Source organism: Mycobacterium paraterrae (assembly GCF_022430545.2).
Taxonomy (GTDB): Bacteria; Actinomycetota; Actinomycetes; order Mycobacteriales; family Mycobacteriaceae; genus Mycobacterium; species Mycobacterium paraterrae.
The window spans coordinates 1,820,248-1,877,276 of record NZ_CP092488.2 but is presented as its reverse complement, the minus strand read 5'-3'; the positions used below and the strand labels follow the sequence as shown (position 1 = coordinate 1,877,276).

Annotated in this window: 56 protein-coding genes (2 of these 56 only partly in view); 26 read left to right on the top strand and 30 right to left on the bottom strand. The window is 63.4% G+C overall.

What is annotated here, in order from left to right; all coding sequences use genetic code 11:
• The 7 genes from MKK62_RS08950 to MKK62_RS08920 form a co-directional block, all read right to left on the bottom strand.
• A protein-coding gene (locus MKK62_RS08950; protein WP_240261411.1) for an enoyl-CoA hydratase/isomerase family protein crosses the window boundary here: on the bottom strand, positions 1–521 show its 5' portion. It extends 247 nt beyond the left edge of the window; only the first 521 of its 768 coding nucleotides appear in the window; its start codon is at positions 519–521; the stop codon falls past the left edge of the window.
• The gene (locus tag MKK62_RS08945; RefSeq protein ID WP_240261412.1) at positions 518–1,318 is read right to left on the bottom strand and encodes an enoyl-CoA hydratase/isomerase family protein; all 801 of its coding nucleotides are present in this window, start codon (positions 1,316–1,318) and stop codon (positions 518–520) included. The genes MKK62_RS08950 and MKK62_RS08945 overlap by 4 nt, the downstream gene beginning before the upstream one ends.
• A 38-nt stretch (positions 1,319–1,356) precedes the next feature.
• Positions 1,357–2,211, bottom strand: coding sequence for an enoyl-CoA hydratase/isomerase family protein (locus tag MKK62_RS08940; protein WP_240261413.1), 855 nt, complete (start codon positions 2,209–2,211; stop codon positions 1,357–1,359).
• Entirely contained in the window at positions 2,208–2,435 is a 228-nt protein-coding gene (locus MKK62_RS08935; protein WP_240261414.1) for a biotin/lipoyl-containing protein, read from the bottom strand. The genes MKK62_RS08940 and MKK62_RS08935 overlap by 4 nt, the downstream gene beginning before the upstream one ends.
• The gene (locus tag MKK62_RS08930) at positions 2,432–4,450 is read right to left on the bottom strand and encodes an alpha-ketoacid dehydrogenase subunit alpha/beta (protein ID WP_240261415.1); all 2,019 of its coding nucleotides are present in this window, start codon (positions 4,448–4,450) and stop codon (positions 2,432–2,434) included. Before MKK62_RS08930 ends, MKK62_RS08935 begins: the two co-directional genes overlap by 4 nt.
• A gap of 142 nt (positions 4,451–4,592) precedes the next feature.
• Complete coding sequence (locus MKK62_RS08925) at positions 4,593–4,994, bottom strand: nuclear transport factor 2 family protein (protein ID WP_240261416.1); 402 nt, start codon at positions 4,992–4,994, stop codon at positions 4,593–4,595.
• Positions 4,995–4,997: 3 nt separating this feature from the next.
• Positions 4,998–6,071 (bottom strand): LLM class flavin-dependent oxidoreductase, encoded by a 1,074-nt coding sequence (locus MKK62_RS08920; protein ID WP_240261417.1) that lies wholly within the window; start codon positions 6,069–6,071, stop codon positions 4,998–5,000.
• A gap of 101 nt (positions 6,072–6,172) precedes the next feature.
• Here MKK62_RS08920 and MKK62_RS08915 point away from each other — a divergent pair, with 101 nt between their 5' ends.
• From MKK62_RS08915 to MKK62_RS08895, 5 genes are all read left to right on the top strand, one after another.
• A complete protein-coding gene (locus tag MKK62_RS08915) occupies positions 6,173–7,000 on the top strand; it encodes a MaoC/PaaZ C-terminal domain-containing protein (RefSeq protein WP_240261418.1) in 828 nt (275 codons plus the stop codon).
• A gap of 7 nt (positions 7,001–7,007) precedes the next feature.
• The gene (locus MKK62_RS08910) at positions 7,008–7,631 is read left to right on the top strand and encodes a TetR/AcrR family transcriptional regulator (RefSeq protein WP_240261419.1); all 624 of its coding nucleotides are present in this window, start codon (positions 7,008–7,010) and stop codon (positions 7,629–7,631) included.
• A 103-nt stretch (positions 7,632–7,734) separates the two neighbouring features.
• Positions 7,735–8,784, top strand: coding sequence for an acyl-CoA dehydrogenase family protein (locus MKK62_RS08905; RefSeq protein ID WP_240261420.1), 1,050 nt, complete (start codon positions 7,735–7,737; stop codon positions 8,782–8,784).
• A gap of 5 nt (positions 8,785–8,789) precedes the next feature.
• Complete coding sequence (locus MKK62_RS08900; RefSeq protein WP_240261421.1) at positions 8,790–9,929, top strand: acyl-CoA dehydrogenase family protein; 1,140 nt, start codon at positions 8,790–8,792, stop codon at positions 9,927–9,929.
• A 20-nt stretch (positions 9,930–9,949) separates the two neighbouring features.
• Positions 9,950–11,152, top strand: coding sequence for an acyl-CoA dehydrogenase family protein (locus tag MKK62_RS08895; protein ID WP_240261422.1), 1,203 nt, complete (start codon positions 9,950–9,952; stop codon positions 11,150–11,152).
• Positions 11,153–11,163: 11 nt separating this feature from the next.
• Here MKK62_RS08895 and MKK62_RS08890 read toward each other — a convergent pair whose 3' ends face one another.
• Genes MKK62_RS08890 through MKK62_RS08870 form a run of 5 tightly spaced genes read right to left on the bottom strand, consistent with a single transcriptional unit; the run spans position 11,164 to position 16,060 of the window.
• Entirely contained in the window at positions 11,164–12,042 is an 879-nt protein-coding gene (locus MKK62_RS08890) for an SMP-30/gluconolactonase/LRE family protein (protein WP_240261423.1), read from the bottom strand.
• 59 nt (positions 12,043–12,101) lie between these two features.
• Entirely contained in the window at positions 12,102–12,899 is a 798-nt protein-coding gene (locus tag MKK62_RS08885) for an enoyl-CoA hydratase/isomerase family protein (protein ID WP_240261424.1), read from the bottom strand.
• Positions 12,896–13,312: a Zn-ribbon domain-containing OB-fold protein gene (locus tag MKK62_RS08880; RefSeq protein WP_240261425.1), complete on the bottom strand. Its 417-nt coding sequence runs from the start codon at positions 13,310–13,312 to the stop codon at positions 12,896–12,898. The genes MKK62_RS08885 and MKK62_RS08880 overlap by 4 nt, the downstream gene beginning before the upstream one ends.
• Positions 13,313–13,322: 10 nt before the next feature.
• Positions 13,323–14,492 carry an acetyl-CoA acetyltransferase gene (locus tag MKK62_RS08875; RefSeq protein WP_240261426.1) on the bottom strand — a complete coding sequence of 390 codons (1,170 nt, stop codon included), beginning with the start codon at positions 14,490–14,492 and terminating at the stop codon, positions 13,323–13,325.
• A complete protein-coding gene (locus MKK62_RS08870) occupies positions 14,489–16,060 on the bottom strand; it encodes a class I adenylate-forming enzyme family protein (RefSeq protein ID WP_240261427.1) in 1,572 nt (523 codons plus the stop codon). The genes MKK62_RS08875 and MKK62_RS08870 overlap by 4 nt, the downstream gene beginning before the upstream one ends.
• 81 nt (positions 16,061–16,141) lie before the next feature.
• Here MKK62_RS08870 and MKK62_RS08865 point away from each other — a divergent pair, with 81 nt between their 5' ends.
• The 7 genes from MKK62_RS08865 (at position 16,142) to MKK62_RS08835 (ending at position 23,345) form a co-directional block, all read left to right on the top strand.
• A complete protein-coding gene (locus MKK62_RS08865) occupies positions 16,142–16,912 on the top strand; it encodes an enoyl-CoA hydratase/isomerase family protein (RefSeq protein WP_240261428.1) in 771 nt (256 codons plus the stop codon).
• Positions 16,909–18,027, top strand: a complete 1,119-nt coding sequence (locus MKK62_RS08860) for an acyl-CoA dehydrogenase family protein (protein ID WP_240261429.1) — start codon at positions 16,909–16,911, stop codon at positions 18,025–18,027. Before MKK62_RS08865 ends, MKK62_RS08860 begins: the two co-directional genes overlap by 4 nt.
• A gap of 76 nt (positions 18,028–18,103) precedes the next feature.
• Complete coding sequence (locus MKK62_RS08855; RefSeq protein WP_240261430.1) at positions 18,104–19,297, top strand: cytochrome P450; 1,194 nt, start codon at positions 18,104–18,106, stop codon at positions 19,295–19,297.
• A gap of 116 nt (positions 19,298–19,413) precedes the next feature.
• Entirely contained in the window at positions 19,414–20,226 is an 813-nt protein-coding gene (locus tag MKK62_RS08850; protein WP_240261431.1) for an enoyl-CoA hydratase/isomerase family protein, read from the top strand.
• A gap of 19 nt (positions 20,227–20,245) precedes the next feature.
• Positions 20,246–21,016 carry an SDR family NAD(P)-dependent oxidoreductase gene (locus MKK62_RS08845; protein ID WP_240261432.1) on the top strand — a complete coding sequence of 257 codons (771 nt, stop codon included), beginning with the start codon at positions 20,246–20,248 and terminating at the stop codon, positions 21,014–21,016.
• A 14-nt stretch (positions 21,017–21,030) separates the two neighbouring features.
• Positions 21,031–22,671 carry a class I adenylate-forming enzyme family protein gene (locus tag MKK62_RS08840; RefSeq protein WP_240261433.1) on the top strand — a complete coding sequence of 547 codons (1,641 nt, stop codon included), beginning with the start codon at positions 21,031–21,033 and terminating at the stop codon, positions 22,669–22,671.
• A complete protein-coding gene (locus tag MKK62_RS08835) occupies positions 22,668–23,345 on the top strand; it encodes a nuclear transport factor 2 family protein (RefSeq protein ID WP_240261434.1) in 678 nt (225 codons plus the stop codon). The genes MKK62_RS08840 and MKK62_RS08835 overlap by 4 nt, the downstream gene beginning before the upstream one ends.
• A 1-nt stretch (position 23,346) precedes the next feature.
• Here MKK62_RS08835 and MKK62_RS08830 read toward each other — a convergent pair whose 3' ends face one another.
• Positions 23,347–24,156, bottom strand: a complete 810-nt coding sequence (locus MKK62_RS08830; protein WP_240261435.1) for an SDR family NAD(P)-dependent oxidoreductase — start codon at positions 24,154–24,156, stop codon at positions 23,347–23,349.
• A gap of 199 nt (positions 24,157–24,355) precedes the next feature.
• Between MKK62_RS08830 and MKK62_RS08825 the strand changes: the two genes are divergently transcribed.
• From MKK62_RS08825 to MKK62_RS08815, 3 genes are all read left to right on the top strand, one after another.
• Positions 24,356–24,967, top strand: coding sequence for a TetR/AcrR family transcriptional regulator (locus tag MKK62_RS08825; protein WP_240261436.1), 612 nt, complete (start codon positions 24,356–24,358; stop codon positions 24,965–24,967).
• 125 nt (positions 24,968–25,092) lie between these two features.
• On the top strand, positions 25,093–25,851 hold the full coding sequence (locus MKK62_RS08820; RefSeq protein WP_240261437.1) for an SDR family oxidoreductase: 759 nt from the start codon (positions 25,093–25,095) through the stop codon (positions 25,849–25,851).
• A gap of 55 nt (positions 25,852–25,906) precedes the next feature.
• A complete protein-coding gene (locus MKK62_RS08815) occupies positions 25,907–27,187 on the top strand; it encodes a DUF427 domain-containing protein (protein ID WP_240261438.1) in 1,281 nt (426 codons plus the stop codon).
• A 4-nt stretch (positions 27,188–27,191) separates the two neighbouring features.
• Here the strand turns inward: MKK62_RS08815 and MKK62_RS08810 are convergent, their stop codons facing one another.
• Together MKK62_RS08810 and MKK62_RS08805 are read right to left on the bottom strand one after the other, a co-directional pair.
• Positions 27,192–27,998: an SDR family NAD(P)-dependent oxidoreductase gene (locus tag MKK62_RS08810; protein WP_240261439.1), complete on the bottom strand. Its 807-nt coding sequence runs from the start codon at positions 27,996–27,998 to the stop codon at positions 27,192–27,194.
• Positions 27,999–28,068: 70 nt separating this feature from the next.
• A complete protein-coding gene (locus tag MKK62_RS08805; RefSeq protein ID WP_240261440.1) occupies positions 28,069–28,482 on the bottom strand; it encodes a nuclear transport factor 2 family protein in 414 nt (137 codons plus the stop codon).
• A 118-nt stretch (positions 28,483–28,600) separates the two neighbouring features.
• Between MKK62_RS08805 and MKK62_RS08800 the strand changes: the two genes are divergently transcribed.
• Together MKK62_RS08800 and MKK62_RS08795 are read left to right on the top strand one after the other, a co-directional pair.
• On the top strand, positions 28,601–29,458 hold the full coding sequence (locus MKK62_RS08800; RefSeq protein ID WP_240261441.1) for a mycofactocin-coupled SDR family oxidoreductase: 858 nt from the start codon (positions 28,601–28,603) through the stop codon (positions 29,456–29,458).
• A gap of 67 nt (positions 29,459–29,525) precedes the next feature.
• A complete protein-coding gene (locus MKK62_RS08795) occupies positions 29,526–30,149 on the top strand; it encodes a TetR/AcrR family transcriptional regulator (protein ID WP_240264233.1) in 624 nt (207 codons plus the stop codon).
• 16 nt (positions 30,150–30,165) lie between these two features.
• On the opposite strand, the gene MKK62_RS08790 is transcribed toward MKK62_RS08795, so the two are convergent.
• The 4 genes from MKK62_RS08790 to MKK62_RS08775 are packed head-to-tail and all read right to left on the bottom strand — an operon-like array spanning position 30,166 to position 35,757.
• Positions 30,166–31,911 carry a DUF3556 domain-containing protein gene (locus MKK62_RS08790; RefSeq protein ID WP_240261442.1) on the bottom strand — a complete coding sequence of 582 codons (1,746 nt, stop codon included), beginning with the start codon at positions 31,909–31,911 and terminating at the stop codon, positions 30,166–30,168.
• A gap of 29 nt (positions 31,912–31,940) precedes the next feature.
• Entirely contained in the window at positions 31,941–33,071 is a 1,131-nt protein-coding gene (locus MKK62_RS08785) for an aromatic ring-hydroxylating oxygenase subunit alpha (protein WP_240261443.1), read from the bottom strand.
• A gap of 9 nt (positions 33,072–33,080) precedes the next feature.
• Positions 33,081–33,980: an alpha/beta hydrolase gene (locus MKK62_RS08780; RefSeq protein ID WP_434085079.1), complete on the bottom strand. Its 900-nt coding sequence runs from the start codon at positions 33,978–33,980 to the stop codon at positions 33,081–33,083.
• A gap of 1 nt (position 33,981) precedes the next feature.
• Positions 33,982–35,757 carry an N-acyl-D-amino-acid deacylase family protein gene (locus tag MKK62_RS08775; RefSeq protein ID WP_240261445.1) on the bottom strand — a complete coding sequence of 592 codons (1,776 nt, stop codon included), beginning with the start codon at positions 35,755–35,757 and terminating at the stop codon, positions 33,982–33,984.
• A gap of 69 nt (positions 35,758–35,826) precedes the next feature.
• Here MKK62_RS08775 and MKK62_RS08770 point away from each other — a divergent pair, with 69 nt between their 5' ends.
• On the top strand, positions 35,827–36,726 hold the full coding sequence (locus MKK62_RS08770; protein ID WP_240261446.1) for an alpha/beta fold hydrolase: 900 nt from the start codon (positions 35,827–35,829) through the stop codon (positions 36,724–36,726).
• Positions 36,727–36,728: 2 nt separating this feature from the next.
• Here the strand turns inward: MKK62_RS08770 and MKK62_RS08765 are convergent, their stop codons facing one another.
• On the bottom strand, positions 36,729–37,754 hold the full coding sequence (locus tag MKK62_RS08765) for a zinc-binding dehydrogenase (protein WP_240261447.1): 1,026 nt from the start codon (positions 37,752–37,754) through the stop codon (positions 36,729–36,731).
• Positions 37,751–39,748 (bottom strand): flavin-containing monooxygenase, encoded by a 1,998-nt coding sequence (locus MKK62_RS08760; protein ID WP_240261448.1) that lies wholly within the window; start codon positions 39,746–39,748, stop codon positions 37,751–37,753. Before MKK62_RS08760 ends, MKK62_RS08765 begins: the two co-directional genes overlap by 4 nt.
• 75 nt (positions 39,749–39,823) lie before the next feature.
• On the opposite strand from MKK62_RS08760, the gene MKK62_RS08755 reads away from it, so the two are divergent.
• Positions 39,824–40,756 carry a metal-dependent hydrolase gene (locus MKK62_RS08755; protein ID WP_240261449.1) on the top strand — a complete coding sequence of 311 codons (933 nt, stop codon included), beginning with the start codon at positions 39,824–39,826 and terminating at the stop codon, positions 40,754–40,756.
• A 53-nt stretch (positions 40,757–40,809) separates the two neighbouring features.
• Positions 40,810–41,484: a TetR/AcrR family transcriptional regulator gene (locus MKK62_RS08750; protein WP_240261450.1), complete on the top strand. Its 675-nt coding sequence runs from the start codon at positions 40,810–40,812 to the stop codon at positions 41,482–41,484.
• 424 nt (positions 41,485–41,908) lie between these two features.
• On the opposite strand, the gene MKK62_RS08745 is transcribed toward MKK62_RS08750, so the two are convergent.
• Positions 41,909–42,523 (bottom strand): hypothetical protein, encoded by a 615-nt coding sequence (locus MKK62_RS08745; protein ID WP_240261451.1) that lies wholly within the window; start codon positions 42,521–42,523, stop codon positions 41,909–41,911.
• A gap of 300 nt (positions 42,524–42,823) precedes the next feature.
• Here MKK62_RS08745 and MKK62_RS08740 point away from each other — a divergent pair, with 300 nt between their 5' ends.
• Positions 42,824–43,207, top strand: coding sequence for a hypothetical protein (locus MKK62_RS08740; RefSeq protein WP_240261452.1), 384 nt, complete (start codon positions 42,824–42,826; stop codon positions 43,205–43,207).
• 280 nt (positions 43,208–43,487) lie between these two features.
• Here the strand turns inward: MKK62_RS08740 and MKK62_RS08735 are convergent, their stop codons facing one another.
• The 4 genes from MKK62_RS08735 to MKK62_RS08720 form a co-directional block, all read right to left on the bottom strand.
• Positions 43,488–44,369, bottom strand: a complete 882-nt coding sequence (locus MKK62_RS08735; protein ID WP_240261453.1) for a hypothetical protein — start codon at positions 44,367–44,369, stop codon at positions 43,488–43,490.
• 215 nt (positions 44,370–44,584) lie between these two features.
• On the bottom strand, positions 44,585–44,872 hold the full coding sequence (locus MKK62_RS08730) for a hypothetical protein (protein ID WP_240261454.1): 288 nt from the start codon (positions 44,870–44,872) through the stop codon (positions 44,585–44,587).
• Between the two features lie 566 nt (positions 44,873–45,438).
• Complete coding sequence (locus MKK62_RS08725; protein WP_240261455.1) at positions 45,439–46,230, bottom strand: SDR family NAD(P)-dependent oxidoreductase; 792 nt, start codon at positions 46,228–46,230, stop codon at positions 45,439–45,441.
• A 44-nt stretch (positions 46,231–46,274) separates the two neighbouring features.
• The gene (locus tag MKK62_RS08720) at positions 46,275–47,204 is read right to left on the bottom strand and encodes an alpha/beta hydrolase (RefSeq protein ID WP_240261456.1); all 930 of its coding nucleotides are present in this window, start codon (positions 47,202–47,204) and stop codon (positions 46,275–46,277) included.
• A gap of 90 nt (positions 47,205–47,294) precedes the next feature.
• On the opposite strand from MKK62_RS08720, the gene MKK62_RS08715 reads away from it, so the two are divergent.
• Positions 47,295–47,846: a TetR/AcrR family transcriptional regulator gene (locus MKK62_RS08715; protein ID WP_240261457.1), complete on the top strand. Its 552-nt coding sequence runs from the start codon at positions 47,295–47,297 to the stop codon at positions 47,844–47,846.
• A 183-nt stretch (positions 47,847–48,029) separates the two neighbouring features.
• Positions 48,030–48,812, top strand: coding sequence for a phytoene desaturase family protein (locus MKK62_RS08710; RefSeq protein WP_260060475.1), 783 nt, complete (start codon positions 48,030–48,032; stop codon positions 48,810–48,812).
• Between the two features lie 617 nt (positions 48,813–49,429).
• Here MKK62_RS08710 and MKK62_RS08705 read toward each other — a convergent pair.
• The gene (locus MKK62_RS08705; protein ID WP_240261459.1) at positions 49,430–50,122 is read right to left on the bottom strand and encodes a hypothetical protein; all 693 of its coding nucleotides are present in this window, start codon (positions 50,120–50,122) and stop codon (positions 49,430–49,432) included.
• Between the two features lie 1,458 nt (positions 50,123–51,580).
• On the opposite strand from MKK62_RS08705, the gene MKK62_RS08700 reads away from it, so the two are divergent.
• The gene (locus MKK62_RS08700; protein ID WP_350355758.1) at positions 51,581–52,036 is read left to right on the top strand and encodes a nitroreductase family deazaflavin-dependent oxidoreductase; all 456 of its coding nucleotides are present in this window, start codon (positions 51,581–51,583) and stop codon (positions 52,034–52,036) included.
• Between the two features lie 211 nt (positions 52,037–52,247).
• Here MKK62_RS08700 and MKK62_RS08695 read toward each other — a convergent pair whose 3' ends face one another.
• Entirely contained in the window at positions 52,248–53,651 is a 1,404-nt protein-coding gene (locus MKK62_RS08695; RefSeq protein WP_240261461.1) for a coniferyl aldehyde dehydrogenase, read from the bottom strand.
• 498 nt (positions 53,652–54,149) lie between these two features.
• Between MKK62_RS08695 and MKK62_RS08690 the strand changes: the two genes are divergently transcribed.
• The gene (locus tag MKK62_RS08690) at positions 54,150–54,929 is read left to right on the top strand and encodes an isocitrate lyase/PEP mutase family protein (protein WP_240261462.1); all 780 of its coding nucleotides are present in this window, start codon (positions 54,150–54,152) and stop codon (positions 54,927–54,929) included.
• Between the two features lie 73 nt (positions 54,930–55,002).
• Here MKK62_RS08690 and MKK62_RS08685 read toward each other — a convergent pair whose 3' ends face one another.
• Both MKK62_RS08685 and MKK62_RS08680 read right to left on the bottom strand, forming a co-directional pair.
• On the bottom strand, positions 55,003–55,227 hold the full coding sequence (locus MKK62_RS08685; RefSeq protein WP_240264234.1) for a DUF1272 domain-containing protein: 225 nt from the start codon (positions 55,225–55,227) through the stop codon (positions 55,003–55,005).
• A 163-nt stretch (positions 55,228–55,390) separates the two neighbouring features.
• Positions 55,391–56,377, bottom strand: coding sequence for a helix-turn-helix transcriptional regulator (locus tag MKK62_RS08680; RefSeq protein WP_240261463.1), 987 nt, complete (start codon positions 56,375–56,377; stop codon positions 55,391–55,393).
• A gap of 281 nt (positions 56,378–56,658) precedes the next feature.
• Between MKK62_RS08680 and MKK62_RS08675 the strand changes: the two genes are divergently transcribed.
• On the top strand, positions 56,659–57,029 hold the beginning of the coding sequence (locus MKK62_RS08675; protein ID WP_240261464.1) for a GlxA family transcriptional regulator. The gene runs 595 nt beyond the window's last position; 371 of the gene's 966 nt are visible here — the first part of the coding sequence; it begins with the start codon at positions 56,659–56,661; its stop codon lies off the right edge, out of view.

Here is a 57,029-nt window from a genome sequence, read left to right as displayed (position 1 = left end):
GCGTCCTCGGCTGGTAACCGATTGCCGCGCAACAACAGCGACGAGGCGCGGTGTCGGCCCAGTTGCTGGGTCAAGCGCCACGCCAGCCCGCCGTCGGGCACCACCGCCCGGGCTACGAACGGTGCAGAAAAGAACGCATCGCGCGCGGCGATCACCAGATCGCACGCCAGCGCGAGGCTCCATCCGAGACCGACAGCGGCCCCCTCGACCGCGGCGATGGTCGGGACCGCGCTGTCGCGCAACTGCGCCATTACCCGCTGCGTATGCTCGACCCGTCCCGCTGGTCCCATCGGCCCGTCGCCATGGGCCGGGCCGGACTTCAGATCGCCCCCCGCGCAGAAGAATCCTGCCGCGCCTGCGACCACGATGCCCCGTGCGTCCGAGGCGCCCGACAGCGCAGCCGACAGCTCGGTCCAGGATTCGTACCGCAGCGAATTTCGCTGCGCGGGACGGTTCAGCAGGATCAGCGCGACTCCGTCGCGGTCCTCGACCAAGACCAGCGGCTCCTCCGGCGTGCTCACTTGCGGCTGAGGAATTTGTCGATCGCGGCGCGGTGCTCCGGCGTCGTGAAGCACTCCGTCTCCGCCGAGATGCCGAATTCAAGGATCGCGGTCACCGCGCGTTCGGCGTGCAGGTTGAGGGTGCGCTTGGTGTCCTGCACGGCACGCGCGGGCAGCGCGGCCAGTCGGTGAGCGAGAGCCAGCCCTTCGGACTTGATGTCGGCGTGCGGCACGACCCGAATCGCCAGCCCGAGCTCGACGGCCTTGTCGGCCGTGATCCGCTCGCCGAGCATCAGATACTCCTTGGCCCTCATCAGGCTCATCAGCAACGGCCACAGCACTGACCCGCCGTCGCCGGCGACCAGGCCGCTCGCCACATGGGTGTCCGCGAAAAACGATCGGTCCGACATCAGCACGAGGTCGCACAGGACAGCGATGCTGCAGCCGAACCCGACGGCGGGACCGTTCACCGCCGCCACAATCGGCAACGGAAAGTCGATCATGTCCCGTACGATTCGACGGGCATCGCGCATGCCCTCGCGGCGGGTGACCGGATTCTCGACGTGAGTGTGCAACCACTCGACGAGATCGCCTCCCGCAGAGAAGAAGTCACCAGTACCGGTGAGCAGGACCGCGCGGGCGTCGGCGTCCTCCCCGAGGGTCGCCCACAACCGGGCGAACGCGCCGTGCATCCGGTTGTTCACCGCGTTCGCGTTGTCGGGGTTGTTCAGCGTGACGATACGGACCGGGCCGTCGTTAGCCACCAGTATCTCGTCGCACCCGGTTACGTCGGCGGTGCCCTGCGCAAGCTCGGTCATCGTATCGGCCCCGTCGATTCAGTAATGATCAATGGGATTCAGCCCTTTCGGAAGTCTTGGTCGTCTGATGCCCAGGCAGGTCGGCGGGTCGCGACGAATGCCTCGCGGTCAGAGGTCGTCGGCCAGTCCGGTGCTCGCTTGTCGAGGAAAGCGGTGAAGGCCTCGATCTGTTCGGCCGTGCCCATCGACGCCCAGTAGCCGGAGACGTCGACCGGCGGTAGCGCGCGGAACATCTCCCGCTTCATCGACGCACGGGCGGCCGGCCCGGTGTTGCGCACCCGATCGAGCAACGCCGCGGTCTCGGCGGCGAGCGAGTCGTGCGGCACCACTTTGCCGACCAGCCCCAGTCGCTCCGCTTCAGATGCCTCGACCCAGTCGTTGCCGTAGATGAGGTGATTCGCCCGTAAAGTGCCGACGCGTTGCGGGATCCGGGCGGCGACGAACGCCTCGTAGACACCGCGCGTCAGATCCGGTATGCGCAGTCGGGCGTGATCGGAGGCAATGACCAGGTCGGCGTAGAGCGTCATGACAAGCCCGCCGCCGAGTGCCAGTCCGTTGACCGCGCACACCACGATCTTCGGGATCTTGCCCAGCGTCTCGAACGGGGTCGCGTCGTATGCCTCCGTGAATGCATCCCACCGCCGATCGGGGTTGGAGACCGCGTTCATATCACCGCCGGCGCAGAACACGTCGCCGGTACCGGTGATCACGAGGAAGTTCAGGTCAGGTTCGTCGGCCACGATCATCGCGGCGCGTTTGATCCCGTGATAACCGTCCGCCGTCAACGCGTTTCGCTTCTCAGGCCGATTGATCGTCACCGTCAGCGTGTCCCCGTGGATCGTCGCGGACAGCTCCTTCGCTGCGAGGTCGACGTGGGCGGGCAGCGTGGTCATGAAATGACGGCGATGAGTGCGCCTACCTCGTAGGTTCCGCCCTCCTCGACTTTCCAGGAAATGGTGCCCGCCGCAGGGGACTCGATATCCATCTCCGCTTTGTCGGTGGCGATCGAATACAGCGGCTCACCCTCGCTGACGGTCGCACCCTCCTCGACGAAGAACTCGGTGACTTCGGCTTCGGTGATTGCGTCACCGGGCTTGGGTAGCCGGACGTCTGTCACGTGATCCTCCGGATCGCATCAATCAGGGTGGCAGCACCCGGGCGGCACGCGGCTTCCAGCGTGGCGGCCCGAGGGACGGGGGTGAACGTCCCGGCGACGCGTTGAATCGGTGCGCTGAGCACACCGAAGAGTTCGGTTCCCACGGCGGCGGCGATCTCCGCACCCGGTCCGCAGAACCCGACGGACTCGTGCGCTACCACCAATCGCGTGGTCTTTCGCACGGACTCCAGTACCGTCGACAAGTCCAGCGGGACAAGTGTTCGCAGATCGACGACCTCGACCGAGAGCCGTTCGGCGGCAAGCTGTTCGGCTGCCTCGAGCGCGGCGTGGACCATTACCCCGTAGGTGACGACGGTGACGTCGGAGCCCTCTCGCTTGATATCGGCCTGCCCGAGCGGAATGACGTAGTCCGCTAGCGGGACCGGGCCCTTGCCGCCGCCGTAATACAACTTCATGGACTCCACGAACAGACACGGATCGCTGTCCTGAAGGCAGGCGTTGAGCAGGCCTGCGGCGTCGGCGGCGGTGCTCGGCCAGACCACTTTCAGGCCCGGAGTATGCATTGCCCACGCCTCGAAAGCCTGCGAATGTTGCGGCCCGGCAGCCATTCCCACCATCGTGCGGATGACCATGGGTGCGCCCTGGCGACCACCGGACATGTACCGCACCTTGGCGGCGTGGTTCGCGATCTGGTCCATCGCGACTCCGAGGAAGTCCATGAACATGAGCTCGGCCACCGGGCGCAGGCCACCGAGCGAGGCGCCGACCGCGGCGCCGATGATCGACGACTCCGCTATGGGAGTGTCGAGCACCCTGTCTTCTCCGTACTTCGACGACAGCCCCGCCGTGACCTTGAACATCCCGCCGCCGGACGGATCGCCGATGTCTTCGCCGAGCAGCACGATGGACTCGTCGGCCTGCATCGCACGGTCCAGGGTTCGGTGAATCGCCGCAACCAGCCCTAGTTCTTCGGTCTCACCACTCGGGACCGGGACGTGCACTTGGTCGGCAGATGCGTGCGCGGATCCGTTGCTCGCGAATACGTCTCGGTTCAGCTCGTCGATGGCGGGCGGGGCCGCGTCACGCGCAGAGACGAAGGCATCGTCGACGCTCGCCGCCAGCTCCGCGTCGATTGAATCGAGTTGCGACTCGGTGGCCACGCCGTCGGCGATCAGCTGGTTGCGATACCTCTCGAACGGTGGGTCGGCCCGCTTGGCTTTGAGCTCGTCCTGGTCGGCATACGCCATCGCGTCGCCGAAGTAGTGGCCCTGGAGCCGATATGCCACCGCCTCGACAAACGTGGGCCCTTCGCCGGAGCGGGCCCGTTGCACCGCCTCGCTGACCCTGTCGAACACCGCGAGCGGATCGGTCCCGTCGACGGTCACGCCTGGCATTCCGTAGCCCGCAGCCCGATCCGAGAGGCGCGCGGTGCGGGTGTAACGCTCGAACGACGTGCTCTCGGCCCACGCGTTGTTCTGACAGAAGAAGACCACAGGTAGCTTCCAGAGGGCGGCCATGTTCATCGCCTCGTGTACGTAGCCGATGCTGGTGGCGCCATCGCCGAAGCTGACCAGCACCACCTGCCCCGTCCGCTTGTGACGGGCGGCCAGCGCGATGCCGTTCGCGATCAGCGGCCCCGCCCCGACAATGCCTGTGGTCCAGGCGACACCGTGCTCGGGGTCGTAGATGCCCATGGCGCCGGCCTTGCCCCTCGAAAGCCCGGTCGAGCGGCCGAGAAGCTCGCCGAAATAGCCGGGGAGGTCGATCCCTTTCGCCACGACGTCGCCGAGACCTCGATAGGTGGTGACGAGCTGATCTGCACCGGAGAGCGCCAGCATGGCACCGGCGGACATCGCCTCCTGTCCCTGCACAGGCCAGTAGCTCATCGCCGCCTCACCGGAGGACAACGCCTTACGCACGCGCGCGTCGGCCTTCGACACCAGCGCCATCGCGCGGTATAGCTTCAGTGCAAGCTCGACGTCACGCGAGACGGTTGCTTCTTGGGTGACAGCCATGTCAACTCCTCATCAGTCTGCGGCAACGCCGGAGCGAGTATACAACATGACGGTATTTGTTCGATCGTCTATCTTACTCCGGCCTGCCGGGAGGTTATCCCCCGAAACCAACTGCGGCGCTTAGCTTTACGGTGACGGGCGACTATTCGGTCTGGTAGCCGAGCTGCGCGCCGACCTGTAGGCGGTCGAAGTAACACCGCTCGAGTACCAAACCTGCTCCGTCGAACCCGAACACGTTCACGCTGAGCATGTCGATCGAGGTATCCGGGGCGCTGGTCCGCGTCTCGACAACGACCCCGTCGTCACCGTGGTAGATCGCGACAGCCGAGTACTGCACGGGCGGCAGGTCCTTCCACTGCGCAAGGATCATCGCCCGCACCGCCGACTCGCCGTCGAACACCTTTCCCGTGGGAATGATCTCGTAGCGGGGACGGGTGAAGGTCGCCATGACGGCGTCAATGTCGCGGTCATTCTCGGCCTGAACGTGACGCAGGACCAATCGCTCCCTCGCATCGCGCAGGTCGTCGGGCCTCGTCGCGGCCACAGCCTAGGCCGGCGCCGCCGCGAGCTCACTTGCCGCGGGGATGACTTCTTCGGCGAAAAGCTTCATGGACTCATAGACCTTGCCGCGGTCCATCGCACCGCCGCGCGACATGCGCAGCATGATGTTGCGCCAACCCATGTCGATGACCGTTTTCATCTTGCCAACGATCCGGTCTGGGTCACCCATCAACGTCAGATGCGAATTCAGCACCTGCTCATACGACTGCTTGTCGTGCTTGTCGAACCAATCCGAGTACGCCTTGTAGTCGGCGGGAATTTCGCCGCCACGCTCGAACGGGCTCGAGTACTTACGGTGAGTCTGGATGGACAATTCGACGCTGTCGCGCGGGTAGCTGCGCGCGAAATCGTCGTCCTGGTGGCAGAACGCATTGAGCAGAGCCCACACATTGCCCGTCGCGGCGTCGAGTCCCTTCTTCGATTGCGTTTCGAGGTAAATGTCGAGCGCCCCCTGCAGATCCGGATCAACCTGATAGGGATTGCCGATAATCGCGCCGAATCCCTTGTCGGCCAGCCATTCGAAGCTGGACGGGGTCTTCATCACGGTGCCCCACACCGGGATCGGGCGCTGGACGGGTCGCGGATACACGGTGACGTCCTCGATCTGGAAGTACTTGCCCGCATAGCTGACGTTCTCTTGGGTCAGCAGCAGGTTCACGATCTCGACGCACTCCTGATAGCGGCCCGTGGCCTCGTCCATCGGTACGCCGAAACCCTTGAATTCATGGGCCTGGTATCCGCGGCCGAATCCCGCGTCGAAGCGTCCGCCGGACAGCACATCGACCATGGCGATACGTTCGGCCAGCTGGATCGGGTTGTGAAAGGGCGCCACCATGCAGGCAGTTCCGATGCGAACGCGTTCGGTGCGCGCCGCAATAGCGGCGGCGACCAGCGGCAGGTCGGCGAGCATGCCGTAGGGCGAGAAGTGGTGTTCGGCCAGCCAGATCTCGTCGTAACCCAGCTCCTCGGCCCACTGCGCCTCTTCGAGAACGTTGGCGAGTACTTCCTGATCGCTGAGGTGATTCGGTTTGTCGCCGAGGATAAAGACGCCGAATTTCACGGTAAGCCTCCCGAAAGTAGTTGCAGTTCGTGCAACTATATTGCACGATTGAACAACTTGCGTCAATCCGTTCATTCCGATCCCGACTTCAGGAGGCATGCGTGACACTGACCGAGGCGATCGGATTCGCCCTGGAGCCCACGACTTTCAGCTGGTCGGAAACCGACACGATCCTCTACGCGCTGGGCGTTGGGGCACGCCCACCGACTGAGACACATTTACTGGACGAGACGCGCGGCGGGCCTGCCGTGCTGCCGACATTCGCGTTGCTGGCCAACTGGTGGGCGGTCAAAGATCTGCGCAACGCCCTACAGCTCGGCTCGTCGCCCATCGTTCACGGCGGTCAGGCGCTAGAGCTGCACCGACCTATCGAGGCCCGCGGCCAAGCGGTGGTGTCGGCCGTGGTGACCGCGGTGTGGGACAAAGGCAAGCACGCGGCCATCGAAGTGACCGCTACCGGCGCCGACGATGACGGCCCCCTGTTCACCGCGATCGGACAGACGATGGTCCTCGGTGCGGGCGGATTCGGCGGCGACCGGGGACCGGCTGCTACCGAGGATCCCCAGGGGCCGCCCTCTGCGGCTTTCCACGACACGGTAAGACCCGAACAGTCCGCCGTCTACCGCCTGTCAGGCGATCGCAACCCCCTTCACATCGATCCGGAGGCAGCCCGCAAAGCCGGCTTCGACGACGTGTCCCTCCATGGCCTGTGCACGTTTGGATTCGCGGCGCGGGCGCTGATCAACTCGCTCGGCAACGGTGACCCGCTTTCCCTGCGCGCGATCAGTTGCCGATTCGCCAAGCCGGTCATGCTGGACGCGCCACTGGTCACTGAGATGTGGCAGCGTGACTCCGAAGTCCGTTTCCGGACGACACAAAACGGAACCGTCGCGCTGGCCGCCGGTGTGGCGACCATCGGAGGACGGTGACCGATCGATGGACCAACGACGGGCACGCGGCGAACGCAACCGCAACGCACTGATCACCGCGGCTATCGCGCTGTTCAGCGCACGCGGTTACGAGGGAACCACTGTCGAGCAGATCGCCGCGGAGGCAGGCGTGGCACCGCGGACGTTGTTCCATCACTTCGCGTCGAAGGACGACATTCTCTTCGACGGCTACACCAGACGACTCGACGAGGCGACGAGGCGATTCCGCGCATCGGAGTCTCCGTCGTTGTGGGGCGCGCTCGCCGAGGCATCGAACGCGGTGGCCGAAGCCATCAGCGACCAACCCGACATGTTCCTGGTACGCGCACAGATGTACGCGGGCCACCCCGCGTTGCGAGCAACCATGCTCAGACTCAATGACGAATGGATCGATCAGCTCACCGGCGAAGTGGCGCGCTGGCTCGGCGCCGACGCCGACACCGACCTGCGACCCCGTCTGGCCGCGACGGTGATCAATGGTGCCAATCGCGCCGCGATCGACACCTGGGTCGCTGGAGAGGGCGCTGACGACCTGATCGCGATCATGCAGAGCGCCGTCGATCTGGTGCGCCCGTCGATCGCCCGGATCGAGCGCACCGGCGCCCGCACCCGAGCACGCCGGATCGGCTGACGGACACCTCTGGCGTCATGTAACAATCGGACATTGATCGTTCTATAGTTCAGGCCTACGCCGCTCGGGCGAACCTGCAACCGACGGAGCCCGCGACACCACGATGAACGTCACCTTGACTCCCGAACAGCGACTGCTGTCGGAGACCGCCGCGCAAATCGCCGACAAGGTCGCCACCGTCAATCCCAGCGAAGCCGAACTCGATCTGACGCTGAGCGCCGAGGTCATCGACGAGCAGTGGCGGCGCGTCGTCGAACTCGGGCTTCCTTCGCTGCGCATACCTGACGCGCTGGGGCCGGAGGGCAGCGGCGTCGAAACCGCCCTTTGCCTCGAACAATTCGCGAGGACACTCGCCGCCGTACCTGTGGTCGGTCAAGCGGCCATCGTTCCCGAGTTGCTGGCTGCGGCGAGCGCGCTCGACCTACTGGATGCGGTCGCCGAGGGATCACGACGCCTGGCACCGGTCTTGGCGAGCGACCTGCAGGACTTTGCGGGGATCGAGTCCGGTGCGGTCTGCTTCGACGCGTCCGGCGCAACGGAGGCACTTGCGGTCGAGCGTGACGGAGACCTTCACCGATTGGTCTCCTTACCGCTCAACGGTGAACCGCTGCCGGCACTTGATCTGACCACCTCACTGGTCGAACTCAGCGTCGGCGAGCCTGTCCAAGTCGGTGAGGCGATAGACCGCGACCGCTGGGACCGTGCACACGCACTCGCGTTGACCGCGGTCGCCGCCGACCTGCTCGGCGTCATGCAGGGCGCGCTCGACGACGCGGTCTCCTACGTCGGTGGACGGGTCCAGTTCGGCGTCCCTGTCGGAACATTCCAAGCCGTGCAGCATCTGCTTGCCGACGCGCTGGTTCGAGTTGAAGGCACCAGATCCTGCGTGTGGCACGCAGCCTGGGCTGTCGACCAGCTACCGCCCAGACAAGCGTTGCTCGCCGCCCGGTCCGCCAAAGCGTATGCGGCCGCGGCCGGACGTGACGTGGTCGAGGCGTCAGTTCAGGCCTTCGGCGGGATCGCGATCACGTGGGGCCACGTCTCGCACGTCCGGTTGCGGCGGACGCTGCTTGATCGCCGCCTGCTCGGCGACGAAATCGCCCAGTACGACCAGATCGCACGGCTTCGGCTTCAGGACCCGGAGGTCGCGTAGCGGCTATGGACTTCAACGACACCCCGGAAGAAGCGCGGTTTCGCTCCGAGCTGCGCGACTGGCTGGCCGCCACCGCTCCCCAACACCCGGTACCCGAGGACCCCGCCGCGCGAGCGGACGCCGCCAACGCGTGGCACCAGACGCTGCATGCAGCGGGATATATCGGGCTCTCCTTCCCGAAAGAGTATGGCGGCCAAGGCCTCTCACCGGTGTACGAGGCCATCCTCAACGACGAGCTGGGACGTGCCGGTGCGCCACCGATCGAGGGTGTCGGGCACATGACCAACGCCCTTCGACTGTTCGGCACCGATGCGCAACGCGCCAACCTGCTGCCCGGACTGCTCTCGGGAGCAGTTCGTTGGTGCCAAGGCTTCAGCGAACCGGATGCCGGCTCAGACCTTGCCGGTCTGCGCACGAAGGCCGAATACGTCGACAGCGCCGGCAAACCGCATTTCCGGGTGACCGGGCGCAAGATCTGGACCAGTTTCGCCGCGGTCGCCGACTGGTGTTTCTTGCTCTGCCGCACCGATCCAGACCAGCCCAAGCACAAGGGCATTTCGGTGCTGCTGGTAGCCATGAACAGCCCGGGTATCGAGGTCCGGAACATCGTCAACGCGGCCCGGAACCGCGAGTTCGCCGAGGTGACGTTCGACGATGTCGAGGTGCCGGCCGAAAACCTGCTCGGCGAACGGGGCCAAGGGTGGAGCATCGCCAACCAGCTGCTGGCCTACGAGCGGGGGCCGAGCGACATCAACTGGATCAGCAGGCTGGCATCACACGTCGCCACTCTCGAGGACGACGTCCGGGCGGGCCGGGTGCCTAACACAGCGCACACACGAGCCCGGCTGGGTGAGGCCTACACCGAGCTTCGGGCGCTTCAGGTGAAGGTGCAGCGTTCGCTGTCCGATCGACTCGCCGGGACGCTGCCGGGCGCCGAAGGATCTGTCGACAAGTTGCTGATGGCGCGTGCCGACCAGGTCGTCGGGCACGCGTTGATGGATCTTCGGGGCGCCGCGCCCCTTGTTCGCGAGGGACTCGACTGGGACGTCTACGTCTGGTCGCGCGCCGCCACGATCTACGGCGGTACCGCCCAGGTGCAGCGAAATATCGTGGCCCAGCGCGTGCTCGGGCTGCCCCGTGGCTGATGGCGGAGGTGGGTGATCGAATGCCGTTGCGGCAATTGGTATCTCTCGGATTGGACGGGCCAACCGCCGACCTGCGCGTGCAGGTGCGGTCGTGGCTCAACGAGAATCTGCCCGACGAGTTCCGCCGAACTGCGGCCAACGCCGACTACCTGCCTCGCGACATGCATGAACGTGCGATCGCGTTCTGCCGGAAGCTGCACGCGAAGGGCTGGTTCATCCCACATTGGCCGGTCATTTACGGCGGCGGCGGCCTGGGTGTCGTCGAGCAGGTGGTGATCCGGGAGGAACTCGCCTACGCGGGGGCTCCGCTGGTGAACCAGAACGGGGTCAACATGCTGGCTCCCGTACTCTTCCAGTACGGAACCCCGGAGCAGAAGGCCGAGCATCTTCCGCTGATCGCACGCTCGGAACGCATGTGGGCACAAGGATATTCGGAGCCCGAAGCCGGCTCGGACCTCGCGTCGCTGAAGATGACCGCCCGCCGCGACGGCGACGAGTACGTGCTCGACGGGCAGAAGACCTGGACCAGCAACGGGATGATGGCGGATTGGATTTTCGTGCTGGCACGAACCCGTCCGCTGGGAGCCAAACGGCAGGAGGGGATTTCGTTCTTTCTCGTCGACCTCTCAAGCCCCGGCATCACAGTACGGCCGATCCGGTCGGTGGCGGGATATCCCACCTTCGCCGAGGAGTTCTTCGACGAGGTTCGAGTTCCCGCAGCCAACATGGTAGGCGGCGAGGGTGAGGGCTGGCGCGTCGCGAAGGCGCTGCTCGACTTCGAGCGTTCCAACATCACCCGAGCCGCGCAAGCGCAGCGCTATCTCGACGAGCTTGTCGATTGGTGTCACGGGCAACGTGGCAGCGCCGCTGATCCCTTGGCATCGCCTGTCAATCGAAATGCATTGGCGCGCATCATCGGGAAGGTCGAGGCAGGGCGGGCACTGTCGTATCGGGTGGCGGTGAACCAGGCGGCAGGCACACTCGACTCTTCGCTGGCCTCGTTGTCCAAGCTTTACCATTCCGAACTCACGGTCGAACTGCGCGATCTCGGAGCCCGGCTGCTAGGACCCCGCGGACAACTGCTGCCCGACGATCCGGACGCGCTACTGCACGGCCACTTTTCGGAGGGCCTGCTGTTGTCGCTGCTGCACCGTATCGGTGGCGGAACCAGCGAGATCCAACGCGATCTCATCTCGACGACCGGATTGGGCATGCCCCGCTGACGCGCCCGAACTTAGTGCAGGGCGTCGGCCCAGTCGTCCACCCTGACCAGCCTCCCTGACGATGCCAGCGTGATGAACAGCGACCGACCGTCTTGGCTCAGGCCGGCGTTCGTGGTCATCGGGTCGTCCGCGGTGATCGCGCCGAGTAACTCGCCGTCTGGAGCGAATACCGTGACCCCGCCAGCGCCGATGGTCGCGACGATCACACGACCAGCAGCGTCGACGCAAAGCCCGTCTGCGCCACCAAAATTCATCGGCCCGCCGGTTGGCACCGTGGCGAACGTCCGCCCACGCCCCAGGCGGCCGGGCCCGAGCACCTCGAACTCCCAGACTCTTCGAGTGCGCGTCTCCGCGACGTAGACCGTGCCTCCGTCGGGTGAGAGTGCCACCCCATTAGGTAACTCGAGGGGGTAGACGAGCTCACGTAACCCGCCGTCGAGCGTCCCGTAGAGCAGGCCGGTCATCCCCCGCATGCGACCGCGCATCGCGATCCCCTCGGTCAGGTAGAAGCCGCCGGCGTCATCGACGCACACGTCGCTCGGCCGGGCCAGCGGCAACTCTTCCCCGGCGGTGGAGATGAAAGACGTCGCCAACGTCGAGGTCGTCGTGCCGTCTGCAGAGACGAGTTGGAGTTGCGGTGTCACCGGATGCTCGGGTGGCCCGCACGGCAGTAGGAGGGGTATTGCTCCCGGTATGTCGAGAGGCCAGGGCCGCAGACCGAAGCTCTGGCCGCCGTTCTGACACACCAGCAGCCTGCCGTCGGCAAGCCACGCGATGCCGTTGGGACCTCCGCCAGTCTCGCAGAAGGTGACGACTCGTCCATCTGGCTGAATTCGGCTGATGCGTCCCGCGGCGATTTCCGACACCAAGACCGACCCATCGGATGACACGATCGGGCTTTCGGGAAAAGCCAATCCTTCAGCTACGCAGCGCATTCGACCACCATGGGTCAGCGGCCGCGGAATTGCGGCGGACGGCGCTCTCTGAATGCGGCGACTCCCTCGGCGACGTCGTCGGTGCCCGCGATCTGCTCGACAAGCAGCGCTTCGGTGGAGAATGCCGCGGTGCGGTCGCCGTCGAGCGCTCGATTGAGCATCGCCTTGGCGGCGGCATGCGCTCTCGTCGGTCCATCGGCGAGTCGTTGCGCCCATGCGCTCGTCTGCGACTCGAGTTCCTCGTCGTCCACGACCTTGTTGACGACGCCGAGACGATGCGCGTCGGACACCGAGAGGTCGTCGCCGAAGAACACCAGTTCCTTGGCGACGTTCAACGGGAATTTGCGCGCAAGCAGATATGAGGCGCCGCCGTCAGGGATCAGGCCGCGCCTGACGAACAGCGTGATCAACCGTGCACTGCGCGCAGCGATGATGAGGTCACACGCCAACGCCATGCTGGATCCGACACCCGCGGCAACCCCGTTCAGCGCGCAGATGACGGGTTTCTCGCAGTCCAGCAGTGCCGCCACCACCGCCTGCGAGCCGTTGCGCAGAATCCGGCTTGCGTCGCCGGCGACGCGGTCGCGACTGGGTGCGAGTTCGGGGTCACTCAGGTCAGGGCCTGTGCAGAAATGCCGAGATCCGCTGGCGGTGAGCACAACTGCGCGCACGGCGTGGTCCGCGCTGATCGAGCTGAGTTGTTCGACAATCTCACGCTGCATGGCGCGGTTGACCGCATTGCCGATCTCGGGCCGGTCGAGGATGAGCCATCGCACCGCCCCGTCGTCGCGGACAGTGAGTCCCGACGTCACGAAACCACGCCCGACCCGTCGAGGGGCGCAAAGGCCGGTAAGTGCCGGCCGTCGGCCAGCGGTTCCCACACGACACGCACGCTGTCGCCGATCTTCGGCGCAGCGCCGAAGACGTTGGACATGATCCGCGCGCCCTCTTCGAGGTCAACCAGTACAACGGAATACGGCGTCCGGTCAGCCAATTCGGGAGTCGGGGAACGGTGATGGACGCTGACCGCGTATACGACGCCCCGCCCGCTGAGGTCTTCCCAGCACAGCTCGCCGCTGCCGCAGTGCGGACAGGCGTACCGGGGGTACCAGACCAGGCGTCGGCACGTGGCGCAACGCTGCATACTCAGCGCTTTGCGCTCCGTCGCCGCCCAGAAGGGCGCTGACGCGGGGCTCGGCGCGGGTACAGATCGGTTCTCGGTCATGGCATCTCCTTCACAGCGCGTCCTCTGTTCCCAGAATGACGGTGGAGGTCGCAGACAGTACTCCCCCGCATCCATGGGCGAGCGCCGTTGTCGCTGACCGGATTTGGCGGTCCCCGCATTCGCCGCGCAACTGACGAGCGGCCTCGACGAGAAGGAAGGCGCCGAAAGCGCCGGGGTGGGTATAGGACAGTCCGCCTCCGGTGGTCTGTCCTTGGCGCGCTCCACCGGGGGCCAGCACGCCGTCCCCGACGAAAGGCCCGCCTTCACCTTTCTTGCAGAACCCGAGATCTTCCAGCGCGAGTAGCACGGTGATCGTGAACGAGTCGTACAACTCGACGACGTCGATGTCTGACGGCGTCAGACCCGCGGCCTCGAATGCGGCGGGCCCAGAGATCGCGCCCGGGGTCTCGGTGAGGTCGGGCATCTGCGAGATCGACGTGTGCGTCGCCGCGGACGCCGCACCGAGCACATAACACGGTGTCCCCCCGAGATACTTTGCCCGTTCGGCGCTTGTCATGACGATGGCGGCCGCGCCGTCTGTCACAAGACAACACTCGAGTTTATGCAGGGGCTCGGCGATGAAGCCGGAGTTCAGCACCTCGTCCACGGTCAGCGGTTCACGCAAGTGCGCCCTCGGGTTGCGTTGTGCCCACTGTCGGGTATCGACAGCGATCTGAGCAAGCTGCTCGGCGGTGGTCCCGAAAGCGGCCATATGTCTGCTGGTTGCAAGCGCATAAGCCCCGATGGGAAGGAACAAGCCGAACGGAGTCTCCCACTCAAGACGCTCGGGCGATGCGAAGATTCCCATGCCTTTCTCACCGCGCTTGCGCGCGGCGCGTGGCGTCGAGGCGTAGGAGATGACCACCGTCTCGCACAGCCCCGCCGCGATTGCCGCCGCCGCATGCTCGACGTACAGTCCGTAACTCGCGCCGCCGGTCTGGGTCGAATCGGTCCACCGGGGCGCGATTCCGAGCTGTTCAGCGAGTTCCAGCGAATGCATCAGCGTGCCACCGGTGCTGGAGCACAGGCCGTCGACGTCAGCCAGCGTCAAACCGGCCTCGTCGAGGGCACGCTTGATCACGGTAGCTTCCAGCGCCCGGATCGGGACATCGATGACGCCGCTAGGCGAAACCTCGTCGGCGACGCCGACGATCGCCGACGATCCTCGCAGCGTGGTCATCGCACTTCCTCCTCTGCTTCGAAGATGGCCCGCACACCCGGCTGGCTCACCTTCATCGACGGTGTCCGCGGCAACACGTCGACAACGGCGAGGCGGGTCGGCACTTGATACTTGCTCACGCGGTGCCGGACGAAGTCGAGCAGCTCGTCGGGTGTCGCGGAGTGTCCCGACTTGAGTTCGACTGCGGCCACCGGGACCGATCCCAGGCGAGCGTCGGGCATGCCCGTCACGCCGGCATCGTGGACGTCCGGGTGCGCACGCAGAACGTCGACGATGTCGGCTGGCGTGATCTTGAATCCGCCCCTGATGATCACGTCGTCGAGCCGGCCGTCGATGAACACAAATCCGTCGCTGTCGACACGACCGAGGTCGGTGGTTTGCACCCATTCTCCGTCGGCCGTGCGCACTTCGACTCGTCCCTGTTCGCCGACCTCGAGGAGGCGGCGGTCCTCAGGACTGACGATCCTGATCTCGCGACCAGGCTGGGCCCGACCGACGCTGCCGCGCTTGGCTTCGGCCCACTCGCGGTGCAGCGCGAGCGTCCATCCCGCAACACCGCCGGCGAATTCGGTGGCCCCGTAGGAGGGAAGTACCGCCACGTTGTACCTGTCTTCGAATGCAATCTGCAGATCGACGGGCAGGTGGGCCGAGCCGGATGTGACGACTTGGACGCAGTCGAAGACGTCCGGGGCCACGTCGACGTCCAGCACCATCGCGAGCGCGGCGGGCACCAAACTGACCGCCCGGGGTTGATGCCGCAACACCAGTTCGACAAACGGCTCGACCCGAAATCGTTCCAGCAGAGCCACTTTCCTGCCTTGGCACAGGTACAGCAGCGTGCGGAAGAGGCCCGACATGTGGACCAGCGGAGAACTGACGATCATCACTCCGGGCCTTAGTCGGGGCTCATCGTCACCCTTGGACCCGTAATGTTTCCCGGCCGCGCTGATGCTTCGTTCGAATGCCTTCTGCGCCAGCGGGACTCGCTTGGGTGGTCCCGTGGTCCCGCTCGTCAGCATCTCGACCGCCGTGCCTGGTTGCACCGTGCGGAAGGGCCCTGGACCACAGCGCTCGAGGCCGACGAGCGTGGCTACGTCGTCCGGCAGCACGCTGACGCTCAATCCCAGGGCACCGTCCGCTGCTTCCACGACTCCGACTCGCGCCCAATCCTTTTCGGTTGCCACGATTACGGGAAGCTTTAACCTGGCGATATCGACGGCGAGCCCGGTGTCGCCGTGCGAGGGATTGATCGTCACGATGCAGCATTGCGACCGAAGCACGCCGAGCATGGCGGCGATCATGGCTGGGTCGTTGCGGAGCACTAAACCCACCGGAGTCCCCGGCCCGAGTCCGGCCTCGACGAGCCTGGCACGAACCCCCTCGGCAACCGTCCCGAGTGATCCCCAGCTCACCCACTGACCGCCGAACTCTATTGCAGCCGCGTCCGGATCGAGCCCCAGCACAGCGGCGATGCGCTCGCTGAGTTCGAGATCGCCGCTCACTAGTAGGCCTCCCACGACGTCGTTGCCACGCCCACCGGCGACGATAATGCACGGTGGAACACTCATCGTCAATTCGTTCGTCAACCGGGTGAATGCCCTAAACAGTAGAACATCTTTTGCTAAAGTGTTTCGTCGAGTCGAAGGAGCATGGTGGACCTGCAGCGGATCCTGTTTGACGTCAGCGACCACATCGCGACCATCACGATCAATCGCCCGGAACGGCTCAACGCCACCGACGATCTGACGAGGACCGAGCTCGGATGGGCCTGGGGTCGGGTGCGCGACGACCCCGACATCCGTGTCGCAATCATCACTGGGGCCGGAGACAGGGCCTTTAGCGCCGGACAGGACATCCGCGCCACCGCGGAGTCCGGCATCCGCAACAAGGTGCCGGGCTCACGCTTGCACCACGGGGTTTGGAAGCCCGTCATCTGTGCGCTCAACGGCATGGTCGTCGGGGGTGGACTCCACCAGGTTGCCGACGCCGACCTGATCATCGCCGCGGAGCACGCCGAGCTCATCGACACGCACCTCAAAGTCGGCAATGTGTTCACCATGGAGCCCGCAGTCTTACTGCGTCGCATGCCGATCTCGATGGTGATGCAACTGGCCCTGATGACCAAGGACGGCCGTATCAGCGCCCAACGCGGCTACGAGATCGGGCTGATCAACGAGGTCGTGCCGGCGGACAGGCTGCAGTCCCGGGTCCGAGAAATAGCGCTGGCGATCACAAAGCTCAGCCCCGCCACCACGCAGGCCTCGATCAAGGGGATGTGGACGAGTCTGGACGTCGGGTTGCACTCTGCGCACGAGGTCGCCTACCGCTACGTTCTCCAACATCAGCTGAGCCACCCCGATTATCACGAGGGCATGCGCGCTTTCGCCGAGAAACGCGACCCGCAGTGGGTGGTTGAGTGACCATCGCCGTCTTCACCGACGAGCAACAGGAGCTGCGCCGCACGGTGCGGTCCTTCCTGGAGCGCCAGGCACCGGAGGCCGAAGTCCGGCGCGTGATGGACACTCCGGACGGCTTCGACCGATCGGTGTGGATGCAGATGGCCGACCAGCTCGGCCTGCAGAGTCTGGCGATTCCCGAGGAATTCGGCGGATCCGGCTACTCGTTCGTCGAGATCGGCGTTGTACTCGAGGAGTTCGGGCGATCGCTTCTCCCGGCACCTTTCCTATCAAGCGTGGTGCTCGCGGCCAACCTGCTGCTGCTCACCGACGACGAGGAGATGAAGAAGCGGCATCTCCCCGGAATCGCCTCGGGGCAACTCATCGCCACGGTGGCCGCCACCGACGACTGGGGACGGCGCGATGTCGAGGGAACCACAGTTCATGCCACCGGGCATGATGGATCGTGGACGCTGACCGGGGCCCGTTCGTTCGTACCCGACGGCCACATCGCCGACGTCATCGCGCTCGTGGCGGGCACGGACGCCGGGCCCTCCCTGTTCGTGCTTGACGCCGATGCCGACGGTGTCATTCGTACGCCACAGTCAACCGTCGACGCCACCCGAAAGATGGCCCGGATCGAATTCAGCAATGCGCCAGCAGAATTGATCGGTCGACCCGGTGCTGGTGCCGCGCCGCTGCTCGCAGCGCTTGACGTGGCTTCCGTCGGGCTCGCCGTCGAGCAGGTCGGCGGCGCCGCGGCGTGCCTCGACATGTCAGTGGGGTACGCGAAAGTGCGCCACCAGTTCGGCCGGCCGATCGGATCCTTCCAGGCGATCAGGCATCGATGCGCCGACATCATGCTCGGCGTCGAGTCGGCGAGGTCGGCTGCGTATCACGCGGTTTGGTCGGCCGCCGAGCTCGACGACGGCCTGTCGCTACTGGCGCCGATGGTGAAGGCGTACTGCTCGGAGGTGTACGTGGATGCTGCTCTGCAGAACATCCAGATTCACGGCGGCATTGGATTCACCTGGGAGCATCCCGCGCACCTCTACTTCAAAAGGGCGAAGTCCTCGGAATTGCTGTTCGGGGCACCCGACGAGCACCGAGCGCTGCTCGCCGAGCGCATCGGGATCTGACCGACGCGTCGACAGCCTTGGCTGAACAAAAGGTCATCATTCGTTCTATTGTGCAGCCCAATGTTAGAGTCAACGCGTGCCAGCGACCAGCGAGCTGATGTATTCGCCGTTCTCGAAGGCGGTCTTCGACGACCCCTACCCCGTGTACCGGCGGCTGCGCGACGAAGCTCCGGTCTATCGCGACCCCGACAGCCGGTGGTGGGTGCTGTCCCGCTTCGACGACGTGTCCCGCGCTCTACGTGACTGGGAGACCTACTCGTCCAAATTGGGCCCGGCACCGGAGAATCCGGACGATGACGGTCGCAAATATTCGGTCATCTCCATGGATCCGCCGCGCCACGATCGCATTCGGGGAGTGCTCAAAGGATTCTTCACGCCGAAAGCGGTAGCGGCCATGGAGACCGCGCTGCAACGCACCGTCAACTACCACTTGGACCAACTGAAGCCCGGCTCCACCGTGGACGCGATGGAGGCGTTCGCGTTCTCGATCCCCACCGACATCATCGGCGACCTACTCGGCGTACCCTCCGCCGACCGCAGCCAGCTCAGGGTGTGGTGGGAGGCGTTCCTCACCCGGCACGAGGGTGAGGTCGCGATGCCGCAGAGCGCCATCGACGCCAACCGCAAGATCAGCGACTACATCGGCGGGCTCATCGAGGCTCGGCGTTCCGACCCGGGTGACGACCTGATCAGCATCGTGTTGCACTCGACGTTCGTCGATCCCGAAGTCGGTGGCGAACGCGCCCTGTCACCTCACGAAGTGTTGATGTTCGCGAACCTGTTGTCGGCCGCGGGTTCTGAAACCACCCAGAAGCTGATCTCCAACGGGCTCGTGGCTCTTCACGATCACCCCGACCAGTGGCGACGAGTGGTCGGCGACCCGTCGCTGATCCCTGCCGCCGTCAACGAGGCCCTGCGGTTCGACACCCCGAGTCACTGGGTGGCGCGAACTTTGACCCGACCCGTTGAGAAGCACGGCGTCACGATGGACGCCGGCGACTGGGTGCTGCTGCTGCTCGGCAGTGCCAACCGCGACGAACGTCGCTACGCCGATCCCGATCGCTTTGTTCTGGACCGGCCGCGGGGTACCGACGTCTACTTCGGCTGGGGTATCCACATTTGCCTGGGCCAATGGCTCGCACGACGGGAGGCGCAGTTGGTGTTCGAGTACGTCGCGAGGAAGTTCCCCAACTACACGATCGGCGCCCGGGACCGCGTGCTGACGGCCACCGTGCGCGGCTACACCAGCCTCGAGATGACATTGCGGTAGCTGGCTCGTGCGCAGTGACCAGCCGTCGTAACGCGCCAATCGGCACAGGGTGGCTGCCAATTATGCACTGTTACGCTTTTTGTTGATTTGTTTAGATCAGTGAGGAGACCTGCGCAGTGGAAACCCGCGAGCTCGAACACGTCGTCTACGAGAAAGAAGGCTCCATCGCCCGGATCATCCTGAACAACCCGGCCCGCGCTAACGCACAAACCTCCGAGATGGTTCACAGCGTGAACGCTGCGCTCGACGACGCGCAATACGACTACGCCATCAAGGTGGTCATCATCAAGGCGAACGGCAAGGGGTTCTGCTCGGGTCACGTTCCGGACGGCAGCTATCCCGAGTTTCAAGCCGAGCGCGAAGCGTCCGGACTGGTCTGGCGCTCGGCGGCGCAGCTGTTCCTGTGGCCGGTGCTCAAGCTTTTCGAGTTCCCGAAACCCGTCATCGCCCAAGTGCACGGTTACGCGATCGGGGGCGGCACGACGTGGGCGCTGCTGCCCGAAATCACTGTCTGCTCCGACGACGCCTGGTTTCAGATGCCCTTGGTTCCGGGCTTCGGCTTGCCGGGCTGCGAAACGATGTTCGAGCCGTGGGTTTTCATGAACTACAAGCGTGCTGCCGAATATCTGTATACCGCCCAGAAGATTTCAGCCGCCGAGGCGCTCGACTTCGGTCTGGTGAACCGAGTCGTCCCCGCCGACCGACTCGAGGCGGAGGTGGAGGAGCTGGCGGCGAGCATCGCTCGAGCTCCGCTGGCCACACTGCAAGCCACCAAGATGGGCCTCATCCGTGCATGGGAAGCCATGGGCTTCCGGACGCACCAGCAGACCTCGACCGATCTGCTCACCGTCGTTTCCGGGTCCCGGGAGTTCCAGGAGTACATGCGCGCATTACTGGAGCGCGGCTCCAAACCACTCGACCGCCTCTGAGGTCGCGTATCGGATTGTGATGGTGGAGAAGAATTTTCAGTTTTCGCAGGATCAGCGCCCTGTCGCCGTCGTGACTGGCGGGGCGCGGGGTATCGGCGAGTCCATCTGCGATGAGCTGATCGAGGCCGGCTACCGCGTCGCAGCGGTCGACGTCAACGCCAAGGCGATCGCGAAATGCCTTGAGACACAGTCGGCCCGTGCGGGCCTTCTTCTTCCCCTCGAGCTATCCATCACCAACCGTGTCGCGGTGGAACAGGCGATGGCAGATCTCGCATCGACCCACGGGCCGGTCGCCGCGCTCGTCAACAACGCCGGAATGACCTTACCCGCAACGTTTCTCGACCAGACAGACGACGACTGGGATCGAATCCTCGACGTGAACCTCAAGGGTGCGTTCATCATGGCGCAGGTCGTGGCGCGTCAGATGGTCGAGCAGAAGTCGGGTGCGATCGTCAACGTCAGCTCCGTGTCGGCCCACGGGGTTCGCACGGGGCCGCCCGCCTACGCCGCCGCCAAGGCCGGGGTAGAAGGGCTGAGCCGGCTGATGGCAGTGCAACTCGGCCCGCTCGGAATCCGGGTCAACACCGTAGTCGTCGGCACCACCGCAACCCCATGGCTGCTGTCACGCAAGAGCGAAGACCAGCTCGACCAGATGCGCGACAGCACGCTCACCGGCGAACTGGGCGAGCCCGCCGATGTCGCACGCACGGTCGCATTCTTGTGCTCGGATAGCGCCAAGCACCTTACTGGCCAACTTATTTCGGTGTCCGGCGGACAGTGGATGCCCTGATCAAGGAGCGGTCGATGAGGACGGTACCCCGGACCTTCGCATATACGGCGATGCCGTACGACGCCGTCATGCCTGCAGTGATCGCCGCACTCACCGCCCAGCACGGCGACAACGACTTCATCGTCTCGTCGGTCGGCAACGGAACCGATGAGCGGATCACCTACGCCGAGGCCGACGCCCAATCGGCGGCACTGGCAGGAAGGCTGCTGGCCGCGGGCGTGACAAAGGGTGTACGGATCGGCATCCTGGCACCCAATGGCGTGGACTTCGCTGTCGCGTTTCTCGCTGTCACTCGCATCGGCGCGGTAGCCGTCCCGGTCAACACGTTCTTTCAAGCGTCCGAACTCGGCTGGTTGCTTCGCGACGCCGACATCCACACCGTCCTTGCCGTCGACCACCTGCTCGGCAAAGACATCCGTCAACGAATCCTCGACGCCACCCATGCCGACCTCGATGCTGTTGGACCGCTGCAACTCCCGGCCCTTCCCCACCTGCGCAACATACTTCCGCTGGGGTTCTCTGACCGCCTCTGGCCGACCAGGTGGCCAGAACCGGTGCCCGAATCGTTTCTGCGCGCTTGTGAGGGCGCCGTGCGGCCCAGCGACGATCTGGTCGTGATCTACACCTCGGGCAGTACGTCAAACCCCAAGGGCGTCATTCACACACACGAGCCGGCGCTGGTGCACTCGCGCTTCATCGCCCAGCAACACGACTGGACCGCAGCAGATCGGGTGTACGTGCCGATGGCGTTCTTCTGGGTGGGCGGTCTGGTGTTCGGAATGCTTGGGCCAATGCAAATGGGTGCCACCATTCTCACCGAACACCGCTTCGACGCCGGCGACGTACTGCGCCTGCTAGAGGCCGAATGCGCCACCTATGCAACGGGATTCCCTCACGTCGGGCCAGCGCTGACGAACCACCCCGACTTTGCCCACACCGATTTGTCATCGCTGCGCGACGGCTACCACCCCGGACTGCTGGCTCCGGAGCGCCGCGCCCCAGACGTGTCGTTGCGTGTGACCCAGTTGGGAATGACCGAGACATGCAGTTCCCACACCTGGTGGCCGCCACACGAGTCCGTACCCGAATCCAAACGCGGTTCACTCGGAGTCGACGCGCCCGGCTATGAGCACAAGATCGTCGACGAGAACGGAGACGAGGTCCCCGACGGCGTGACCGGCGAGATCTGCGTACGCGGGTACGCGATGATGCGGGGGATGGTGGGTAAGCAGCTCGTCCAGCTCTTCGACGCCGACGGTTGGTTCCACACCAAAGACGCCGGATACCGCGACAGTGATGGTCACCTGTACTTCGCCGGCCGCACCGACGACATGATCAAGACGTCGGGCGCCAACGTCGCGCCGGTGGAAGTGGAGGCGGCGATCACTCGCGTCGAGGGCGTTCGCCTGGCCTACGTCATCGGCGTGCCCGACCCCGACAAGGGCGCCCTGGTATCCGCCGTCGTCGTACCCAATGACGGCTGCGTCCTCTCGTCGGACAATCTGGCCGCCGCCTGTAAAGCCGACCTCGCCGCCTACAAGGTCCCGAAGAAATGGATCATGCTGGCTAATCCTGACGATCTGCCCTACACCTCGACCAACAAAATCGACAAGATCCGCCTCGCCCAGCTGGTGGCCGAGGGGGCGCTCACATGAGCATTGGCGCAAGCGATTTCGCTGACCTCGCCGCACGGGTAGCGCGGCTGGAGGCGCTCGACGAGATTCGACAACTGGCGGCCAAGTACGCCGTCGCCCTCGACCAGCGCGATCTCGACGCGGTGGTGAACCTGTTCGTGGACGACGTCGGAGTGCCGGGCAAGCGCCGCGGCCGCGCGGCGCTTCGCGCGTGGTACGACACCGAGATGCGGAACGACCTGCTCGGCAGTGCGCACGGCGTGTTGGGACATGTCATCGACGTGCACGACGCCGACCATGCGAGCGGCCTGGTCTACTCACGCAACGACCTCGAAACGGAGTCGGTGTGGGTGATCGAATTCCTGGCCTATCTCGACTCGTACGAGCGGCGCAGTGGGCGTTGGCACTTCGCCCGTCGCACGCCGTTGTTCTGGTATCAGACCGACCTGGCCGCTCCACCGGTGGGACCTCGAAAGATGCGATGGCCCAACGCACCTCAGCACGAGGGAGCGTTCCACGATGCTTTCCCGTCATGGGGCGAGTTCTGGGATGCGGACCCGGGCAGACTCGACGAACCGGTGCCTGCACCCCCCGCGGCCGAGGCGTGGCTTCGCACCATTCGCCGAGCCGATGCTCCGCCGCGCGTCGATCCCACCGGGCGCACCAAGGATGACCCGAGGAACGCGCCTCACTGACTCAGAAGTCGGTGCCGCCGTCGATATTGATTACGGCGCCTGTCATGTATGCGGCACGATCGCTGAGCAAAAAGGCCACCAGTTCACCCGCCTCGTGTGGGAAACCGCCGCGCCCCAGCGCAACGCGCATGTTCCAGTCCGGGTTGCTCGACAGGTGTGTGTAGATCGCGTCTTCCAGCGGTACACCGTATTGCTCGGCGCGCTGTTCACGGATGTGGTCGTTGGTCTCGGTGTCGAACAGCCCGGGACACATCACATTGACTCGAATCCCGTCCGGTCCGTGGGTCTTTGCCAAGATCTTCGACAGCGTCAAGACCGCGGCCTTGAGCGCGTTGTACGGCGGGATGAGGATCTTCGGCGCCCGCACCGAGTAGGCGGCCGTGTTGACGATCGTGCCTCCGCCGTTGCGCTGCAAGTGCGGAATGATCGCGCGGCACGAACGGACGGTCGCCATCAGGATCATCTGGTAATACCAGTCCCAGGAGTCGTCACCATGCTCGACGAACGGACCCTGCTGTTTCATCGGACCGGCCGTCACCGCCAGCCCGCGCAGCGGCCCCAGTTCGGCGGCAGCGCGATCGATCGCCTTGTCGACTCCGTCACCCGACGCGGCCGCGTCCACGCCGATCCCTACGGCGCGTACACCGTAGGTATCGCTCAGCAGGCTCGCGCGCTCAATCGCACGCGGTTCGTCGCGGGCGAGCAACGCAACGTTCGCGCCGTCTGCAGCGAGCTGGTGCGCGGCGCCGAAACCCATTCCGGTGGTGCCGCCCACCAGCACGAAATTGCGGCCCCTGACTCCCAGTTCCACGTCGCCGCCTTCCGATCAGCACTTGGCGCGTCATCGTCTCGTAAAACAATTAAACGTCAGCTGTTTAACTGAGCGGTCAGTGCCCCGTCGATGTGCGTGCCGACGGCACCGCACCCACGTCCCGGCGGCGTACCCAATTGTCTGGTGTCGCGTAGCATGAGGAACTTGGCGAGGCGCACTCCCAACAGCAAGGAGCGTGATGGCTACACCACGAGCCGCGGCGGCAGTCGAAGACCAGGACGAGTCCGATCGGCGCGATCAGATCCTCGAGGCTGCAAATCAGTGCTTTACACAGCTGGGCATTCAACGCACCAGCGTTCAGGACGTGGCGCGGATGGCCAATCTGTCACGCGGCACCGTGTATCGCTATTTCGAGGATCGCAATGTGCTGATCGAAGCGGCGATCGAATTCGGCGCGCAGAAGTTCTATCAACTCGTCGCCGAAGCGATGGCCGACAAAGCGACCCTTGCCGAGAAGCTCGGCGCCATGGCCGAGACGCACGCGAGGATTCTTCTCGACCATCGCACCCGGAATCGACTGATGGCCGACGATGCCGAACTCATGCGGCACATGATCTCCGACGGCGATACCGCCGTACGAAGGTCGACGGAATTCCTTGTTCCCTACGTCCGCGAGGCTCAGAAACGGGGCGAAGTCGGCTCGAATGTGGACGTCACAGCCGCGAGCGAATGGCTGGCCCGCATCATTTATTCCTTCTCGACCGTCAACGAAGCACAGACATTCGACATGAGCAAGCCGCAGACGGTCCGCAAATACGTGGAGAAGTTCGCCGTAAACGGCTTGCGATGACCGAGGTTCTTGGCCGGTTCCTGTTCAACTGAACAAACCCTGTACTACTGTTCTCTTTGGTGAGGCGGCGCGACTGCGCGTCGCCGACTCAACGACGACGGGAGACGCATGGCCGAGGGTGCGCTATGACAGAGCGATCGCTGGCAGGTAAGCGCATCGTCGTCGTCGGCGCATCTGCGGGCATCGGACGGGCGTTCGCGATCCGGGCGGGCAAGGAAGGGGCCAAGCTCGTTCTGTCGGCCCGCCGCAGCGACAAACTCGCCGAGGTCGTCGCGGTCGCCGGTGATGCCATCGCGGTCGGCGTCGACGTCTGCTCCTTCGCGGACTGCGTCACTGCGGCCCAGAAGGCCAAGGAAGTGCTCGGGCAGATCGACTTGTTGGTGTACAGCGCCGGCTACGCCCCGCTGAAGATGATTGTCGACACCGAGCCCGAAGACTGGACGGCGGTGATGAACACCAACGTCATCGGCTTGCATCAGGTCATTCGGTCGCACCTGCCGGTAATGACACCGTCCGCAGTTCTCGCCGCGCTGTCATCGGATTCGATTCGATCCCCCCACCACGCCCTCGGCGCATACTCGACGAGCAAAGCCGCGATGGAGCGACTGCTCGTCGCATGGCGTCTGGAACATCCCGGGTACCGGTTCACCTGCGTAGAAGTCGCCGGCACAGTCCCGACCGACTTCACCTCGTCCTTCGACCCGGACCTGCTGGGAGCCGTTGTCGGCGACTGGATGTCGCGCGGGCTGGTCCAGCAGAGCCGGATGACCCCCGAGGCGGTTGCCGACGTACTGGCGGGCGTCTTCGGCGGTGCGATCGACAACCCGGACGTCGGGCTTGACCATCTGTCGGTGAAGTCGCCGTCCGGGCCGATGAAGCTATGAGCATCTTGCGACGTACCCACCACCCGACAGGCCGGCGTCACGCGGGTGAGGACACATGACGACACAGGTCGAGTCGGCGTGGCCCAGATTTCCCGACTACCGCATCGACATCACCCCGTGCCCGCTTACCGGTCAGGTGTGGGCCGGTGACCTTCTGCTAGCCGAGAGCGACGCGTGCGTGCTCGTGACCGAAACCGATCACGTCGACCGACTCTACTTTCCGCAATCCTCAGTGCAATGGCAGCATTTCAGCGAATCGGAAGACACCACCGTGTGTCCGTTCAAGGGTGTTGCAACGTACTGGAACCTGACGGGAGCGGGTCCTGTCCAAGCGAATGTCGCGTGGACTTACCGTGAGCCGCTCGACGAGGTTGCGGGCATCGAAGGTTACGTGTCGTTCTACAACCGCAACGTCCGGGTGGTTGTGGTCGAACGTTGGCCAGACGGCTCGAAGATTCCGGTCTCCTTTCCGCTGTGGGGCGACGCGGCCGAGCTGTTGCGGTTGATCGACGTCGAACCGGCGGGAGACACCCAGTTCATCGGGCCAGCGCACGGCCCCACGCAGCGCGACGTCGTCGAGGGCGGGCAGTTTGCCGCGCAGGCCGTCGTGGCCGCGACCAAAGTTCTTCAAAACCAACGCATCACGTCGGTATCGATGATCTTCACCAAGGCTGCGTCGTTCACCGCTCCCGTCGACGTGGCGGTGGAGGTGCTGCGTCGTGGCCGCACATTTTCGACAGCTGAGGTGCGGATCAGCCAGCACGACAGCCTGCGCTGCGTCGGCCTGATGTTGGCGGACTCCGGTGCACCCGACGTCATTCGTGACGTCCAACCAATGCCTGACGTGCCCGGCCCCGATGCCGCGGTACCGTTCGCAGGTTTCGGCATGACAGGCCGCGAGCTACGCGTGGTCGATGCCGCCTACGACCCCGACCCGGACCGCGTCGCGCCGCCGATTATCAACGCCTGGGCACGTTTCCGGGACAATCCCGGCTCCCCCCACTTGCATCAGGCGCTCCTAGCGCAGTCGACGACGCACTGGACGATCGCGGCGGGAATGCTTCCCCATCCAGGGTTCGGTGAAGCACTCGCACACCGCAGCCTGTCGACCGGCATTATGAAGGCCACCATCGCCTTCCACGACGATGTCGACGTCACCGAATGGCTGCTATACGCCAACCGGGCGTTCTGGTCGGGACGCGGCCTGGTTCAGGGCGAAGGGCGCGTCTACACCCGTGACGGTCGTCTGGCGGCGTCGTACACGGTGCAGGCCATGGTCCGCGAGTTCGAACGCGAGCCGGCTGCGATGGGCCGCGACAGCCGCACGGTGATGTGAGGATTCAGGTGGGCCGCCCGAGTATGTAATGTCCGCCCTCTGGATGGTGGTACCAACCTCCTGCCGCTGCCGTGCCGCCGTCGACGTGCAGCGTCTGTCCGGTCACGTAAGAGCTGAGATCGCTCGCGAGAAACACTGCTGCGCCAGCCATCTCGTCGACATGGCCAGCTCGGCCCAACGGGACCATGAACGTGGCGTTCCCGGCGCCGCTTGGGGCCATTTTGCGCAGGCTGTCGGTGAGCGTGAAGTCGGGTGCGAGTCCGTTGACCCGGATGTTGTGCGGGGCGAGTTCGAGAGCGGCGGTCTTGGTGAAGTTGTCGACGCCGGCCTTGGCGGCGGCGTAGGCCGCGAAACCGGGTGCCGCCCGAACCCCTTCGATCGTGCCGATATTGATTATGCTGCCGCCAGTTTGGGTGCTCACCATCGCGCGCGCGACCCTTTGAGTGCACAGGAGAACCTGCGTCAGGTTGAGCCGGATAAGTGCTTCCCAACCGTTCACAGACGTCTCCAGCAAGCCTGACCAAAACACGCCGCCTGCATTATTGACCAAGATGTGGGGTGTGCCGTGCTTCTCGATGGTCTCGGCAAGTGCAGTCTCAACCTGCTCGGCGTCGCGGACGTCGGTGAGGCAGCCGAGCAGGCCGATCTCCTCTACGGCAGAGGTCACCGCGGCGGCATCTCTATCCCAGATTGCCACGCGCGCACCGAATTCCGTGAAAGCGGCCGCGACAGCGCGACCGATCCCGGCGCCGTCGCCGGTGACCACCGCTACTTTGCCCTCGAGCGATACCGCATCGCGACGCAGCACCATCGGCTCCTCCTAATACCCGCTCGAAACTCGGCGGCACAGAGCGCCTTCGTCGGCGAGGCTGCGTGTCACGTCAACTGAAGTCCATGATCTGGTGGGTCAGCCGCAGCGCAGAGATCTTCCATTGCCCACCATGGCGGATCCAATGGTCGTGATAGCGGCCGAAAGCGGTCAGCGAAGTGCCGTTGTCCCATACAACCCGCTCCTGAACCGCCCAGACCACCCAGGCATCGTCGCCGTGGAGGTCGAACTCCGGCGCGTGGACTTGATGCACCGTCTTGGCTCCGGCAACTGACGATTGCACGGCATTGAGCACATTCTCGCGCCCGGTGATGGGCGGTACGTCAGGATTGCCGTCACTGAGGTCGAATTCGATATCCTCGGAGAGCAATTCGCTCAGCCCCACCCAGTCCTTACAATCCAGCAGCCGGCAATAGCGTGCTTTCGCCTGCGCTAATTCGTGAAACGCCAGCAGTTGGACCGTCATCCGGCGTCAGTGTCCACGTCAGCATCCGATGACACGACCATGTGTGACAGATTAACACTGAGTGTTCTATCATCCAATGCGATCGATGTTCCGTCCGCCGTCCCCAATGGAGGGGTAGATGAACCGTCTGACCGGCAAGGTGGCTGTTGTCACCGGCGCAGCCCGCGGTCAGGGCCGCAGCCACGCAGTCCACATGGCCGACGAAGGTGCCGACATCATCGCCCTCGACATCTGCGCCAACATCGAATCCAACGAGTACCCGCTCGCGACTCAGGCTGACCTCGACGAGACCGCACAGCTCGTCGAGAAGTCGGGGCGGCGCGTGGTTGCCGCCGCGGTAGACGTCCGTGACCGCGCGGCGCTCAAGAAGGCTCTCGATGCCGCCGTCGCCGATCTCGGCGGACTGCATGTCGTGGTGGCCAACGCTGGGATCTGCCCGCAGGGCAACCACATTCCGTACCGCGGGTTCATCGACGCCTTCGACGTCGACTTTGTCGGAGTCGTCAACACCGTCCATCTGGGCCTCGACCACCTCACCGCCGGGGGCTCGGTCATTGTGACGGGCTCCATCGCGGGATTGGTCGACCAGAAAGACCTGGCCACTGGCGGTGGTCCGCAAGGACCAGGCGGCGCTGGCTACGGAATGGCAAAGAAGATGGTGCGCGACTACACCAAGGCGCTGGCGCTTACTATGGCCCCGCACAACATCCGAATCAACGCGATTCACCCGACCAGCGTCAATACCCCTATGCTGCACAACCTTCCGATGTATCGAGTCTTCCGCCCCGACCTACCTGAGCCCAGTCGGGAAGACGCTGAGATCGTGTTCCCGATACTGCAGGCGATGCCGATCCCGTACATCGAGCCTGAAGACGTGTCCCACGCTGTCGTGTATCTCGCGTCCGATGAATCTCGTTACCTCACTGGACAACAGCTGTTTATCGACGGAGGCGCCGGGTTGAAGATGGGTGTGTAAGCGACCTAATCGACCCGCCCAGCGTGGCTTGTTAGTTCGGGAGGTGCTGCACGTGTCGCACGCACACATGGATCCACGCGTGGCACATTCACGTGCGCGCCTTCTGCAAGCAGCGACGATGCTGCTGAGGTCCGGCGGTCCGAGCGCCGTCACCGTCGACGCAGTGACGCGCGCTTCGCATGTAGCTCGCGCAACTCTGTACCGCCACTTTGCCAGTGGAAATGATTTGGTGGCTGCCGCATTTCATGCGCTGATTCCGCCCGCACCCATCGCGCCTGCCGACGGATCTATCCGCGATCGACTACTTGCTGCTGTGAGCGCGCAGGCTGAACTGATCGCTGAGGTGCCGGTCAGTCTCCTTGCGATGTCGTGGCTTGCACTCGGTGGCGATCTCGAGCACTTGCCCTGGGGCAGAACGAGGGACGGCACTGCAAGCGCCGAGATCCGCAATCTACGGAAGCGTGTAGCCGAGCAATACGCCGCCCCGTTCGACGCCATCTTCGACAGCAAGGACGCAGTCGCTGAGTTCGGCGAAGTCGACCGAACCCGAGCTGCCGCACTGCTGCTGGGACCGATCGTGCTCGGGAAATTCAGCATGTTGGAATACTTTGACTACCAAGCGGTGGTGCCGGTCGCCGTCGACGGGTTTCTGGCCACACACATCAGACGGCTCCAGCCAATTTCTGGTTGAGGTCGCTGCAGGAATCTCAGCGCAACCCGGGTGGTCTGGATGCCTGCGCTACGACGTTGACCGGGACATCGTCGTGCCAGGGTTGACGGATGACAAGTTCCCCGATCTCGAATGTTCCCCGTTCGAATTCCCCACTCGCTGCGTCGATCAGGCGGTAATTCTGACGCTGTCGGTGGATGGGTTGCCCGTCGATCATGATGACGCGCACCTCACCGGGCTCGAATCGGCAGCGGGACTGCAGTGCTCGCAGCAGCTTCTCGTTATGCAGGTGCCCGTCGCCGAAGCTCCAGCCCAGCGCGTACGCGGCGACCATCTCTCCTTCGATGACGGCGTAGTCGGCCTCTCGCCCTTCGGGTATCGCGCGGTTCAGTAACGTCACTACCGCTCGTCCGTGTGCGTACATCGCCCGGAAGGCCAGCCCGCGAAAGAGCGTGATCTCGGCATTCTGGGCGCCGACCATGCGTTCGAGCTGCTTGTGCTGTAGCAGGCCGAGCCCGATACGCGCCTGGTGAATTTTCGTTGTTGCCGACTCGGTCAGGCACCAGGTCGAAATATCCCAATTACCAGCGTAATACCGCATACCGGGCAGGAACGACACACTGGGCGGATGGAGGTTGCCAAGGGCAATCGCGGTCACGATTACGGCCGTCAGCGCGACCACCGGCCACGGGTGTTGAAGGTCACCGATTCCGATGTTGGCGTGGGCGACAAACAGTGTGCCGATGCCGAAGATCATGAACACGTTCCACTCCAGCGGGACGCCCAACGGGATCGACGTCAGAATCACCAGATGGAAGACGACCATCACGAACGCGGCGACCATGGTCACCGGACCGCCTTGGGATAACAATAAGACCAGCGGGACGCCGAGTTCGATGACGGTTCCGCCGTGCGCGAGGATTCGGGGAATGACACTCGGCCGGATGTCTTCAGGAAAGCGGCGATACAGCTTCTTACGCAACCGCTTCCAGCGGACCAACGGGCTATTCCCCATCATGGTCGCAACCACAAACGGGAAATGCCTGTTCAACTTCGACGTCGCCGCCCCCATCCAGATCGCCACCATCACCAGTTTGGCGGCCACAATCATGTCCAGGCCCGGCAGCAGGAAAGTGACCGTCAGCGCGCCGTAGACCTCGCCTCGACAAGCTAGGAAAATCAGCTTGTCCCGCAGCCCCACCACAGCCAACAGCGCGACGATTACCACGACGGGCCACTCCGGAATCAACCCAATAGTATTGCCCGGAAAGGACATTGCCTTGACGCCATCCGAGCACAGCGCGTAGACGGTAGTTACCAAGAGGCCCGCATAGAGCGTTACTTCGAACAGCGTACGGTGATCACCGGCAGTCAGTGGAATCCACCGTGGCCACGGCGGCAGGCGAATGGTGCCCACACGCAGCCAGTACAGCACCGAGCCCATCGGTGGCTTGATCTTGCCGGTCAACGGTCCGAATCCGCACCCGAGGCCTAGTACTTCGAACAGCAGTGACCACAAGACGACCTTCTGGAAGACGATCGGTTCGCTCCACCACGAGCTGATGTCGCTCAGGCCGCCAATCCCTTCGGTGGTCAACACGAAACCCAAAGCGCCGAGCATGAACAGAACAATTTTCACCGCGTAGGCCACGAAGAGCACATCAGGACTCCCCATTCCCCGCTCCGCGATGTGGCGCACGAGGGGCTTGAGTCGGTCGGATCTACTACCCTGCCGCCAGACCGCATAGTCGATCGGCGGTGAGTCCGCTGCGAAAAATCCCATTGCTCAATCCGCCTGGGGTCTGTGGACGGCTAGCATTCCGTACCCAGCGCGTGTTGCCAGGTCGCGGCCAGGTGGTGAAGCAGGGGCTCGTTGCGTCCGAATACCACATGGTCGACGCCGGCTTCGAGTCCGCGTTGACAGGCCTCGGCCATCGGGAAATCCTGACCGTCGAGTACCTGGGCGGCACCGTCGATTCCCATTTTGTACCAGGCCCGTTCTTCATCGGTCGTGATCTCTTTGGGCGCTCCGATAGACAGGTAGAGCACGGTCTCGCCGGGATTCTTCCCTGGGTATGCCCGCAGCATCTGCGACGTGCCCGGGGCTTCGATGAGCACACAACTGGGGTACAAGCCGTACACCACGGTACCGAAGAACTGATCAGGCCAGTCGGTCTCGGGCAAAACGCGGTACTGCACGATGTCGCGAAACGGAAAGGCCCAGCGGATGTTTCGACCGTAGATGTCGTAAACCGAGTTATTCGACGCTATCGGATCTAAGGTGTCGGCGTGGACGTAGGGGAAGTGATAGCCCTCGAAATTCACGTCGATCGCGAGCTTCCAATTGCACGCGATGTCGAAGCGCCGTGTTTCAGCGTGATGGTTATGGCTGAAGTTGTAGCCCGACAGCGGTTCCGATATGCCGTCGAGGGCGGTCGAGACATCCACGTCGTCCGACAATCCGAGCACGATCAGTCCCGCCTGCTCGCTGACGGGTAGCCGAATAAGGCCACGTTCTTCCAGCCCCGCACCTGCGAACATTCTGCGTGCTGGCGCGCCGGTGAGGCGGCCATCAAGACCGTAGGTCCAACCGTGATAGGGACACTTGAAGATTCGTGTCCTTCCGCAGTCGGCGGCAACCTGCGCGCCGCGATGGGCGCAGCCATTGATGAAGGCTTGAAGTAGCCCGTCGCCTCTCCGAGTGACCAGGATCGGAATGCCCAGAACGTCTTTCGTGGTGTACTGACCCGGCGCCGCAACCTCTCCGGCCCAACCGATCACGTGCGGCACCCGCCGCAGCATGTTGACATCGGCGTCAAATCGTTCGCGGTCGACAAACGCCTCGCGCGGCTCCCGCCATACATCATCGACAACATCCAAGGTGTCATTCTCGACGTGCTTCAACACACGCCTTGTCAGGTCCAGTGACTCCTGTCGAGGCATGGCAACGCCTCAAAACTGCACGCGGTCATCGGTGAGCACCGCGCGCAACGCGCGGCACTGGCTGGCGAAAAAGCGGCGTGACACATCAGCTTTCGGCGCGATCAAATCGAACGCGTGAAAGGCTCCGCCTGCGATTTCCTCGTGCACGGGGACACTGAAGTGGCGGAGCCGTTCCGCGTAAGCACGACATTCGTCGTGGAAAAGGTCACTGCTCCCCACCCCGATCCATGCCGGGGGCAGGCCGGACAGATCCGCGCGTCGGGCCGGAACGGCCGTTTCAGGGTCGGCGGCGCCGAGATACCACTGCCACGCCAGTCGATTGTCGCGAGCAGTCCACATCACCCGTCGGCCGGACTCCTCGGGCGTCCGGTCATCGAGCATCGGATACACCATCAGCTGCAGCGCTACCTCGACATCTCTGCGATCATGCGCGCGTTGCGCTATGGCAGCGGCGATTCCACCCCCGGCGCTCGCCCCGCCGACAGCTATTCGCGTTTGGTCGACCCACGTCTGACGTGACAACCACAGCAGTGCGGCATAACAATCTTCCAACGGCGCAGGATACGGGTGTTCCGGCGAGAGCCGGTGGTCGACGGCGACCACCGTAACCCCGGTGGCGTTGACCAGCTTGCGGCAGAAGGAATCCTCCTGTGCCGCGGACCCCATACACATACCCCCGCCATGAATCCACAACAAGGCTGGGCTGGGTTGTGACCTTATCGTCGGGCGATGGATGCGAACCGTGACGTCACGGCTCACAGCGGCCACCTCGACTCCGCGCCTTTGGCCAAACGTGGCCGCGAGAGCCATCAGTGCACGCGGCAACCACAGACCGCGTTGCAGCGCATAGCCTTTCGGGAGAACGCGGGCGAGCCTGCGCAGCTGCGGGTCGAATTGCGTGTAGTCGATATCAGTCACCGACGGCCGCCCGCACCGGAACCGACGGCGGGGCGACCTTTCGTCCGGCACGCAAAAAGCTTCCCGTTCGCACCGACCCCACCAGATCCGTCGGCACCCCGTTACGGAATACCGTTCGCCCGCCGACGAGAACCGCTGTCACCGTGTCGTCGTTGCGGTTGACCATGCGGCTCAGCCCGCCGTACTGCTCGACGGGCTCCTCCACATAAGTATCCAACGCCTCGTCTAGGTGTGCCGGATCGACTACCGTGATATCTGCTCGATCACCCACGCGTAAGTGCCCCGCATCAAGCGAATACCAGTCGGCCAGTTCACCGGTCAGCCGATGGACGGCGTGCTCGATCGTCATGAACTCGGCTCCGGCCACTGTGCTTTGGTGAACGTGACGCAGTAGGCGCAGGCCGCTGTTGTAGAACGCCATGTTGCGCAGATGCGCACCCGCATCGGAAAAGCCGACCTGCACTCCGGGGTCAACGGCCAGTTTCTTGAGCACCTTCGGCCGGTGGTTGGAAATCACGGTGCGCCATCGCAGCGCACGGCCATGCTCGAGGACGAGGTCCAAGAACGCATCGACGGGATGTAGTCCTCGGTCAAGTCCGATCTGTCCAAATGTTCTACCCACCAGAGACGTATCTGGGCAGGAGACGATATCGGCGTCGAAGAAGTCCCGGTGCCAGGCACCGATTTTGAACTTGTTGTCGTACTCCTTGCGGAACCGGCGTCGATACTGCTCATCTCGCATCAACTCGTTGCGCTCTACCTCGTCGCGCAGGTGTAGTGCCGCGGCGCCGGCGCCCAACTCTTCGAAGATCACCAGATCGATGCCGTCGCCGTAGACCTCGAACGGCACCGGCAGGTGTTGCCACCGGAAGTCGCCGCCCAACGCGTTGATCAGACGAGCAGCATCGACCAATATCCGGTATCCGATCGGATTGGACTTGGCGTCCGCGGCTGCCAGGAAGCTGATCTTCAACGGACGCCGCACCCCACCGATCGATCGCGCAAGTTGTGCAGCCATCTTGTGGGGGTGCTGAATGTCGGGACCGCTCTGCAAAACCCGTCCGCGCCTGCGTACCAACCGGGTTAAGCGACGCATCTCGCGCCGTTTGACGTACGTCGAGGGAAGCGTGCGCGAGCGGCACACATCGCCGTCGATCCGGTCGAAAAGCAACTGCTGAGACGAAAGCCCGATGAAACCGGCGTCGAGTGCCTCGCCGAGCCAGCGTTCGAGCTGTGCGAGCTCCGCCCTTGTCGGTTGGTCGGCCTTGGTCGTCGCGCGCTCGAGGCCCATCACGGCGGTGCGCATGTCGGAATGCCCGATAAATGCAGTCACATTAGGCCCAAGCGGGCGTGCCTCGATCGCCCGCACGTACTCTTCGGCAGTGGACCAGTTCTTGTGTTGATCGATCGCGGCGATCACGTAGTCGCGCGGAATCGCCTCGACCCTGCCGAAGAGGTCGCCGGCGTCGACACCGTCGACGTGAATCGTCGAGATCGAGCACGATCCGACCACCACCGTGGTCACCCCGTGCCGGAGTGATTCGGTTAGCGCCGGACCGTTGAGGACTTCGACGTCGTAGTGGGTGTGGATGTCGATCAGACCTGGCAGCACCCACTGCCCGGAAGCATCGATTTCCTCGCGACCCTCGATCCGCTCCGTTGTCACGGCGGCGACATGGCCGTCGCGGACACCGAGGTTGCGTACTGCTGAGGGACCACCGGTTCCGTCGAAATACCGGCCGTTGTTGATCACCACGTCAAAGCTCATCAGGAGTCCGCTCCTCGTCATCGAGCCGCTCCAATACAATACACATAGTCAATAACGTATGGTCAAGATGTGGCAGAGCCAAACTTGATCGAACTCGAACTCCCCCGTCTGCGAATGAGCGCACTCACCTGGGGGCCGCAGGACGGCAGGTTGGCGTTGTGCGTGCACGGCTTCCCTGACAGCGCACACAATTGGCGGGAGTTCGCTCCCCTGCTGGTTGCCAAGGGATTTCGCGTCGTCGCACCATTCACCCGCGGCTACGCCCCGACGGGACCGGCGCCCGATGGCGACTACCATCTGGGCGCGCTCATGAGCGACCTCGTCGAGCTGCACGCCCATCTCGGCGCACCTGACGACGCGGTGCTGATCGGCCACGACTGGGGAGCTTTCGCCGCAAACGGGCTCGCGGCATACGCCGGCTCGCCATTCAACGCGCATATCGCGCTGGCGGTCCCACCCGTGCGTGCGATCGACAACTCGCGGCGCGGACTGGCGCGGAATTTGCACATGTTGGCGATCCAGTTGCGCAGAAGTTGGTACATCTTGTTCTTCCAACTCCCCTTCATCCCCGAGCGGGTGGTGCATCGGGTGATTCCGCGACTGTGGAAGGACTGGTCGCCCCGCGGTGTCGACGTCGATGACGGAGTGTCGGCGACCCTGACTGCCCTGCCTTCTCTCACCCACCGCAAAGCAGCCGTGTCGTATTACCGATCGTTGGCACGATTCACAAGCGCGGCACCGCAATACGCCGGCCTGCATCGCTTCCGATTTCGCCTGCCGTGCCATCCGCTGCTGGTCCTCCTTGGCGAGCAGGACGGCGCCATTCAGGTCGAATATCTCGACGGGTTGATCGACGCGCTGCCGCCGGGCAGTCGAGTCCGCACGATCCCCGATGCCGGGCATTTCCTTCAGGTCGATCAACCGGAGGCCACCGCCACGGCAGTCCTCGAGTACCTGAAAGCCGTGTGACGTCAGAGGCTGAGGGCGACCTTGACGCAATCCGCGGTGCGTGCTGCCACTTTGCCGTACGCGGCAGGAGCGTCGGCCAGCGCCATGGTGTCGGTGAAGATTCCGCTCATGTCGAGTCGGCCCGATTGAAGCAGCGGGACCAACTGGGGCCAGGTGCGCTGCACTGGTGCGAGGGTCATCCTGAGCGTGATGCTGCGAATGAGACTGAGCGTGGCGGGAAACGGAAAGGGGTCGAGATTGTGCACCCCCACCACCGACACCGTTCCACCGGCCCGGACGATGTTGAGCGCATCAGTCATCGACCCGTCGCTCCCCACTGCGTCGATGACTGCCGCCGCGCCGCGACCTCCCGTCGCCTCCATAACCGTCTGCAGCGCAGGGGGTTCCAGCGATCTTGCGCCGAGTCGGTCTGCACGCAGACGCCGGCCCTCGACCGGGTCGACACCGAAAACCGTGCCGGCACCAAGCGCGATGGCGCTCTGCACGGCGCAGAGACCAACCGCACCCAGGCCCAAGACGACGACTGTCTCGCCCGCCGAGAAGTCGGCGCGTTGCGCGGCCGCCCACCCCGTGGCGAGATTGTCGGTCAGCAGCAACGCCTCCTCGGTGGTGAGGTCAGCGGGTAGGCGCAGGAGCTGAAAGTCCGCCGCGGGCACAGCCAACAACTCCGACTGCGCACCGCCGAGTACTCCACCTCCGAAGATTAGCGGCCCACTGATGCACGTCACAGGATCGAAGGTCGCACACCCGACGCACGCACCGCAGCCGGTGACCGACGATACGAGCACTTCATCGCCGGGTGCGAAAGAGCGCACGTCAGAACCGATCTCGACAACCGTGCCGATCGCCTCGTGACCGAGCGCGACCGGTTCTATGAGCGGATAGTCACCTTCGTAGAAGTGCAGATCCGAGCCGCAGATCGCTGCTGCTTTCACCTCGATGACCGCGCCGTCGGCGCCGGGCAGAGCGGGATCCGGAACAGTCTCGACGCGCACTCGTCCCGGAGCTTCGAGCAGAACACTCTTCACTTTGGGTCAACCTTCGCCGGTCGCGGTGGGGGACGTAGCTCGTAGTCGTCCGGGTTCGGGCGATTGGTCCATCGCCAGTAATCGAAGATGCGGAACCCGTACAAGGTCGGCAGCCCGCCCGATGCGTTCTTGTAGTAGCTGCTACTAACCGCGGGATGGCTGTACACCATGTGGCTCAATCGCTCTTGGCTCCGCCGGTTGTAGTCATCGCACACGTCGACCCGCGGCATCGCTGAGCCGGCGCCGCGGGACAGCACCATGTCGATACACCCCAGGATGTAACGCATCTGGCACTCCGAGTTATAGATGATGCTGGCGCCATTGACCGCGTTCGTGCCCGGGCCGTACATGCAGAAGAAGTTCGGAAATCCTGGCACGGTGATGCCCAGGTAGGCGTATGCGGAATCCCCCCACGCAGCGTTGAGTTCCAGCCCGTCAAGCCCACGCACGTTGATCGGACCGAGCTGATGATTGACGTCAAAACCGGTGGCCCACAGCAGGACATCGGCGCGACGGTGCACACCGTCGACCGTTGTCACACCGGTCGGGGTGATTTCGGCGATCGCGTCGGTGATCAGTTCGACGTCCTCGCGTTGCAACGCGGTAAGCCAGGTTCCGTTGTCCTGTAGTGTCCGCTTGCCCATCGGTGGGTAGTTGGGTGTGACCTTCGCGAGCAACTGCTCGTCGCTACAGAACACCCGCATCCAGGCGATGAACATCTCACGTATCGCATGATTCGACTCGCTGCACGACAGACCACCGCTGTCCCAGCCGGGATCGATCTGCACCTGTTCGTCGAGTGCGTCGGCGATCGGCCACCACGACACGAATCGTAACCATCGGCCGTAGAACGGCAGGTGGCGAATCGCCCACCTCGCGCCGTCGGGAATCGCATCGTGATAGAGCGGGTTGGGCGCCATCCATTGCGGCGTGCGCTGATAGACGTCGACGTGCTCGGTCGACTCGGCGATGGCCGGCACTAACTGGAATCCACTGGCGCCCGCTCCGATGACCGCGACACGCTTGCCCGTCAATTCGACATCGTCCCGCCAATCCGCAGTATGGAATGCGGGCCCGCGAAAGCCGCTGACTCCCTTGATGTCCGGGATTACCCGGTTACTGAACTGTCCAATAGCGCAGAGCAGAGCACGCGAAACCAAGGTCTCGCCTCGGCCATCAGACCCCCTAATCGTCACGTGCCACGTCGACGAATCCTCATCCCACGTCGCGCCGGTCACTTCGGTGTTGAAGCGCACGTGAGGCACGATGTCGTGCTTGTCGGCGACGCCCTGGAGATAACGCAAGATCTCAGGCTGCTCAGAGTAGTAATGCGTCCAGTGATCGGTCGGTTCGAAGGAGTAGGCGTAGTACTGATTGGCGATGTCGACGCGACAGCCCGGGTAACGGTTGGCCAACCAGGTGCCGCCGACCGCCGACTGCTTCTCAACGATCGTGAACGGCACACCCGCAGCCTTGAGCTTTATCCCTGCCAACAGACCGGCCTCACCGCAACCGATCACTACGACCGGGAATTGCGCACGCTGCTGCGGCGTAGACGCGAGCACGGGCCCGATCTCGTCGGCATCACTGAACCGTAGATCCGCCGCGATGTAGTCGACGAATTCTTCTGTTACCGACCCCGCTGACATCACGTCCAGCATCACGCGCATCTGCGTGGGGTCCGGAAGGAACGGCGGCGGGCACCCGCGGTCCCGGTAATCGCAAATCACCTCGACGGCGCGGTCGCGCACCTTCTGCTTGTCGGGCTCGCTCATGGCGCCCTGGAGGTCCATCGCGATGAGCGCGTACGGCCCGGGAAGCTCATCGAGCAGGCTGATATCACCGGTCATGTGCACCATCGACATCAGCAGCGCGGGAACGCTCGCCTCCGCAACGGCGGTCCTGATGACGTCGTCAGGATCGTCGAACGGCAGCCCGAGCAACTTGCTGCCTTCAGCACAAGGTGTCGAATGATCTACCGCAGCACGACGCATGGAGATACCGTACATAATTGTGAAAGCGTATGGTCTGGATCATTGCGTTGTTTTTGCGGGAGGAGTTCGTCGCCGATGACCAATCTGAAGGTGCGGCGCGTCCGGTTTGATCTCGGCGGCGATGATGTGCCGTTCAACTGGAACCCGCAGCGGCCGGCATTCGCCATGCAGTGCAACATGATCACCTTCTTCGCTCCAGGATTCGAGAAGCTCATCGTGGACGCCACCCGGGAGGCCATTCCGCTGATGCGTGACCCGCGGCAAGCAGAGGAAGCCAACGCCTACCTACGCCAGGAGGCGCAGCACTCCGCGGCTCACATGGGCCACTTTCGCGCACTCGTCCGACGCTGGCCAGGGCTGCAGCAGACGATGGACGAAGTCGTCACCTCCTACGACCGTCTCACCGCGACAAAGCCTTTGGCGTGGCGACTGGCCTACACTGCCGTCATCGAGAACACTTTCACTCCGTATTTCAAGGTGTTTCTCGACCACGAGGACAAACTGTTCGAGCCCGGCGACGAACGAGTGGCCTCGCTTTTTCTCTGGCATTTCGTCGAAGAGATCGAGCACCGCAGTTCGGCTCTGATGGTGTACGACGCGGTGCACGGTGACTTCTTCTACCGCGTCAGAGCTATCGGAGCGGTGATCAAGCACCTCGGCGAAGTCCTCTCGATCGTTTCGCGGGGCTTTCAGGAACACGTCCCCGCGGCAGACGGGGGCCACTACGGAACGCTACTTCCCGATGGATTGAACCCGCGATCAATGCTTGCAGCGTCGATGGCGGCCCGACGACTGACCAAGCCGGGACAGGCCACCTATGCGGGAGTACCGAAAAGCGAGATGGCCGCGATGCTGACCGGTTTGGTGCGGTCGCAGGGGCCGAGCCACGACCCCGCCTACGAGAAGCTCCCTCCGTTCGCCGACCGGTGGTTTGGCCGATACGAGCAGGAGCCAAAGAGCGCCGCCCGCTGGTACTCGATCGGAGCGGCCAGTTCGACGAGCGACTGAAGGCGCAGCCGCCGATATGATCGCGGCATGCAGGTCGCTCCGGGGGACACATAGTGGCGCGGCGCCACGGTTGGTCGGGAAACTTCCCCAACTCTGACGAAGAGGCGATCCAGCGCATCCTTGATGCCGCCGATGAGGTGATCGCCGAGCGCGGCTCGGCGATGCGCATCGCCGACGTCGCGCGGTCGCTCGGAGTAACACGACAGACGGTGTACCGCTACTTTCCCGGTACCGAAGCGCTGTTGCTGGCGACGGTCATGCGCTCCGGCGATGGCTTTCTCGATCAGTTGGCCAACCATGTGGGCGGTGAGACCGATGTGGTCACCGCGGTGGTCGAGGGCTTGGCGTTCGCGATTGAAAACCTGTCGGCTGATGACCGGATGGTCTACATACTCAGCAAGCGGTCGCGCGGTGAGGTCGCACCGTCGCTGGCGTCCGATACTGCGCTGGCATTTAGCCGAGCAATGCTGCACCGCTACCAAATAGACTGGACTGCAAATGGTTTCGATGAGGACTCCCTGGGTGAACTCTCCGAGTTCCTTCTTCGGATTCTCTACTCATACCTTGTGGACAGCGCAGAGATAACCCGCGACAGCGCGCAGTTGCGTACCTTCCTCGCGCGCTGGGTGGGACCGGCCGTCCTCTATCCGCGACTCGCCGGAGGAATGCAGTCCATCGCGAAAGTTACGGCGCCGCATGCGCGCTCGCGACACAGATCCATACCCTGACCGACTTCATCTGCAGTAAATCGTGTGCTTGCTCGGAATGAGGACACTGCACACCCCCGGTCGCAGCGACCGCGACGGCCGTCGTTCATCGATGAATCAAGACCGCAGTGACGACAAAGAGGGTGACTGTCACTACGACGCCTACGCCGATCATCCACCACAGCACGCGCTGATAAATTCTGATGCCGGCAGGCAATTCCGAGCGGTTGGCTTTTTCATCAGCCGGTACGGGGACGCGATCCAGAACCAATCCGGGCGGCCGTCCGGCGATCGCCCGAAGACCGGAGGCAGGTCAGGCATGCGGACTGAACGGCCGTGGGCCGCTGTTCGACGTGGCTTTCATGTCGACAGCCTGCCTCAGCCTTCACTCTCGGCGCATGGGGAAGTGTCCCTATTTCTGCGACCAGCGTCGTTGACATCGCCGTCAGTGGATCACGGCATCGAGGATGAGCGTTCCGACGATGAGCAGAAGGCCACTAAGGCAGATTGTGATCCAACCAATTGCCAACCAGCGCAGGGCACTTTGACCGCAGGGCCGCTGATACCACGGCGACGGTGTGCCGGGCGGGCGACTGTCCTGCAGTTGTGCAGCGAATGTAAATGTCTCGACCAGCGTGATGAAATCCGTGGCGGAGACGAAGTACTCAGGCTGCCGCCTCGTTACCGTGACTTCGCCTTGCCAGGAGAAGCGATACGGTATTCGGCGCGCTGCTAATCGCGGCTGCAGTTCATAACATCCGATGCTCAACTGGCGCACCCCGGCGACGTCGATGACCAGTCCTGGCAAGGGGTACTGATATCTGGACAACTGGTACGTCGCCGGTGTTGCGCTTACCCGCGCAGCCGGAGCCGATGCGACCAGCGCGTCGGTTTTCACATTTACCACCGAAATGGTCTCTGCGGCAATGTCAATGGCCATACTCGGTGCGCAGTTGCCGGTCTTGGCTTCCGAGTACGTCGCAGCGGCCATCGTCGACCACGCCACCAGCGAGCAGCGCGTCGGCTGACCGTGCGACCCCTCCTCTTCGGTGATGCTCATTGCGGGAGTATCGCCCGCGACGACGTGCCGGAATATGGGGAAACTCCCCTATATTCCAAGGCCGTCCCCGCCGGAGATGTCTGACGTCAGGCTAAGGGCGCTGCCCGTGGTGATTCGGGGTCTGCATGAAGCCTCCAACGCCCGCGGTATCGACAGCTGGCCACAGTGAGGCGCTTGACGGACAGCTGCGCCTACCGCAGCGGGTCACCTAAGCGTGAAATGGGGAGTTTTCCCCATGCGGTCTCGCCTTCGGCGATCGGACACTGGTGTGCACGGGACACGGCAGGAAAGGGCGGTGCAATGTCATTGTCGCGCAGCAGGAATATCGCCGGTGCGGTGCTGGTGGCCGCCGCCGGGCTAGGCCTCGGCGCGGGCGTCGCCCATGCCAACGGCGGCCCTTTCACATGGTGCCCGGGCCAGTCGATGGATGAGCCGTCGGGTCCGAATCGTGCCGGGACGCAATATGTCTGGGATATGCACGTGTGTCACACCTGGTACCGCGTCTCTGACGGGTGGGGCAATGTCAACAGGCGCTACGTCGACACGCCGCAGGTACCCGCCAGCCTGTCCAGTTCGAGTGTCTGGGAGGGCGACAACCCACCGCCAGACAATCCGGCGGGTGTCAATTGTGGACTGTTCTTCTGTCCCGTTCCTCCGCATGACGATCCGCGATTCCATCCGTAATTCATGGCGACCACCAGGCGCTAGATGCAAGCGTGGTGATGGCCCGTCGCATAGCAAATTCGCTGCAAATATCCGCCGTTACCGGGCAGTCCCGCATCTGAGTGCGCAGCGCTGGGCGTGATATACGCTGTAATACAGGCACTTTGAACTATCTGCTACTGTGACTGCTGCTGCGGAGTCGGTGGCGGCCTGTTAGTGGCGGATTAGTTGTACCCTTCCACTTGGGCGTAGAGGTAGATACGTTGTCGAACAACCCTTACGAGATCAGCCGAACCGCAAGTCAGGCGTCTGTCGGTAGCTGTGCCCAGTCGATAGCCCAGCGGCGGCTGGGATCGCGAGGATCGACTGCACAGGTCAGTAGTTTTCCGAGCGACAACCGTGGGACCTGTGCGACCGGAACGGCTTGCACGGAACGTGCGGTGATCGCAGGCAGATTCGGTACATGTAATTCGACTTCGAACATATAGTGCGGCGCGTCGATGAGTTCAGGCCGGCTGGGAGTTCTGCCGAGGCTTCGGGGCGTAGTCCCGGTCGGGGTGAAGGACTTGATGACAGCCGATACTCGCTGACCGCGTGCGAGCAGATCGGCCGCCGAGATGACCGGTACCACCGCGGGATTGCTCGCGTAGGTGTGCGTCATAGTGTCCAGCTCAGGCAGCGGGGCCGATGTCTGATCTTTCGGGTGTGGCGGCTCGCCCGTGACGTCGATCGGTGCACCGTTGACCACAATCCGGTGGGCGCCCGGGTTGCTCATCGGCGCTGAACGCCAACGACTGAAGTCGATCCGCACGCGCCGCGGGTTGCGCGCGTCGACCTCGACCGGCACGACCGCGCCCGGCGCAAGTCGCAACCTCAAGACGAAGTTGTCGACCTTTTGCCGCACCGTCAGGTCATAGCCCTCGCGTTCGGGCACGCTGACGCGTAGACCGATGCTGCATGGCCGATCGCCGTTGCCTGGGTTGCCTACGACCCACGGCGCCACCTTCACCGAAAGCACTTGGGCAGTACCTGCGATGGTCGGGCCGCGAAGCTTCGGATCACGATACTTCAGCATCAGATACAACCAAACAGCGATCGGAGCGATCGACAAGACGGGCAGCAAATCGATGAAGAGCTGTTCCAACGAGTTGGCCGACAACATTGCTAGCGCAACAATGTGCATCTGTGATGTTCCTTAGTTGACGACGCCAGATACTGGCGAATTAGCCTTCGCCCGAAGGGCTGTAATCCAATCACGGGGATTGGAGCCGATCCTCAAGTCGGCGGCACCATCGCGTGTGACCGAGCGTGGTTGAGCGGACCGCAGACATGTCGCGATCAAGTATCTTTCGGGTGTGCGAAGTCGATTCATCGCGCCAGCTGCGTCGGGGCGTCGATTCACTGTCGGCGGATTTCGCTTGTGTCGTCTACCTTCGGAACCTTGGCGTACCGGGTCAGAAATCCGGTGGCGGCAATGGCTGCGGCCACTCCGATGACACCCCACACGACGATCGAAAAGACCAGTGAGCCGAAAAGAAAGTCGTAAGTTATCGAGAGGTATACCGACCACATCACCCGGTAGAGCGACCAGAAAGCGAGCAACCCGCAGCTGATCCCGATCACCAGACTGCGCTGGCGACCGACACGATCGATCTGCTGTTGGACGAGATGGGGAACCATTTTCATTCGATTACTCCTTCATGATTGCGTGTCCCGCGATTCGTTGCTTGCCGTGTGAACCTGCAAAGCACTGCGCTCGATAGGAAGTGTGCTGGACCGCAGCACTCGATAACATGGGGAATCTCCCCCATAAATGACCTCCAGCAGAGGTAACCGAACGCTGCCGGGTCGGGAGCGCGGCGCAAACACGCCTTTCAACAGCCAGTGCCTGGCGGCCCGTCATTCGATTCCCTGGCCAACTCTCTAGACCGACCCGACCAAAGGCTCGGCCGGCGCTATAGCGTTGGGCCACTATGTGTTCTCAAATCCCATGTCCACCAGCGGGCTTCTGGCCTATGGTTCTGGGCGATGTCTCACTTCATGTCCACACTGATTTGTCTCACGCCCGTGTTCACTTTTCGGGCAAGGTACAACGGCGTGGTCATAGACCCCAGCGATACATCAGCCAGCGATGATCAAATGGGCTGCGGCGGTATGAGATTCAGCAGCGTCGAGTGGCTCGATACGATTGCATCCACGATCGGCCGCATGCGAGCAGCGCACGTGACGCGCTGAGCAACTTCGCGTTTGGTCTATTTGAAGGGGTTGAAGGTGCGCCCGAGGTGGTACTGGATGCGCTGTGGGACTGGGCGGAATGCCGCTGCGGTAATTTTGTTGACGGTGCCGGGTACGCATACCGGTTTGCCCTTGCTGACGGCGGCCCATCCTTCGGATACGACGTCCTCGGGCTGCTGCCACAGCAGTGCCGGCAGCCGGTCAGCGGCTTCTCGCGCGTCCATGACGTCATGCAGTTCGGTGTGAGTGAATCCGGGGCACAGGGCGGTGACATGGATGCCGTGGGGTTTGAGTTCCATGTCGAGGCTTTGCGACATGGTGAGCACGTAAGACTTGATCCCGGTGTAGAGCAGTCCTTCTGGGGGCGGAGCCAGAGCAGCCAGCGAGGACAAGTTCACAATGCGCCCCCAACGTCGTTGCTTCATGCCGGGGATAACGCGGTGGATCAGTTCTGTCACCGCGGTCACCATGAGTTGGAGTTCACCGGCGAGCGAGTCCCACGAGGAATCGCCGAACTTGGTGCTGGCCGTAAACCCCGCATTGTTGATCAGCACGCCAATGGGCAGGCCCACTTCATTGGCGTGACCCACGATCGTGGCGGGGGCCGCAGGGTCGGTCAGATCAGCGGCCAAGACTTCGCAGCGCACGCCGTGCGCGTGGCGGAGGTCGGTGGCCAATTCTTCGAGGCGCTCGGCGCGCCGCGCGACGAGCAGCAGGTCATAGTCTTGGGCAGCGAGATGGCGGGCGAACACGGCTCCGATTCCGGCTGAGGCGCCGGTGATCAAAGCGGCCTTTCGTGGGGTGGTCATCTGGGAAATACTTTCTGGCAGTTGATTAGTGGGAGGCGCGTGGGCTACTGCGGCGCCGTCACCGAGCCGGCTCCGACGTGGCGATCCAGGAACGCGATCTGATCGGTCACGACGCGTTCGAAGTGGGGGTCGACGTAGGGTTCGAAGTGGGAGAAGGCGTAAGACCGCACCTCGCCGTTGGGGATTCGAGACACGATCTTGCGTGCTTTCGCATACGGCGTGACGTCGTCCTCGGTGGCCAGTTGGACCAGCGTTGGGGCGGTGATCTTGGCGGCGCGTCGACCCGGTGAGTAGAACGGCAACCGCAACGCGATGCGCGCGGCGACATCGTTCTCGGCCAAGAGATCGTCCCATTTGTCCCCGGCCATCTTCTGCACAAGGTCATAGGCGCCCGGTGAGGTCATCATGGCCAGATCGCCGGGCCGTCCGATGGAGCTGACTCGATACGGCGGCCGGCCCAGCCATGCCCCAAGCTGGTCACGCACCGCCGCCAGCGCCAAACGGGTGACCAGGGCGGGGGCTTGCGCGAACGCCGATGCGGGGCCGCTGACGTGCGGCACCTGCACGATCGCAGCCGCCAGGCCGTGGTCGTGAGCGGCCAGATTCAGCACGTGTCCACCGCCGAACGAGGACCCCCAGGCCACCACCCGGGTGGGGTCCACACCGTCGAGGCTGCGGGCGTAGGCCACCGCGGCGCGCCAGTCGGCCTGCTGGGCAGCGATATCGAGAACCCGACGTGGCTGCCCCGCGCTAGCTCCCCAGAACCGGTAATCGAAGACCAGCGCGGCGTATCCGGCCTCGGCGAATCGGGCGGCGTATGCGTCGAGGCGCAGCTCGCGGACCGCACCGAACCCGTGGGCGAGCACCACGATCGGCGGCTTCTCCACGCCGTCCGGCCGGTACAGCCACGCCGCGCAGTCCGCACCCCGGGAGGAGAAGGTCACGTCGTGCCGTGTGTAGGTGTAGGCGGTCATGGGCCCTCCCGACGCAGAGTTCTTGATCGACATTCAAGAAACTTAGCATTGTCTTGATCGCCATTCAAGAAAGTGGTCTACGCTTCACCTATGGCCAAGAACAAGCGGCCGCAGCCGTCGCAGGAGAAGCGAGCCGAGATCGTCACCGCCGCCCGCGAACTGTTCATCGATGCCGGCTATGACGCCACCCCGATGGGGCGGCTCGCAAAGGCGGCCGGAGTCGCGGCCAACACGATCTACTGGTACTTCGCAGACAAGGACGCCGTCTTGATCGCCGTGCTCGACGAGGTAATGGCCGACGCATGGGCGCAGTACCAGTCGGTGGCCGGCGAACCTATGCCGGTGCGCTTGCTCTGGGTGGTCAGTCAGCTCCAACAAATGAGTCGACTCGTCAGCACGGTGCACGCTCGCGCCGAGCGCTCGCCATCAGTCACGATCTGGCACAACAACTTTCACCTACTGACCTCCAGCATTCTTCGCTACGACCTCGAAATCGCCGGCGTGGCCGCGGACAGCCTTGACGCCGAAGTCATGATCGGCGTCTTCACCATCGAGGGACTGCTGATGCACCCCATGACCGAAGAACAGCAACAAGCCATTTGCAACGCCCTAGCGGCACGGTGGAACCTGCCGCAACGATGAACTGCCACCATGACACCCGTTGCGTCAGAGGCAGTTTGGTCGCACGGCTGGGGTCCGTTGAATCAGCCGCCCTCGTCGGCGTTCGCCGTGCTGTTCGCTGCGAGCTTGCACCGGTACGGCTGGCCGGTGGCCAAGGGCGGAAGTAGGCGGATAACTGACGCGCTGGAACATATGCTTGTCGGCTTGGGCGGCCGGATCGAAACAGGCTGCCGCGTTCGATCACTCGCCGATGTTCGCGGTGCCGACATCGTCATATTCGATCTGACGCCCACAGCGGTCGCTGACATTGCCGGAGACGCATTACCGCCGCGAGTGCACCGCGCATACCGCCGATACCGTTTCGGGCCCGGTGCATTCAAGATCGACTTCGCGGTTGAGGGCGGCGTGCCGTGGACTAACGAGCACTGCAGGCTTGCAGGCACCCTGCACGTCTGCGGAAGCTTGGATGAGGTGGTGACTGCAGAGCGGGCCACCAATGCGGGCAAAATGCCCGAGCGCCCATTTATCGTTGCAGCGCAACAATATTCGGCCGATCCGAGTCGGTCGGTCGGCAACGTTCACCCGTTCTATGCCTACGCTCACGTGCCTCACGGCTATACCGGTGATGCCACCGAGCCCATGCTGGATCAGATCGAACGCTTCGCGCCTGGTTTCCGTGAACGAATTGTGGGAACCTTCACCCGCACGACCGCCGAATTCAGTGATTACAACGCGAACATTGTTGGCGGAGACGTGATGGGTGGCGCCCCCGGCCTTGGCCAAATGATCGCGCGGCCAAAGGTCATCGCCCCGTACAGCACTGGTATTCCAGGGATGTACCTGTGTTCCGCCTCGACACCGCCCGGGGCCGGCCCCCACGGCATGTGCGGACACCTGGCCGCACAGCGCGCGATGCGAGACTTCCGCCGAGACAGCACGACGCGCAGGATATTGGACGGCGGCAAACGCAGGCGTTCGGCCGTGTAGCGCCTGCAGCATTTGAAAGCTGTTGTCACGCATGGTGACATGTCCGGACAAGGCGCCGACGTCAGCAACGGTGGGCGGCGACTTCAAGGCCTGGATAGGCAAGCCACCGTTAGGAGCGCTGCCTACAACGTCAGAGCCGATAGTCGACGATTACGTCATCCTCGCCGGCCAAGTACCGGCCCCATCGCTACACACCACCGTGGCGACCCGATTGCGTTTGTCTCACTCAAATGGCCAATTGGCCATGGAGTGGCCAATCAAATGAGAAGTGACCATTTTGTATGAGAACCTACAGAAGAAGATCTGAACCGATAATCCTGCCTTACATCAACCGCGACAGGTGCAGCTGATGCGCGACGGCGACGGACTTCCGGTTCAAGTGTCGAGATGTAGCGAAGATCGCCAAGACCCGCCTGTCTAGTTGGACAAAGATTCTCGGGCCGCAGAGGCCTGCTGATCGTCGCTGCAAACCCTCACTCAGCGTGTCGTCAGACGTCAGCATGCGGTAAGCAGCGCGCCACCCGTCGGCCGAAACCACCATGCGAGCGCGGCCGATAGCGCAGGTGAGGAATCCGCCCGCGCCGCTGGCAGAGTCGAGCATTTTCTTGCCAAGCGGCCTAGGTCAAGGCCGCCGGGAACATCTCGGTCATGACCGGGAACCATTCGTCCGGCGGCAGGATCGAGGCGAGATTGTAGGCGGCCTCCGGGAACGCCGTGTCGGCCAGACTGCTGAAAAGTATCTGAGGCGTCGTGGACCCCCACGGTTCGATCCAGTCCGCCACACCGGTGGGCGTTTCCTCGTAGAAGGTCGTGAAAAGACCTGGGAAGGTGTAGATGTCGAAGTGCATACCACCTTCGAGATCCGTCAGGGTGATGATGTTGAGGTCGTACATCGAGGTGCCGTCGACGATCTTGCCGCCCGGTCCGAATGTGAGGTCGTACAGCGTGGCGCCCGCCAGGCCGCCGTCGATGCCGGCGATATTGTCCGCGGACGGGGTGAAGTCACCGAAATGATAGGTCGCGTTGTCGAAAAGCGGGTTCGCGTAGTCGAACTCGTTCACCTGGTAACTGCCCGCGATGCCGTCGGTGAAGGTCGAGCCCGGCACGTAGACGTCGGTGGGCTGGACGTCTGTCGTCTCCTCGTAGAACCACGGGATCCCCGAGTGGTACACGTCGGTGGGATCGCCGCCGGAAATCAAGCACAGCGCGGCAGCGCAGGTGCTGTCCGCTTGCGCAAGCACAGCCGGCGAGAGCGCCGCGACGGCGGCGCCGCTGGCGATCGCCAACAGCAGACGACGTTGATTCAACATTAAAATTTTCCCCCGTATTCGTCGCATTTAGCTGCAACAGAATAGGGGGAGCGTACCCCGCCGGTGACTATCAAGAATGTGAAATCCAAAGAGTTGCCGAGGCTCCGCAGACCGTCGATGCGGGGCCGAGCTTTGAACCAATTCCCGCCGCGCCTCGGTTCGCCACAACGGTAGGAGGCTTGAGCGTTGGGGATTCCGCTCATCACGGTCTACAGGCACACCTCGAGGTCCTGGCAGACCAACCACGACGCGGCAACCACCGGCACCCCATCAACCAACCCTTTTGAATTCGGGGGACACAACGTCTCACTGGTATTAGGCACCCGATGTCGACCATGCAATAGATTGCGGGCACCTGATTGCCCGAAAATACTGCGAAGCAGTCACTTTCGAGGTAAAAGGCGCCTTGAGTTTAGTTGCTGCGCCGACCCGTTGCGGGCATCCGGCCCCGATTGCAGCAGATTCCTCGCGCGGAGCCCAGATGTTGGCTGGCGGGTCGTCAAATAAGACAAGGCCGTTAACAAGCTCGCCCGTCTGTCTTTTTTGTTGCATCTCGATAGCGGCCTACACCTACTCCTACTGTGGGTTCTCAAAATCCGTGTCCACTCGCGACGCTCTAACCTGCGCTGATGCGCGGTGTCTCACTTCGTGTCCACACACATTTGTCTCACGTCCGTGTCCATTTCTCAAAGCACGGCCTTCGCACCTGTTTCCACCGCTGGCATGGCACACGAAGTGCTGGCCGTTCTCGGACGATATTCGTCACTGTGACATCAACGCACCCGAAGCGCCCGCCAGCAACCGTTGGCGCCCATGCTGGCATCGGGCTCGAAGTCGGCACCGGTTCACCGGTGACCCCCACCTGCGACACCGGCTCCGCCGCCAGTATCGCGCAGCTCTCGAGACCCGCCACGGCGCAGTGGCGGTCCTCGGTGCCATGAACGCCCGCCGCCGGCTCAATGCACGGGATTCGGCAATCCGAATCATCAACAGCCAGCTGAGAACTCATCGCCTCACTCTTTCCCAGTATTGCCTCAGCCGTTAAGCATGTTGAATGCTAACGGTCCACGGAAGGGCGTGCTATCACCGTGTTCACGGTGACGCGTAACTCGTGCAAGGCATGAGCGGAGCCTCACAGCAGAACTGAATATTGTGACAGCGCACGGCAAACGCGAACACGTAGCATGAGCCTTCGTGCCAAAACCGGCGCTGGAGCGAGCGGCTGGCTCGGCGTTCCTGCGTGGCATTAAGCCTGCCGTCTAGCTGTAATTCCCCTGTGAGGCAGCAGGATTAGATGTCGGCAACATGTTGGCCAACAACTTCACGGTCGAACGGTGGCTGCCATCGCTCGCACCGCAAACTATAAGGACTGCCATGAGCCACTCCGATAACAATTCCAACCCCTTAGCCGAGAACGCACCACAATCATTCGAACGTGCCGGCGCCTTTCACCGGGTCATGCGCCGGTTCGCCGGAACCGGCCTCGGCGCGGCATTATTCAAGCCCACGGCGCATCACTTCGACCGACTGATCGCGAAGCTGACCAGAGGCCGATACAGCTTCGTCGGTGTCGCCGCCGGTCTTCCCGTCGCCATGCTCACCACAACCGGCGCGAAATCCGGTCAGCTCCGCACTGTGCCGGTCATCGCCATTCCCTTCGGCGACAGTGTTGGGCTCATCGCCTCGAACTTCGGCGGTCGCAAGCATCCCGGCTGGTATCACAACCTGAGCATGAACCCACAAGCAACGTTGGCCATCCACGGAGCCAGCTGGAAGGTGATAGCCCGGCGCGCCACACCCGATGAGCGCATTGAGCTGTGGGACAGAGGCGTAACGCTGTATCCCGCATATGACGCCTACGAGGGCCGCGCCAAGGATCGCCAGATCGAGGCATTCATCCTCACCCGGACATAAAGCTTTACGGCGTTACTCGGGTCCGTCGCGCCCGTCGGTAACCCCGTCAGGCTGCATCGCGACGAGCCCACGCCGCCGCCCCGTTCACCAACGGATGTCCTCGCAGTGAATTCTCGACCGGCAGAGGAGTTTATGGTCGCTGACGGCCGCGGTGAAACGTGGCACACAGAACAGTTCGGCGGGGCCGACGACCTGAGGTAACCGGTGGCAATTATGCGTCGAAGGGAGTTAGCCAAAACTGGCGCACCTCGCTGCTATACGGTGCCCGGACCGCGGCGATCTGTTCTTCGCTTTCGGTTTGATAGTAGACCGAGCGGACGTTGCTGAATTCCTCAAAGCCGTATTTGCTATGGTAGCGCCCCATGCCTGAGGGCCCGATCCCCCCGAACGGCAGGTCGTCTGGGTAGATGTGCGCCATCACATCGTTGACGGTGACACCACCGGATACGGAATGATCGAGTATGTAACGAATTTCGCTGTCGTGGTCGCTAAAGATGAACAGCCCCAGGGGGTGATCCCGAGTGGCGATGGCGGTGAGCACGTCATCGATAGCGGTATAGCCGAAGATCGGCAAGATGGGCCCGAAGATCTCTTCGTTCATTACCTGCGCGTCGTCGCCGGGGTCGAGCACGAGTGTGAGTGGAAATTGCCGCTCGTGCCGTTTCCCCTCGGAGGCGATGGCGTCGATAACCGTGGCACCCTTATCGCGCGCGTCCTGAACCATGTCTGCCATCCGCTGGTAGTGATGGCTGTTGATCATGCTCGTGTAGTCCGGGGAGCCGATCCCTTCGGGGTACATCGTTTTCGTCGCTGTCAGACACGCATTGATGAATTCCTGTTTACGGCTTTCGGGCACGTAAACGTGATCGGGCGCAACACAGATTTGACCGGAGTTGTACGCCTTGACCGCCATGATGCGCTCGGCCGCGCGGTCGATGTTGAATGACTCGGTGACGATGGTCGGACATTTACCACCGAGCTCGAGGGTGACGGGAACGAGGTTGGCTGATGCGGCACGCATGACGTGCCTGCCGACGTTTGTCGATCCGGTGAACATGATGTGGTCGAATGCAGCGGAGGCGAATTCCGCGCCTTCCGTCGCGCCGCCGAGCACCACGGTGACTTCGTCTTCTGAGAAATACTGAGCGACAAGCCGTTGCATGAGCTCCGCCGCGATGGGCGTGAATTCAGACGGTTTGATAACCGCGCGGTTTCCCGCTGCGAGGACTCCGGCGAGCGGAATCATGATCAGATAGAACGGCACGTTCCACGGCCCCATGATGCCGATAACACCTTTGGGCGTGTATTCAACGACCGCGCGCGCATCAGCCGCGAGCGCCTCGCGGTGATCTGGCTTCATCCACTCTCCGACATGTTTGGCGGAGAACGTCATTGCGTTGATTGTCGAAGACAGCTCGATCAGCGTGTGGGTGTCGGCGCGGTACCCGAAGTCGCGTGACAGGGCGTCGCTAATCTCCTCGCGATTCTCGCTGATCAGTTTCGCGACCCGTGCGAGGCGGTCGATGCGGACGTCTTCGCTCGGTATACCGTCTTTGGCCAGCGCCGCCCGCTGCACGGCAATAATCCGGTCGAGTGTCGCTGAAAATTCAGACATGTGTGCCCTTTCTTGCCGCTGTCAGTGTGTCGCTAATGCCGCGCATTGATCCAGCACCGGCAACCTACTCCTTCGATAAGTTGTCGTGCTGTCACGATTTTCGGCAGTCGCGCCCCGTCAATGGTTAAGCCATCGCCGATTCGAGATTCGCCACAAGAGGGGTGTCAGCATGCTTCTGCTGCCCTCGTACGAGGTCGATTTCCACGCCGGTGCTGTGGCCGCGACCGCCTTCTCCCCTGATAGCGGATTTACCAAAGATGTTGACAGCCAACAGCTACCGCATCCGGGTAGCATCAATTTTTCACGTGATGACATGTGTTTCGGTTAGGTAAAGCTAATTGCGGTAATTCGCAACGCAATTCGCTGGTCGCTGCTACGTATCGGGTCCCGATGAGCGCCCAGCCGGACAGGCCGCTAGTAACGCGGCTCGACATCAACCGACCGTCGGGCAGGCATTGGATTGGTGACCGGTAGCCCATCGATCTCAAAGGAGATGCGGTGAATTCGACCCACAAAGCGGCTCATCTGAGCCGACTGCACATCAAGGGATCACCGGTCGTGGTGTTCAACGCGTGGGACGCCGGCAGCGCGATGGCCCTGGAACAGGGTGGCGCCGCGATCATCGGCACCAACATCAGGTTGCTCGCGCACGCGCAGGGCTACGCCGACGCGCACCAAATGCCGGAGGGGCTCTACTACGAGATCACCGGGCGCATCGCCGGATCTGTCGGTATTCCGGTAAGCGCGGACCTTGACAGCCGGTGCAGCGACGATGACGCATATTTGGCGTGTAAGGTCGAGCGTCTACTCGCGCAAGGGATCGTGGGCATCACCGTCGGTGACCGAACCGGTGATGGAACGGGATTGTGCGACATCGACCTACAGGTTCGTCGCATCGCGGTAATCCGGCAAACGGCCGACGAGGCCAGCATCCCGCTGTTCATCAATGCGCGCACGGATCTGTTCGTTCAGCACCGCGGTGGGGCCAAGTCGGCGATCTGCGAGGCCTTCGACCGCGCCAGTGCATACGCGTTCGCAGGGGCATCGGGATTTTTCGTCCCTGGCCTACAAGACAAGCCGCTGATCGCGCAGCTGTGCGCGGGGGTAGATCTCCCGGTCGACGTCTTAGCGATGAAGCGCACACCCTCGCACGCAGAACTCGCAGACATTGGAGTTGCCCGCATCGACTACGGAACAGTCCTCTACATCGAGGCGATGCGAAGCCTCGTCCGCACTTTCAGCACGCTACGCGACGGGACGCGCGCTAACCCGCTCTGAGCAAGGACGCGTCGCGACAACCCCGAGTCGGTGGACGTACAGGTGTGGGCGTTAGAGACGCCCGATCCGCGTCTCAGGGCTGCGCGGTTCGCGGCTCCTCGGGAGGAAATTTGTCCAGGAGTTCCGTCGGGCGCGTGGGCCGAAGTACGAGATTGCCATGGCAGTTCGGGCACACTCCGCCGAGCTCACCATCTGCGCACGTCGCGCAGAAAGTGCATTCGAACGTGCAGATGCGTGCCTCGGTCGAACCATTCGGCAACGGGCGGCCACAGCGCTCACACTCGGCGTGTAAACCCATCACGGCCATCGGGCACCTCTTTTACCTATCTGCCACAAGCGAATTGCGATCAGATTGCCTCGGTCCGCCACGGGTATCAGAATGGCGTCGCCGCGTCGCATGCGGTGGTGTGCTGGTCGGTGAAGCCGGAGCAGGTGCATCGTCTGATGAAGGCTGGGTGCGGCTATCCCGGCACTAGCTCTTTGACACACGAGCCGGCTTCACGAGCGCAGCGATCGGCGACGCACTCTGGGCGAGAACCGGCCCGGGGCACTGGTGTGCGCGACTCATCGTGGTCTACGCAGATGGTGGCCAGCGTGCGCGATATGTAAACCTCAGACAGGCCCTGATGGCCATTCAATGCGGTGTCGGCTGTCAGGCGAGGCGCATTACCGCCGATTGACCGCCTGAAGTGCGACGGCGTACACCCGAACGCTTTTCGGAACGCCGATGTGAAATGACTGTGACTAGTGAACCCCAGTGTTAGCGCCAACGTAGTCAGATCCTCGGTGTTCCCGAGTACGGACAGGCCAGCGGCCAGCCGCAACCGCAGATGGTAGCGATACAACGGGATACCTTCGACGTGGCGGAATGCGTCGGTGAGATAGACCGGTGTGACACCAACCTGGTTGGCAACCTCGGATAGGGTCCACCGTCGCCCCGGATCACTGGAAAGCAACAGCTTCACCTGATTGGCCATCGCTCGGCGGGCACCGTCTCCGTACGGAAGCGCCAACGAGGCTTTGCTTCCCACGGCATGTCGGGCGAGCTCGAGAGCCAAACTCTCGGCGTGAAGCGGATCGATCACACTGCGCCGTAGGTGCTGGCGCAGTCTCGCGGCGAGGATCTGGCCGGCTCCATCCACCGGCAAGCCTGACCGGTTGAAGGCGGCCTGATCTGGTCGGCGCCGATATTGCCGCGGCATGATCTCCAGCAGGGCAGCTGGATTCAACGCCAGGGTTAAAGTGGCATCGCCGCCGGGCACCGGGTGACTGACTTGGTATGGCTCGTCATCGTTGATGATCACCAATTGGTTGACATCGCCGACCGTTTCGCGGGAGCCCACCGCGTGCACATAGACACCGCGATAGGGGAACACCAGCCTGGTTCCGGGCGCGATCTCCTCCTCCGCTTTCGTGATGCACCGGCCGCGGCACTCGACATCCCACACTGACACAGTGTGGGTATGTAACAGCAGCCGAGCGTCATACTCAGGCACGGAGCCTTCAGCGCCGGTCGGCATCTGATCTACCGGTCATCTGCCAAATCCTCACTGGCGTCGGGCTTTACACTTCTCAGTCACTGCAGTAGCGCTTTTGCTCAAAACCACGGCATGCCCCCTAGACCATTTACGCTACGAGCCCGCAGCGTTGTCTGCTATGACATAAATGCGCCGTTTTCTGCCACACTGAGAAGGCGATCGAAGTCATCCCAACGAAGGGTGTATGAACTATGAGCCGACCGCGCGTGGTGATCATCGGTTTTCCCGGTGTCCAATCCCTGGATCTGTCGGGCCCCTACGAGGTATTCGCCGAGGCCGACGCCTACCGGATAGAAGTCGCAGCGCCCAAAGCCGGACAGTTCCGCGCCGAGTCAGGCGTCGGGCTGTGGGCCGACACCGCACTCGCAGAGATCCGCGGCCGCATCGACACGCTCATCGTCGCTGGCGGGTACGGCATTTTCGATGTCATTGAAGATGAGCAATTCATGGCTGCCTTTCGGCGCGCCGCCAAGAAGTCTCGCCGGGTCGGCTCGATCTGTACCGGGGCGTTCGCGTTGGCGGCCGCAGGCATGCTGGACGGACGGACGGCTACGACGCATTG

What these genes read in the sequence shown, in the direction of transcription:
- MKK62_RS08945 (WP_240261412.1), bottom strand. Translation starts at nt 1,318, where the DNA reads ATGACCGAGCTTGCGCAGGGCACCGCCGACGTAACCGGGTGCGACGAG.
- MKK62_RS08940 (WP_240261413.1), bottom strand. Translation starts at nt 2,211, where the DNA reads ATGACCACGCTGCCCGCCCACGTCGACCTCGCAGCGAAGGAGCTGTCC.
- MKK62_RS08930 (WP_240261415.1), bottom strand. Translation starts at nt 4,450, where the DNA reads ATGGCTGTCACCCAAGAAGCAACCGTCTCGCGTGACGTCGAGCTTGCA.
- MKK62_RS08910 (WP_240261419.1), top strand. Translation starts at nt 7,008, where the DNA reads ATGGACCAACGACGGGCACGCGGCGAACGCAACCGCAACGCACTGATC.
- MKK62_RS08905 (WP_240261420.1), top strand. Translation starts at nt 7,735, where the DNA reads ATGAACGTCACCTTGACTCCCGAACAGCGACTGCTGTCGGAGACCGCC.
- MKK62_RS08900 (WP_240261421.1), top strand. Translation starts at nt 8,790, where the DNA reads ATGGACTTCAACGACACCCCGGAAGAAGCGCGGTTTCGCTCCGAGCTG.
- MKK62_RS08895 (WP_240261422.1), top strand. Translation starts at nt 9,950, where the DNA reads ATGCCGTTGCGGCAATTGGTATCTCTCGGATTGGACGGGCCAACCGCC.
- MKK62_RS08880 (WP_240261425.1), bottom strand. Translation starts at nt 13,312, where the DNA reads ATGACCGAGAACCGATCTGTACCCGCGCCGAGCCCCGCGTCAGCGCCC.
- MKK62_RS08875 (WP_240261426.1), bottom strand. Translation starts at nt 14,492, where the DNA reads ATGACCACGCTGCGAGGATCGTCGGCGATCGTCGGCGTCGCCGACGAG.
- MKK62_RS08870 (WP_240261427.1), bottom strand. Translation starts at nt 16,060, where the DNA reads ATGAGTGTTCCACCGTGCATTATCGTCGCCGGTGGGCGTGGCAACGAC.
- MKK62_RS08865 (WP_240261428.1), top strand. Translation starts at nt 16,142, where the DNA reads ATGGTGGACCTGCAGCGGATCCTGTTTGACGTCAGCGACCACATCGCG.
- MKK62_RS08845 (WP_240261432.1), top strand. Translation starts at nt 20,246, where the DNA reads ATGGTGGAGAAGAATTTTCAGTTTTCGCAGGATCAGCGCCCTGTCGCC.
- MKK62_RS08840 (WP_240261433.1), top strand. Translation starts at nt 21,031, where the DNA reads ATGAGGACGGTACCCCGGACCTTCGCATATACGGCGATGCCGTACGAC.
- MKK62_RS08835 (WP_240261434.1), top strand. Translation starts at nt 22,668, where the DNA reads ATGAGCATTGGCGCAAGCGATTTCGCTGACCTCGCCGCACGGGTAGCG.
- MKK62_RS08825 (WP_240261436.1), top strand. Translation starts at nt 24,356, where the DNA reads ATGGCTACACCACGAGCCGCGGCGGCAGTCGAAGACCAGGACGAGTCC.
- MKK62_RS08820 (WP_240261437.1), top strand. Translation starts at nt 25,093, where the DNA reads ATGACAGAGCGATCGCTGGCAGGTAAGCGCATCGTCGTCGTCGGCGCA.
- MKK62_RS08815 (WP_240261438.1), top strand. Translation starts at nt 25,907, where the DNA reads ATGACGACACAGGTCGAGTCGGCGTGGCCCAGATTTCCCGACTACCGC.
- MKK62_RS08810 (WP_240261439.1), bottom strand. Translation starts at nt 27,998, where the DNA reads ATGGTGCTGCGTCGCGATGCGGTATCGCTCGAGGGCAAAGTAGCGGTG.
- MKK62_RS08805 (WP_240261440.1), bottom strand. Translation starts at nt 28,482, where the DNA reads ATGACGGTCCAACTGCTGGCGTTTCACGAATTAGCGCAGGCGAAAGCA.
- MKK62_RS08800 (WP_240261441.1), top strand. Translation starts at nt 28,601, where the DNA reads ATGAACCGTCTGACCGGCAAGGTGGCTGTTGTCACCGGCGCAGCCCGC.
- MKK62_RS08795 (WP_240264233.1), top strand. Translation starts at nt 29,526, where the DNA reads ATGGATCCACGCGTGGCACATTCACGTGCGCGCCTTCTGCAAGCAGCG.
- MKK62_RS08790 (WP_240261442.1), bottom strand. Translation starts at nt 31,911, where the DNA reads ATGGGATTTTTCGCAGCGGACTCACCGCCGATCGACTATGCGGTCTGG.
- MKK62_RS08785 (WP_240261443.1), bottom strand. Translation starts at nt 33,071, where the DNA reads ATGCCTCGACAGGAGTCACTGGACCTGACAAGGCGTGTGTTGAAGCAC.
- MKK62_RS08775 (WP_240261445.1), bottom strand. Translation starts at nt 35,757, where the DNA reads ATGAGCTTTGACGTGGTGATCAACAACGGCCGGTATTTCGACGGAACC.
- MKK62_RS08760 (WP_240261448.1), bottom strand. Translation starts at nt 39,748, where the DNA reads ATGCGTCGTGCTGCGGTAGATCATTCGACACCTTGTGCTGAAGGCAGC.
- MKK62_RS08755 (WP_240261449.1), top strand. Translation starts at nt 39,824, where the DNA reads ATGACCAATCTGAAGGTGCGGCGCGTCCGGTTTGATCTCGGCGGCGAT.
- MKK62_RS08745 (WP_240261451.1), bottom strand. Translation starts at nt 42,523, where the DNA reads ATGAGCATCACCGAAGAGGAGGGGTCGCACGGTCAGCCGACGCGCTGC.
- MKK62_RS08740 (WP_240261452.1), top strand. Translation starts at nt 42,824, where the DNA reads ATGTCATTGTCGCGCAGCAGGAATATCGCCGGTGCGGTGCTGGTGGCC.
- MKK62_RS08735 (WP_240261453.1), bottom strand. Translation starts at nt 44,369, where the DNA reads ATGCACATTGTTGCGCTAGCAATGTTGTCGGCCAACTCGTTGGAACAG.
- MKK62_RS08730 (WP_240261454.1), bottom strand. Translation starts at nt 44,872, where the DNA reads ATGAAAATGGTTCCCCATCTCGTCCAACAGCAGATCGATCGTGTCGGT.
- MKK62_RS08725 (WP_240261455.1), bottom strand. Translation starts at nt 46,230, where the DNA reads ATGACCACCCCACGAAAGGCCGCTTTGATCACCGGCGCCTCAGCCGGA.
- MKK62_RS08720 (WP_240261456.1), bottom strand. Translation starts at nt 47,204, where the DNA reads ATGACCGCCTACACCTACACACGGCACGACGTGACCTTCTCCTCCCGG.
- MKK62_RS08715 (WP_240261457.1), top strand. Translation starts at nt 47,295, where the DNA reads ATGGCCAAGAACAAGCGGCCGCAGCCGTCGCAGGAGAAGCGAGCCGAG.
- MKK62_RS08705 (WP_240261459.1), bottom strand. Translation starts at nt 50,122, where the DNA reads ATGTTGAATCAACGTCGTCTGCTGTTGGCGATCGCCAGCGGCGCCGCC.
- MKK62_RS08700 (WP_350355758.1), top strand. Translation starts at nt 51,581, where the DNA reads ATGCGCCGGTTCGCCGGAACCGGCCTCGGCGCGGCATTATTCAAGCCC.
- MKK62_RS08695 (WP_240261461.1), bottom strand. Translation starts at nt 53,651, where the DNA reads ATGTCTGAATTTTCAGCGACACTCGACCGGATTATTGCCGTGCAGCGG.
- MKK62_RS08685 (WP_240264234.1), bottom strand. Translation starts at nt 55,227, where the DNA reads ATGGGTTTACACGCCGAGTGTGAGCGCTGTGGCCGCCCGTTGCCGAAT.